The organism is Oceanobacillus luteolus (assembly GCF_023715655.1).
GTDB lineage: Bacteria > Bacillota > Bacilli > Bacillales > Amphibacillaceae > Oceanobacillus > Oceanobacillus luteolus.
Genome location: NZ_JAMBON010000032.1, coordinates 1 through 42,115, shown reverse-complemented (window position 1 = coordinate 42,115; position 42,115 = coordinate 1). Strand labels below are relative to the sequence as shown.

The following is a 42,115-nucleotide window of genomic DNA, read 5'->3' as shown; positions in this document are numbered from 1 at the left end:
AATACTAAGAATCGGGCACTACAGTCAATGGCAAGCAGCAAAGCTGTGGCTGCTCTCACACTATGGTTTCAAATAATATTACTACTGGTCGAAAATATGCTTTTACACAGAATTATGGACTTGACTTTTGCACGAGTGTTCGAGTCCTTATAAGCACTATAAAGTCCCGAATGGAAATTTTACATGATCGTTCGAGTCCTTATTACTACCATAAAGACATGAATCAGAATTTTTCTGTATCGCTCGTGCATTTACAAGCGCTAAAAGTACATGAATGGAAGAAACTCATCTCAAATCAGCCCTCACAATCTATTAAACTCTCAGAAATGCTGAAGCAATATCCCATGATTTCCACCATGAAAGCTTTTCGATAAAATGTGACATAATATGCCCAATCAAGCTTGAATAACTTGTCGTTTTTCTGTACAATCTTAGAGATATGAAAATTTGAAGGAGTGATCTACATTGAGTAAAGTATTCGTATTGGATCATCCGTTAATTCAGCATAAATTAACGCGTATTCGTGATAAAAACACTGGAACAAAAGAGTTCCGCGAGTTAGTTGATGAAGTTGCGATGCTGATGGCTTTTGAAATTACAAGAGATCTTCCTGTAACGGAAGTTGAAACGGAAACACCAGTAACAACGGCTAAAACAAAAGAACTTTCCGGTAAGAAAATTGGTCTTATTCCAATTCTTCGTGCAGGACTAGGAATGGTGGATGGAGTCCGTAAATTGATTCCTGCAGCCAAAGTCGGGCACGTTGGACTATATCGTGATCCGGAAACATTGAAACCTGTGGAATATTACATTAAGCTTCCTTCTGATATTTCTGAGCGTGAATTGATTGTCATCGACCCGATGCTTGCAACAGGAGGTTCAGCAAATGATGCAATCCATTCCCTGAAAAAGCGTGGAGCAAAACATGTGAAACTCATGTGTCTAATTGCTGCGCCAGAGGGTGTGGAAGTCATTAAAGAAGAACATCCTGATGTGGATATTTACCTCGCTGCAATCGATGAGAAGTTAGATGAGAATGGTTATATCGTTCCAGGTCTTGGTGATGCTGGAGACCGTTTATTCGGTACAAAATAATAGTGAAAATGATGGGACTTGTAATCTTTTTAAAGGATTACAAGTCTTTTTTATACATAGAATTCCTCGTTTAATCAAAACTAAGCAGAGTAAGAAAAAGAGGAGCAACGTATATGAAGCGAATCATATTTTTTCTGTTCATTTTCCTCCTGTTTTATTCCAATGTGTATGCTTCCGAACTTGAAACAGTAATCATTGAAGTAGAAGGAAATGTCGACGAGCACGAGGAGTATATTGAAAAAAATCATCCATTTGTCGAAGTTGTCGCTACCTATTCCACTCTTTTTAACGGACTGGCCATTCAAGGCAAGGCGGAACACTTGAAGCGGATGCACACGGTTGATTTTATTAAAGGGGTCCATCATGTCCAAGATTATCAAACGTTGCCTGCAGGAACTTCAGAAGAAACAAAAATCCAATCTGCTCCCATCACAAGTGATGTGACTGGTAAAAATATAAAAGTTGCGGTGATTGACACGGGAGTGGATTATAACCATCCAGATTTAAAAGAAAATTTTAAAGGCGGCCAGGATTTGGTTGATTTTGATGAGGACCCAATGGAGACACTGCCTGAAGAGGGGATGCCGACGAATCATGGAACGCATGTCGCAGGAATCATCGCTGCGAATGGTGAAATGCAAGGAATTGCACCGGATGCGTCGCTCTATGCTTATCGTGCTCTCGGACCTGGGGGATTTGGTTCGACCGTCCATGTCCTTGCAGCTCTTGAACAAGCCGTGCAGGATAAAGTGGATATTATTAATCTGTCCCTTGGTAATAGTGTGAACGGTCCTGATTACCCGACGAGTGTCGCGGTTAACAAAGCGGTTGAACTTGGTATCCCGGTTGTCATAGCCAATGGTAATAGTGGGCCAGATCCATGGACGGTCGGAAGTCCGGCAACTGCCGCGGATGCCCTGTCTGTTGGGGCGGTTCAAGCGCCTACAAGTGTGCCGTATCTTTACCATGAAGGAGAAAGGAAAGCCATCCAGATTGCAACGATGCAAGGTGCAACATCCTGGGATCTTACAAAGGATTATAAAATAGTCCAAGGTGATAAGGCCGAAGAGTTGAACGGAAAAATTGCTCTATTTCAGCGTGATGTGACGACTTTTCGTGATTACGCACTTGAAGCACAGAGAAAAGGAGCGGTTGCCGTCCTCATCTATAATAATGAACCTGGTCCGTTATACGGGGGTATCGAAAACAATGATGAAGCAATTAAGATTCCCGTTGCAGGAATTTCAGAGGAAGATGGGGAGTGGCTCCTTAACAAAAGCGAGGAATATATCGCAACGAATCATCAACAATTGGACACAACAATTGCCGACTTCAGTTCCCGCGGACCTGTCACGGTTAACTGGGAAATTAAACCGGATATCACTGCCCCTGGGACCGCAATAAAAAGTACCGTTCCTGGTGGCTATGAAAGCTTCAATGGTACGAGCATGGCAGCCCCTTATGTCACGGGTGCCATTGCGCTGCTAAAAGAAGCCTATCCAAGCTGGGATGTAGAAAAAATATATAGTGCACTTCAAACGACGGCAGAACCATTGCGTACAGAAGCTGGCGAATTTCATACTCCGTCTACCCAAGGGCACGGGCTCATCCAGCCTGAACAAGCATTAAATACTCGTACTGTCATCTATGATGGAACGTTGGAAGCTGGAAAAATTACGGAGCGGCATGAAGAAAAGCAATTTAACGTAACAATTGAAAACCTATCAGATGAAACGCAGGAGTTCACTTTCGAGTATCCAAAGCAGCAATCCGGTATTCAATGGCAGCTCCCACTATCGTTTACCGTTGAACCAAAGGAGAAACATGAGCTGAAAGTCCAGTTGAAGGTGAGCAGTTCACGGTTGCCTGATGGTGTGCATGAAGGCTTTTTGACCTTGAAGGAGAAAAAAGAAAACAAAACATATCATTTACCATACCTATTTGTTAATCAGTCAGCAGACCAACCCAAAATCGCTGGCATCGAATTTTACCTCAAACCATTCTCTGAAGACACTTATAGCTATAACCTTTATGCAACGGAAGAACTGAGATCAGTCGCGATTGATTTATACGATCCGGATATCTTGACATATCGTGGAAATTTAATTGAAATAGAAGAGCCGACAATCGGTACAAATGAAGGGGAGATCCCCCGATACAAGCTGACCCCGGGTAATTATATCGGAAGGTTGATTGTCATCAGTGCTGATGGAGAAGTGCAAATTGGTGAAATGCCGATTACGATTGAATAGTGAAGTCGGGTCAATGGATATATTTTTCTATTGGTCCCGGCTTCCAAATTTAAACCCCGAGTAAACATCCTCATTATCCCGTATCTAGCTCTATTACACTAAGTGAAACCTCTATCCATTCCCTTTTTCCTACTTTCCAAAATTGTCAAAACCCGTTCACAAAAACGTCATATTTACAACGATATATTTCCTATATAATGAGTGTTGTACGCCTTGAATTTCCCGGCATTTTTTTACCGTAAAGTAGCTAAAAAATTTTGCTCGAAAACCGTTGAATTTATCCAAGGCTTCTAATTGACAATGCATGTGCCATTAAGGTAAACTTACCTAGTGTGAGTATGGGTTTTTTCAGAAAAAATGTTAGAAATTAGTCGGAGTTTGTTAAAAACTACACATATAGGGAATAATATCCTGTTGACACTTTCTGCAGACTCACATCATACATAGTAAAAGTCGCCGATACTTGCAAGGTTCTGGCCAACTGAAGGTACATCTCTTCTATGTTAATAGGTAGAAGTACAATTCTAAGCTTGGAAATTCGTATCACCACCTTCCCGTATGTTTCACTATAGGAGCGTTCAGAAAAAATGTTTGAATTTGATAGTATGATTGTACGACAGAGGAAAGGCATGCTTACTTTGCTTGCGCTAGTCGTACTCGGAGTAGTATTTCTGCCTTATATGAGAGAGCTTAATGGACTCTTGTTAGGTGGGGTGATCAGCTTCTATAATTTGTTGGTACTTCAGCGTAAGACAAGATTGCTGGGGGATAAAGCAGCAACAAAAAGTAAATTTCGAGGAAGTTTGGGAACGGTCACAAGAATGGCGGCAGCAGTTTTAGGCGTAGCAATCGCTATGCGTTTTGAAGAATCTTTTCATGTTATTGCTGTAGTAATTGGTTTAATGCTATCCTACCTTATCATTTTTCTTGATGGAATCTATTACCTTCTCATTAGAAAAAATCAAGATAGCTAATGTACATACTTCATGCAGCTTTAATATGCAAAAGCAACTCTTGGTAGATAAGGTATCTATCTGCACCACGTAAGAAAACGTCACCAATTCTGGTGGCCATCTAAAACTATCGATGTAAAGGGGTGATAAATTTGGATCACACAGCTCCAATAGTTGAAGATGTTTTTGGGATCTCCTGGCTTGACTTCAACCTCGCCAACGTATTCATGATCGCAGTCATATCCACACTAGTATTCGTCGTCTGTGTTTGGGCAAGTCGTAATCTTCAAATGAAACCGACTGGCAAGCAGAACTTCATGGAGTGGGCCGTAGAGTTTGTAAGAGGTATTATCGGCGACACAATGGACTGGAAAACAGGAAAGGTCTTCCTTCCACTAGGAATGACACTCATCTTTTATATCCTGTTTAGTAACGTAGCAGGGCTAGTCACTGTCGTCACGATAGGTACTGACCTCTGGTGGAAATCACCGACTGCAGACGCAACGATAACACTGACCTTATCAGGTATGGTCGTGATTTTGACACACTTCTATTCCATAAAACTACGGGGAACGAAACATTATCTCAAGACATACGTGAGCCCTGTTCCGTTGATGTTACCATTTAAGATTTTGGAGGAATTCACCAACACATTGACACTCGGTCTCCGACTATTTGGTAACTTATTTGCGGGAGAAATTCTACTAGCTTTACTTATTTCACTAGCAGCATCAGGAGTTTTTGGATTCTTAGGAGCTGCATTACCAACACTGGCCTGGATGGGCTTCAAATTGTTCATCGGTGCAATTCAGGCATATGTATTCGTTATGTTAACAATGGTATACATGTCTCATAAAGTGAGTGCGGAAGACCATTAAATAAAAAAACTAAAGGGTTTAAACATAAAAGGAGGAAATTATAAATGGGAGCTTTAGCAGCAGCAATCGCAATCGGATTAGCAGCATTAGGTGCTGGTCTAGGAATCGGGATGATAGGTAGTAAGACTTTGGAAGGTATTGCAAGACAACCTGAACTGAAAGGTTCACTACAAGGTACAATGTTTATCGCTGTAGCACTAGTTGAGGCGATTCCAATCATCGCAGCAGTTATTGCGTTCATGGTTATGGGCAGCTAATAACACGTCCTTAATAAGTTGAAGATGGCGAGGATCCGGTTAATAGAATCTTCGCCATTCCTTTATGTAAGATTATGTAGGTTAATTCTGTAAGTTAAAGCAGAACTGATTAAACGCTTTTTTCAATAGACGAAATCCGTGAAAGGAGTGAAAGTAGTGCATTCATACATTGACATGTTGTCTGTAGGTGCAGCAGTAGGGGGATTACGAATTGGCGATATGATCGTTCAATTAATCTTCTTCCTCATCTTACTGGCATTACTGAGAAAATTTGCGTGGGGACCACTCATGAATATGATGGAACAGCGTGAAAACTATGTTGCAAGTGAAATCGAAGCAGCAGAGAAAAGCCGCGCTGAAGCTGAGAAGTCTGCACAAGAAGCAGCTGCACAGCTGAACAACGTAAGACAAGAAGCACAGAAAATCATTGAAGACGCTAAGACTGCCGGTATCAAACAAGAGCAAGATATCATTGCATCTGCCCGTGAGGAAGCTGAGCGCATCAAAAAGCAAGCTCAAGCAGACATCCAAAACGAGAAAGATCAAGCGATCCAAGCACTTCAAGCACAAGTTGCTTCACTTTCTGTGTTAGTTGCAAGTAAAGTGATTGAAAAAGAAATCAATGAACAAGACCAAGCAGCGTTCATTAATGACTACATTAAAGAGGTAGGAGAAGAGCGATGAGTGAAACAATCGTAGCCAAGCGTTATGCAGATGCTCTTTTTCAACTAGCTATACAAAAATCAGAACTAGACCAATATGAAGAATCTTTACGCGCCGTTCGTGAAGTCTTTAAAGATAATAAACAATTAAATTCATTCCTATTGCATCCAAGAGTGAATGGGGAACAAAAAGAAAAGCTAATTACTGAAAGCTTGAAAGGCTTACATAAAGATGTCGTCAATACGATTAAACTCCTCGTACAACGCCATCGTACAATGCTTATTCCATCCATTGTTGAAGCTTTCATTAAAAATGTGAATGATGCGAAGGGAATTGAAGTGGCAACTGTTTATTCTGTTCGTGAACTATCCGCTGAGGAAAAGCAAGGTTTAAGAGTGAATTTTGCTAAACGTATCGGAAAAAACACATTAGAATTTGAAAATGTCATCGACCCAAGTTTAATTGGCGGCATAAAAATTCGGGTGGGTAACACAATTTACGACGGTTCCATCAGTGGCAAGTTGCATCGACTTGAACAAAAAATAACAGTAGCGAACAAATGATGATAGGGGTGAAATGGTATGAGCATTAATGCCGAAGAGATTAGCAAGCTGATAAAGCAGCAAATCGAAAACTTTGAAACAGATATCGAAGTATCGGATGTTGGAACAGTTATTGAAGTAGGGGACGGAATTGCACGTGCACATGGCCTCGAAAGCGCAATGGCTGGAGAACTATTAGAATTTGAAAATGGCGTTATGGGATTAGCGCAAAACCTTGAGGAAAGTAACGTAGGTATCGTTATCCTCGGTGATTATTTAGGAATTAAAGAAGGCGATGAAGTTCGTCGTACAGGAAGAATCATGCAAGTACCAGTTGGAGAGGAATTATTAGGACGCGTAGTGAACACATTAGGTCAACCAATTGATGGACTTGGCCCAATCAACACGACAAAAACTCGTCCAATCGAAGCACAAGCTCCTGGTGTAATGGATCGTCAATCGGTTTTCGAGCCATTACAAACTGGTATTAAAGCGATCGACGCCCTCGTACCAATCGGACGTGGACAGCGTGAGTTGATCATCGGTGACCGTCAAACAGGTAAAACAACGGTAGCGATCGACACGATCATTAACCAAAAAGATCAAGATATGATTTGTATCTACGTTGCAATTGGACAAAAAGAATCTACTGTACGTTCTACAGTTGAAGTTCTACGTCGTTATGGTGCACTAGATTACACAATCGTTGTATCTGCATCTGCTTCAGACCCAGCACCTTCTCTATACCTAGCTCCATATGCTGGTGTAGCGATGGGTGAAGAATTCATGTATAACGGAAAACACGTACTTGTTGTTTATGATGACTTGTCGAAACAAGCGAACGCATACCGTGAACTTTCCCTACTATTACGTCGTCCACCAGGACGTGAAGCATTCCCAGGGGATGTTTTCTACTTGCACTCACGTCTACTTGAACGTGCAGCTAAACTTAGTGACGCAAAAGGTGGCGGTTCTCTAACGGCGCTACCATTCGTTGAAACACAAGCAGGGGACATTTCTGCTTATATCCCAACGAACGTTATCTCCATTACAGACGGACAAATTTTCTTACAGTCTGACCTATTCTTCTCCGGTGTACGTCCGGCGATCAACGCTGGTCTATCCGTATCACGTGTAGGTGGAGACGCACAAATCAAAGCGATGAAGAAAGTTGCAGGTACACTACGTCTGGACCTTGCATCCTTCCGTGAGCTAGAAGCCTTCGCTCAGTTCGGTTCTGACCTTGATGCAGCAACACAAGCAAAACTGAACCGTGGTGCACGTACAGTTGAAGTACTAAAACAAGGCTTGCATAAACCACTAGCGGTAGAAAACCAAGTAATGATCATTTATGCACTTACAAAAGGCTATCTAGATGATATTCCAGTCGAAGATATTCTTCGTTTTGAAGAAGAAATGAACATATGGTTAGCTACAAACGCAAACGAATTGCTAGAAGAAATCCGCACTACAGGCCAACTGCCTGATGCAGATAAAATGAACAAAGCAATTGAAGGATTCAAGAACACATTCTTGCCTTCAAATGCGTAAGTGACTGTTTAGGGACTAACGGACTGGAATGCGGTGCAGGAAGATAAAGGAAACACGGCGACGTAAGGAGCCGATGTTGACTTATCGACCGGAAGCGCATGAAGTTCGGACAGTCCCTGGTCACTGGAGCTAGACGTATCAAATGCGTAAGCGACCGTTTTAATATAAGAGGTCTGGCAATCACTAGCCAGCCCTCTTCACAAATCACTGCGAAAGGGTGGTGAAGAAGCTTGGCATCACTTAGAGATCTAAAAGGAAGAATAGATTCTACAAAAAAGACAAAACAAATAACAGCTGCGATGGAGCTGGTATCTGCATCTAAAATGGGTAAAGCCGAACGCGCTGCAAAAGGTTTTGTTCCTTATAGCGAAAAGATTCAAGAAGTTGTCGGTAGCATTGCGAACAGTAGCTCAGATGTTACACATCCCATGCTGACAAAACGTAAGGTCAATAAAACAGGATATCTGATCATCACTTCAGATAAAGGACTTGTTGGAGCGTACAACAGTCATATTTTAAGAGATCTTACAAAGACAATTAATGAACGCCATTCCGACCCATCGGAATACACGATCATCGTGATGGGGTCAAAAGGCTATGATTTTTGTAGAAGACTTAATTTACCAATTGCAAAAAGTATCCTTGGTGTAGCAGATCAACCTAGCTATGCTGAAATTCAGGAAATTGCTTCCGAAACTGTGCAAATGTACACAGATGGTGAAATTGATGAATTAATCATTTTCTATAACCATTATGTAAGTGCAATTTCACAAGTGGTCACTCAGAAGCAATTATTACCGATTGAAGATATCGCTGGAGTCGGAAATTCTAACAGCGAATATGAATATGAACCAAATGAGCAACAAATTTTAGACGTATTGCTTCCACAATATGCTGAAAGTCTCATCTTCGGCGCATTACTTGATGCGAAAGCAAGTGAGCACGCAGCAAGTATGACTGCCATGAAGAGTGCAACTGATAATGCATCCGAATTGATCGATGACCTTTCGCTTCAATATAACCGTGCACGTCAAGCGGCAATCACGCAAGAAATCACGGAAATTGTTGGTGGAGCATCTGCGCTTGAATAGTTGATTTGAAAAGTAAGTTAGGAGGGAAATCCATGAGTAAGGGACAAGTTACACAGGTAATGGGTCCTGTTGTCGACGTAAAATTCGAAGACGGCCAACTCCCAGAAATCTACAACGCCTTGGAAGTAGATGTCAACATTAATGGCGTTGACAGCAAGCTTTCATTAGAAGTTGCACTACACCTTGGCGATAACAGTGTCCGCACCATTGCAATGGCATCTACAGACGGTGTACAACGTGGTGCAAATGTAACAGACTTAGGCAGACCAATCTCCGTACCAGTAGGAGATGTTACTTTAGGAAGAGTATTTAACGTATTAGGTGAGAATATCGACCTTGACGAACCACTTGGAAACGACGTTCGTTTAGATCCTATCCACCGTGAAGCACCGAAATTTGAAGAACTTTCAACTGAAACTGAAATTCTTGAAACAGGAATTAAAGTTGTTGACTTACTTGCTCCATATATCAAGGGTGGTAAGATTGGATTGTTCGGTGGTGCTGGTGTAGGTAAAACGGTACTTATCCAAGAATTAATCAACAACATCGCTCAAGAGCACGGTGGTATTTCCGTATTCGCTGGTGTTGGAGAGCGTACACGTGAAGGTAATGACCTTTACTATGAGATGAAAGACTCTGGAGTTATCGCAAAAACAGCGATGGTATTCGGACAAATGAACGAGCCACCTGGAGCACGTATGCGTGTTGCATTAACAGGTCTTACAATGGCTGAATACTTCCGTGATGAACAAGGCCAAGACGTACTATTGTTCATCGACAACATTTTCCGTTTCACACAAGCAGGTTCGGAGGTTTCCGCGCTACTAGGCCGTATGCCTTCAGCGGTAGGTTACCAGCCAACACTTGCTTCAGAAATGGGTAAACTACAAGAGCGAATCACATCTACACAAAAAGGTTCTGTAACATCGATTCAAGCGATTTACGTACCTGCGGATGACTATACGGACCCGGCTCCGGCTACAACATTCGCTCACTTAGATGCAACAACCAACTTGGACCGTAAACTTTCTGAGATGGGTATCTACCCAGCGGTGGATCCTCTTGCTTCAACTTCTCGTGCACTTGACCCAGAAGTTGTTGGAGAAGAGCACTACCAAGTTGCAACTGAAGTACAACGTACACTTCAGAAATACCGTGAATTACAAGATATTATCGCAATTCTAGGTATGGATGAGTTGAGTGAAGAAGATAAATTGACGGTTGCACGTGCACGTCGTATCCAGTTCTTCTTATCTCAGAACTTCCACGTTGCTGAGCAATTTACTGGTCAAAAAGGTTCTTATGTACCAGTTCAAGAAACAGTAAGAGGCTTCAAGGAAATCCTTGAAGGTAAGCATGACGATCTTCCAGAAGATGCATTCCGTCTAGTTGGAAGCATTGAGGAAGTTGTAGAAAAAGCAAAACAAATGCAACAATAAATGATAAATGGAAGAAGGGGGAAAGTTTCATATACTTCCCGCCTTCTTACCAATATTAGGAGGGGTTTATCCTGAAAACACTAACTGTGAGTGTTGTAACTCCTAGTGGTACAGTCCTGGAAGAGGATTATGAAATGGTCGTTAGTAAAACTGAAAACGGTGAACTAGGTATTTTACCAGGTCATATTCCTTTAGTAGCCCCATTAGACATTGGTGTCACACGGTTAAAGAAAAACAATGAAACATACCAAGTGGCAGTCAGTGGAGGATTTATGGAAGTACGTCCTGATAAAGTAACTATTCTCGCGCAATCTGCCGAAAAAGCCAGCGACATTGACGTTGCCCGTGCGAAACAGGCAAAAGAGCGTGCAGAACGTCGTCTACAATCGAAACAAGACGACATCGACTTCCAGAGAGCTGAATTAGCACTCAAACGCGCAATTAACCGCTTAAGTGTAAGTGGGAAGTAAATACAAAAGCTGAAGCGACCGTTTAGGGACGGTCGAACTGGAATGCGGCGCAAGAAGATAAAGGAAACACGGTGAGGTAACGAACCGATGTTGACTTATCGACTGGAGGCGCATGAAGTTCGAACAGTCCCTGGTCGCTGAAGCTAGCCGATACGAAAAAGTACCTGCGTCTTTTCGACGTCGTAATAAAACAAAATCTCTTATGACACACTATGTTATAAGAGATTTTTTCTTTGAATGATATGTAAAAGTCCTCATCTACTGTCATTCTTTCCCGAACTCATTTCCCGGGAAATATCGACAATAATATTTCTTATGAAAGGAGCCCTCCATGATTTCGATAGGTCAGATTGCGTTAATTAGCATGATTTCGCATTTATTCTTTATTTGGCTCACATGGCGTCTCATGTTAAAGCTGAATTTCGACCCGATCATCCGCAAAGGTCACTCTACAGAAGGTCGGATTTTCCTCATGTTTTTAGCAATATTAATCGGTACTGGTGTCAGTAACTTTGTTCTCGACATTATCCGTTGGTCACAAGATTTATCATATCTATTTTAAAAAGAGCTCACATATAGAGCTCTTATTATATTAACCGATTTTCATCAATGATAAACTCCTGTTTTGGTCTCTCAATCTACTAATCTAGTGAATAAAATATATATACCTGTCCATACTGAAAATAATCAAAGGATAAGGTGGAGAGAGACATGAAAAAAACAGTAATTTTACTTTTTATCATTACTAGTATGTTTATGACAGGAGCTACCCCAAACGAACCAGTTGATCCCCTACATACACTCACCAAAATCGCAGAAGAAAATACATGGGCAATTACAAATTGGGAAGTCATGCTTAAAGAATCTATCTCCAAAACCAATTTCAACGATATTTTGAACGATGTACGAAATAGTCATTTAGTAACTAGAACCGAAGATGAAAATAGTATAAAATATATTCTGTTTGATGAAGAAAATACTACATCTATCCATGTGGATCAAACGATTATTGTGTCAAAGATAGAGCCTGAACATATTGAGCTGATAGCTGTTATGAAAGGGTCCGATTGGAACGAAGAAATTCAATCGGAATATGACCAAACAAGTGGTAAACTCAACGATTCATTCTTTCAAGATAAACCTGATGAATTCACTTGTATTGAGGTCATAGAAGATGATACAATAGAGAATAGAGCGGTTATTGACGTATTAACAGAATCGCTGCAGCTGGAGCATGTGGAAGAGCAAGATGATCCACTCGAAATGTCCAAGCATAAAAAAATAAAATACGGGTATACACCTCTATGGAACGAGAAATTTGTCATTCAGGGTATACCATATAATTTACAAATCGTCGCGACTCAAGGGGATTCAGGAAAGCTGGCATACACGATAGGCACACCTATCCTAATGAATGAATATTAATATCTAGAAAAAAGGATTTGAAGGAGATTTATAAATATGGAAAAAATCATCGTAAGAGGTGGACAGCAACTAAATGGTACTGTAAAAGTAGAAGGTGCCAAAAATGCCGTATTGCCAGTTTTGGCTGCGAGCTTAATTGCTAGTGAAGGCAAAAGCGTAATTACAGATGTACCTGTTTTAGCTGATGTTTATACAATCAACGAAGTACTAAGAAACCTTAACGCCGAGGTTACCTTTGATGCAGAACAAAATACAGTAGAAATTGATGCTTCCAGAAGATTACGTACAGAGGCTCCGTTTGAATATGTTCGGAAAATGCGCGCTTCTGTCCTCGTACTGGGACCACTGCTCGCCCGCTATGGCCATGCAAATGTTGCTATGCCAGGTGGCTGTGCAATCGGATCACGTCCAATCGACCTTCATCTAAAAGGCTTTGAAGCCATGGGAGCTGACATTCATGTCGGTAATGGTTTCGTTGAAGCGAAAGTAGATGGACGTCTTAAAGGTGCAAAAATTTATTTAGATATGCCGAGTGTTGGCGCTACGGAAAATATTATGATGGCTGCAAGCCTTGCTGATGGAGTTACAACAATTGAGAACGCAGCTAAAGAACCTGAAATTGTTGATTTAGCAAATTACTTGAATAAAATGGGTGCCGATATTGTTGGTGCTGGTACAGAAACAATCCGTATCCAAGGAGTGGAAAAGCTCCACGGTGCAACGCATACGATTATTCCTGACCGAATTGAAGCAGGTACATTCATGGTAGCTGCTGCGATTACAGGTGGTAATGTACTCGTTGAAAACGTGGAAACTGAACATTTGCGCTCTGTTATCTCTAAATTGGAAGAAGTAGGTGTAACTATTAAGGAAGAGGAAACCGGAGTTCGTGTTATTGGTCCTCAAGAACTTAAGGCTACAGATATTAAAACACTTCCTTACCCAGGCTTCCCAACTGACATGCAATCCCAAATGATGGCACTAATGCTAAAAGCAAACGGTACTAGCGTCCTCACTGAAACTGTTTTTGAAAATCGTTTCATGCATGTGGAAGAATTTAGAAGAATGAACGCAAAGATTAAAATTGAAGGCCGTAGCGTAATCATTGAGGGATTAAATGATCTCCAAGGTGCAGAAGTCGCGGCAACAGATCTTCGTGCAGCAGCTTCGCTAATCTTAGCTGGTTTAGTCGCAGAAGGACGTACTCGAGTGACTCAATTGAAACATTTGGACCGCGGTTATGTAAATATCGTTGGTAAATTGGCTGCTCTAGGTGCAGACATCGTTCGCGTGGACGAAAACGACAATGTAATCGAGCCACTTCCTGTAACAGCTGAAGAAAAAATTGCAAAGTTATCATAACAAATAATACAACATGACAACCCCTACCAGAAGAAAAATATCCGGTAGGGGTTATTTATATGGTAATTTTCTTTTTAAGTGACTGTTTTCTTTAATTTTTCATAACTTTTCAGGTCTATTTTTCCCTTTAGCGTATAAATATAATAGTAGATTGCTAAACTTAAGCTAGTGTTTATATGCAAGTCGTTGTGTATATCTGCATGTAAGCATGAACTCAACAACAAGGAGGGAATTTGTGAAAAGTACAAAGAAAAAAATCAATCTCCAGAAACACTTGAAGAAAAAACTGCAAAGTCAATCATCTTTTAGAAAAAGCACCATCACATCAGCAAAAACAAAGCTAACCCCTTCGTTTAAACCAAAAGGTTCAGTGTATTTCAGACATCATCAGTATTCATACAGGTTGCCAATCATCATTTCGATTTTATTACTTCTTACGCTTATACTCGTGGTTCCTAGTTTGATTGTGTTGCCTTTAGGTAATAAATCGGAAATAACTGAATCGGTCGAGGAAACTACATTGGAAGATGAAAACCCTGAAGCGGTTTCTGTAGCCGTCATGCGCACGAAAGCAGATGTGGTGGAGGATGTACCGCTTGAAGATTATATTGTCGGTGTTGTTGCAGCAGAAATGTCGGCAGACTTTGAATTGGAAGCTCTAAAGGCTCAAGCCCTCGCCGCCCGCACTTATACGGTGAGCCACCTCCTAGGAGGAAATAAAGAGGAAGAGTTCGATATTACAGATACCGTGCAGCATCAGGTATATAAAAACAATCAAGAATTGCAGCAACAATGGGGTAGTAATTATGAAACGAATCTAGAAAAGATTAAAGCAGCAGTAGAAGCGACAAAAGGTCAAATCATAACATATAATGAAGATCCAATCACGCCTGCCTATTTTTCAATGAGTAATGGCTTTACGGAGAACTCCGAGGATTACTGGGAAAATGAAGTGCCATACTTGCGCAGTGTGCCAAGTCCATGGGATCTCGAAAATCCAAAACTTGTAAGTCAGGAAACATTTTCCAAAGATGAATTGGAAAAACTTTTGGAAGTAGATATTCCGAATGGGAAATCCAATGATATTCTCATAGCCCGGAATGATAGTGGGCGTGTCAGTGAGTTTGTCATTGAGGGAAATACATTTACAGGTAGAGAAGTGCGTGACAAACTAGCTCTACGCTCCAGCGACTTCTCCGTCAAACAAAACAATGATCACTTCATTTTTACAACAAAAGGCTACGGGCACGGAATCGGCATGAGCCAATTCGGCGCCGACGCCATGGCGAAAGAAGGAAAGAGCTACGAAGAGATCGTTAAATACTATTACCAAGGGGTAGAAATCAGTACCTTGGATGAAGCAGCCCCAACCCTCGTCTTGAAATAGACGGGGTTTTTTGTTTACATTACTTTTCATAGAATGCTGTAGTTTTAGCTGTGGCTTTCAAGTAAAGAATTTCTTTGTCAATTACCAGAAACGTTTAATAGAGTCTCTCTCGTGTTACGAATGCTGATGGAAATTGTTTAAAATTTACAATAGAGCGTCTCTCATGTCTCGAATGTTCTTGGCAATCGTTTAAAACTTACAATAGAGCGTCTCTCATGTCACGAATGATCTTGGCAATCGTATAAAACTAACAATAGAGCGTCTCTCATGTCACGAATGATCTTGGCAACCGCTTAAAACTTACAATAGACTGTCTCTCATGTCACGAATGTTCTTGGCAATCGTATAAAACTAACAATAGAACGTCTCTCATGTCACGAATGATCTTGGCAACCGCTTAAAACTTACAATAGACTGTCTCTCATGTCACGAATGATCTTGGCAACCGCTTAAAACTTACAATAGACTGTCTCTCATGTCACGAATGATCTTGGCAATCGTTTTAAACTTACAATAGACTCCCTCTCATGTCAAAATGACTATACTATAGCAATGCACCTTGGGTAATAATAAATTTACTAGATAACACAGTAACTTATTCCCAAATGCTTAACTTCCCCTCAAAAACCAATAAAATACGCAAATCTTAAAAATTTTTCACTATCAATGTATAGATTTTCTATTTTCTGAACAGAATGGTTGTTGAGGTGATAAGAATGAATGAGGAAAACAAATTCGGTCCAAAAAAACGCTGGACACGTATTTTCCGTAAAAGATGGTTCTTCCCTAGTCTTTACTTAGTACTAGCAGCTCTATTAATCTCTGCAGTTGTCTGGTATACAAATAACGGGGACGAACAAGTAGTTGATGAGTCGCTAGAGCAAACGGATGATTACACTCCAATTCCAAGTGATGATTCTGCAGTTCCTGTAATGGATCAGCAGGAAGTAATTCAGTTACCTGTCGCAAACGCTGAAGAAGCACAAATCGTAACGAAATTTTTTGATTATAACGCAGACGAGGCAGACCAAGTAAATGCTCTAATCCATTACAACAATCGTTATTATCAAAGCACAGGTATTGACATTACATCAGCTGACGGCGAAAGCTTTGAAGTAGTCGCTGCGCTGAGCGGTACGGTAAGCGAGGTAAAAGAAGACCCGTTACTCGGGAACGTTGTTGTAATTGCACATGATAACGATGTAAAAACGTATTACGCAAGCCTTGGTGAAGTATCCGTAGAAGCGAATGATCGCGTGGAACAAGGAGATGCAATCGGAACTGCTGGGAAAAATAACTTCGGAAAAGATAATGGCAATCATGTCCATTTTGAAATCCGTAAAGCTAACGAAGCTGTTAACCCAGAAGCAGTTGTCAATCAGCCATTAGCATCCGTAGACAGTCTTGTTTCAGGCTCTGAAGAAGATGCCGAAACATCTGCTGAGGAAGATGCTGAACCAACAGCTGAAGAAGCAGATGAAGTAGATGAGTCTGCAGAAGAAGATAGTGATGAAGGCGAAGACAATGATGCTGAAGGTGAAGAAGCAGAATCTGACGAAGAAAGTTCTGACGAAGAAAATCTAGAAGAATAATTTTGGGACAAGGACATCTTGGCGTTTACGCTAAGGTGTCTTTTTTTCTATACATAAAGTTTCGCACATAAATTCCCACACCTCATGTTCTCCCAATTTACCCAACTTATCCAAAAAACTTCTCTCTACCCCTTGTCCCAGAAAAGATTTATTCATAATCAGGTGTAGCTTGTAATAAAATGTTACAAACCAAACAAAGATTTTGCGCTGAGGTGAAAGAGATTAGTGGAAACTTCCCAGAACCTGCATAACTGAAAATTACATAGTAGACTTTTATCAGTTGACTTCACAGTAATGATATACCTTGCCCCAGTTGAACAGAAAGCTAAAAAACGGCACCTCAGAACGATCAACTTAGGAGGCGAACGGTGTGCATGATTACATCAAAGAAAGAGCAATCCGTATTGGTCAGCATGTCATTGAGACAAGGATGACGGTCCGGAAAATCGCCAAGGAATTCGGAGTGTCCAAAAGTACCGTCCATAAAGATTTGACTGAACGTTTACCGGAAATTAATCCCGAGCTTGCCAACCAGGTGAAAGAAGTGCTGGAATATCATAAAGCGATCAGACACCTGCGAGGCGGTGAAGCAACGAGACAGAAATATAAAAAGCGAGAAACCATCAATAGTTCGCGAAATTGAAAACCCTTCTATAAGCTACTAGTCACTCACAAGGATTAGTAGCCCGTTTTTTTACCGCCTATTCCTTCTTCACCCTGCAATGCTACTCTTCTGTACCTCCCAGCCACTTTCGACAGAACTAGATAAATTTTTACAAATTATTTTCGAAAAAAGAAGTTTATTGTACCAAACTGTGATAAAATATGTTATTAGTAGCATTGTGTGAATTCACGTGCAAGACAGTTAAATTTTGGGAGGACCTAGATAGAATGTTTTCTAGAGATATTGGAATAGACCTTGGAACCGCCAACGTTTTGATTCATGTAAAAGGAAAAGGAATTGTATTAAACGAACCAGCCGTTGTTGCTATGGATAAAAATACGGGAAAAGTCCTCGAAGTCGGAGAAGCAGCCCGTCGTATGGTTGGTCGAACACCAGGAAACATTGAAGCAATCCGTCCATTAAAAGATGGCGTTATTGCTGATTTTGATGTTACAGAAGCGATGTTAAAACATTTTATAAATAAAATAAATGTAAAAGGCCTGTTTACGAAACCACGCATGCTTATTTGCTGTCCAACGAACATTACAAAAGTGGAGCAGAAAGCGATTAAAGAAGCAGCGGAAAAATCAGGCGGTAAAAAAGTTTACTTGGAAGAAGAGCCTAAAGTCGCTGCAATCGGCGCTGGGATGGAAATCTACCAGCCAAGCGGAAATATGGTTGTCGACATCGGTGGTGGAACAACAGATGTTGCGGTTCTATCGATGGGCGGAATTGTTACCTCTGAATCCATAAAAATGGCAGGGGATAATTTTGATGCAGAAATTCTTCAATACATTAAGAAGAAATATAAACTATTGATCGGTGAGCGGACAGCGGAAGAAATTAAAATTAGTGTCGCTACCGTGTTTACAGATGCAAGAGACGAGTCACTCGATATTCGTGGACGTGACATGGTCAGCGGGCTTCCTCGCACCATCACGGTTCATTCTAAAGAAATCGAAGAAGCGTTAAGAGAGTCCGTATCTTTGATTGTACAAGCAGCGAAGATGGTTCTTGAACAAACACCACCAGAATTATCAGCAGATATTATCGATCGTGGCGTCATCCTGACTGGAGGCGGAGCGCTTATCCATGGAATGGACCTCTTGCTTGCTGAAGAGCTGAAAGTCCCTGTATTCGTTGCAGAGGAACCAATGAGCTGTGTGGCAAAAGGTACAGGAATCATGCTGGAAAATATCGATAAAATCGAAAGAAGACAAATTGGCTAACATTTAAAGCAACACGGAAAGGCTAGAGGAGGAGTACCCATGTTACGAGGATTCTATACAGCTGCGAGTGGGATGATGGCTCAGCAGAGATACCAGGAAGCGCTGGGGAATAATATCGCGAATATGAATACACCTGGATTCAAAGCGGATCAAGCGACCATTCGATCATTTCCTGAGATGCTGATACAAGCACAAGGAAATAAACAGCTGCCGACGAAAAACAATTTTAAAGTACCATTCAACCAAACCATCGGTTCCATCAACACAGGTGTTTACGTCCAGGAATTCGTTCCGGATTTTGCTCAGGGTGATATCCGTGAAACAGGTATCGGGACGGATCTTGCACTTGTTCAAGTGAATGTGCCCGATGAAAATGGCGGATTATTTTTCCGGGTGCAAAATGAAGCCGGGGAAGAACGTTTGACGCGAAATGGGAATTTTACGATTGATGGCGATGGGTATCTCGTAACGAACCAAGGGTATTATGTGCTAAGCAGTACGGGTGAACCTATTCAACCAGGCGGCCCTCATTTTAATGTGACAGATACAGGCATTCTTCAAACGGAAACACAAACGGTCCCTCTTGGAATCGCGTATACAGCTGATGTAAACGGATTGATCAAGGAAGGCGATAACTTATATGCCGGAGAGGCTGGAGCGGTTCCAGCCGGTGTTGAATTCAACGTACGTCAAGGGTTTTTGGAAGGGTCCAATGTGGATGCCGCAAGAACAATGACAGAAATGATGAACGCCTACCGCAGCTTTGAGCTGAATCAGCGTGTGTTAAAGGCTTACGATGAAAGCTTAGGCAAAGCGGTATCGGAAATCGGCAGACTGGGCTAGAAAGGGTTTGGAGGTTGTACCATGTCAAGAATGATGATACAAGCAGCAGTCACGATGAACCAGCTGCAAAACAAATTAGATTTGATTGGACATAATATGGCGAACAGTCAAACGCCAGGATATAAAACGAGGAACTCAGAGTTTTCTTCTCTGTTGACGCAGCAAATTGATAATTTGCGGTCCCCGGCGAATGCCGAGAACCGAATGACCCCTGAGGGAGTACGCGTAGGTACAGGAGCAAAACTTGGTGCTATCGTCAATGATTTTTCTTTAGGTGCTCTACAAACGACAAGTCGGGCCCTAGACCTTGCATTACGGAATGAAAATCATTTTTTCCAAATTCAGACGGAAGACCAAGGGGTTACAACTACCCACTATACGAGGGATGGTAATTTCTTTTTAAATCCGATTAATGAACAGGAAGTTATGCTGACGAATAGCGATGGCCATCCGGTGCTTGGACAAAATGGTGCGCCAATTATCATAGCTAATGGATTCACAGGAATTGAAGTCCGTCAAAATGGGGAAATTATAGTGGAACGAGGCGACCAGCAGCAAGTGGCTGGTTCCATAGCAGTAGCAGAAATTACTCGGCCGCATTTGTTGGAAGCTGCGGGTGGCAATCTATTCAGTCTGCCTGACCTTGGGGAATTAGGGTTTACTTTTGCAGAGATTGTCCAGCCGGTTGGCGTGGTGGAAGGCCTGATAGAGAAGGGCATGTTGGAGCAATCCAATGTGGATATTGCACAGCAGATGGCTGACCTGCTTATGACGCAACGAGCTTACCAATTCAATGCGAGGACAATTTCGACGACAGATCAGATGATGGGCCTAGTGAATCAATTGAGAAGTTAAGTTAAGGGAGTACGAGAGCGATGTCTACAAATCAATCCAATCAAGCTGTCAAAGAAAAGAAAAACAATGCTGACAGTAAAACAAAGGGAAAACAAAAATATAGACGTGCCGCGAAGGATGCGAATGCAAAACTCGGTTCTTCTGAAGTTCGAGCGAAAAAAACGCGTCCTACAAAAGATGCAGCAATTCGGACTGCAGCTGCTGTCGAGGAGACGAAATCTTTCCGACGTAGAACTGTAACAGAGGATGCTTCACAGGATGAGAAGAAGGAACGCAGCAAGAAAAGGGAAAAATCTGCAAGGGTACGGGTATTCCCGATATGGCTGCGGATCATCATTGTCACTATCCTTTGCGCTTTTGCGCTTGTTACCGGATTAATGATTGGTTACGGTGTCCTTGGAGACGGAGCACCAATCGACGCTCTTAAAGTTGAAACATGGCGCCACATCATTGATATTGTAATCAAAGAATAACTGGGACAAGGGGTCAGACCCCGTGTCCCAGTTTTGATGTTAATCGAAAGATATTTTTTACGTAGCGCCGTTAACCGACTCGTCTTCCAGTAACTAAACGGAAAATCAGTACAATCAGGGCAATGACTAGTAGAAGATGGACTAGGCCGCCACCGACATCAAAAGCAAATCCAAGGATCCAAAGTACTAATAAAATACCAATTATTGTCCAAAGCATAATATAATTCCTCCTTTTTATGTCTGAAGTTCAGTTTCAAGTAAAGTAACTTGTATCTTTCTTTTACCTTTTTTTATTGGAGTCAAACATCCAAACTGATATAATCAAGGAAATGAAGGTGGAGACGCTGCAATGTCCCACTTCCATATTAATTAAAGAGAGGCGAATGAAACATGAATACAGAAGAAATTAAAGCAATCATCCCACACAGATATCCATTTTTACTAGTTGATAAAATTATTGAAATCGACGAAGCAAAACGCGCTGTCGGCATTAAGAATGTGTCAATTAATGAACCTTTCTTCCAAGGACATTTTCCTGATTACCCGGTAATGCCTGGAGTTCTTATTGTTGAGGCGATGGCTCAAGTTGGCGCAATCGCTGTTTTAAATATGGAAGAGAATAAAGGCAAGATCGGTTTCCTCGCTGGACTTGATAAATGCCGATTCAAGCGCCAGGTCAAACCAGGTGATCAATTGCGTTTGGAAGTGGAAATCACCCGTATGAAAGGGCCGATCGGTAAAGGTAAAGGACGCGCAACGGTCGATGGCGAGCTTGCTTGTGAAGCGGAAATCACTTTTGCCATCCAGTAATTATATTAATTAAAAGTATGACTTCCTATAAATTGGTTAAGCTAATTGCGAGTAACACCAAACTAAAAAAGGAGGCATACTACAATGACAAATAAATGGCTTCTCCGCGCTGGTTCTCTTATCTTCGCTTTTCCCTAGTCACTGGATGTGCAATGGGCAATGATGATAACAACAACGACCAGAACGATACTCCATTAGACCAAAACGAGGATAATGGGGACATGATGGACGGCAACAACGGTAACGGAGGCAATGGCGGAGACGGCGGTATGAATAATGGTAACGATGGCAACGGTAATGGCGATGGCAACGTTGACGACGATGGAATCATTGATGAAAACGGCCGTAATGATGATGAGGAAAACCGCTAAAAAACATAGCTCAATACGATTAGCAGAACGCAAATTCATGTCGTTCTGCTATTTTATTTTTTTAGGAGAAGTTGGATTGTGCAGTATATTTGGCATGCTCGTCGGACGTGAGAAGTTCTCGCGTCTGATTGTGCTGTGATTTTGCGTGATCATCGCATGTGAGACGTTCTCGCGTCTGATTGTGCTGTGATTTTGCGTGATCATCGCATGTGAGACGTTCTCGCGTCTGATTGTGCTGTGATTTTGCGTGATCATCGCATGTGAGACGTTCTCGCGTCTGATTGTGCAGTAATTTTGCGTGCTCATCGGACGTGAGGAGCTCTTGCGTCTGATTGTGCAGTAATTTTGCGTTTTCATCGCACGTGAGAAGTTCTCGCGTCTGATTGTGCTGTGATTTTGCGTGCTCATCGCACGTGAAAAGTTCTCACGTATGATTGAGCTAGTTATTTGGCATGCTCGTCGCACGTGAGAAGTTCTCACGTATGATTGTGCTGGTTATTTAGAATGTTCATCGTACGTAAGATCAGGCTTATTAATTCACCTAAAGAATTATCCGTTTATATATTCGCACAACTTCAATGACATTCAATTCCAAAAACAGTATAATTGGATGGGAAAATGGATTGTACATGTCCACCGCCGACTAAGTTGCAGAGGAGTATGTTGAGATGAAGCGATTCATGTTTGTACTTATGTTTTGTTTATTGGTTGTACTGGCAGCTTGTTCGAATGATGATACGACTAATGTGGAACAAGAAGAGCGAGTCGTTGCTGTCGAAACCGCTGAAGTGAAGGAAGAAGATTTCATTCTAGAGCGGGTCCTGTACGGACGGGCCATTCCGAATCAAATCACGCCTATCATTCTGCCGCTTGCTGGGGAATTAACAGAACTCGATGTCTCAAATGGTGAAACGGTTGAAGAAGGTGACCGGATTGCTGTTTTTTCCACTGCTCAAGGTAGCACTACCGTCACTGCTCCTGCAGATGGAAAAATCACAGGCCTCCAAGCTTCCGAAGGGGATATGGTATCAAATGAAGAGCCTTTTGCAACCGTCGCGGATACGGACGTAATGATCGTAGAATTTGCAGTAACGGCAGAACTCCAACAAATTCTTACAAAAGATGAAACGTATACGGTGGAGGTCGCAAATGAAGAATTCCCAGCAACCGTCACACAAATCGATTTTACTCCAGATGATTCTGGACTTTATCCTGTCCAGGCAACTGTAGAAAATGAGGAAAATATCATCTTGCCTGGTATGGTAGCTAGAATTACGATACCGGAACAAGTGATTGAAGATACACTTCTCGTACCGACACAAGCAGTCGTTCACGAAAATGATGAAGACTTTATATATGTCGTAACAAACGACAAAGCCGAAAAACGCACAATCACCGTTCTGGAAACAGGTTCGGACACTTCTGCCATTGAAGGGGAAATAGAGGCAGGCGAAGAGGTGGTCATCACCGGCCAGCTCACTTTATCCGACGGCGACCAGGTAGATGTCAAAGAGGAGGAATAAGCATGAAGCTCGTAACCACATCCGTGAAACGGCCAGTAGGAGTCGTCATGATTGTTCTCGCAATTCTTGCGCTTGGATTTGTTTCCCTCCGTAATCTTGCCGTGGACCTTTTTCCAGAAATTGAATTACCGATTGCAGTCGTAGCGACGAGCTACCAAGATGCTGCGCCTGAAGATGTTGAGAACCTGATCAGCAGGCCGATTGAAGGAGCGGTCAGCACGATAGAAGGAATCGACTCGATTCAGTCCCGCTCACAAACTGGTGCCTCTGTCGTCATCATGATGTTCAAAAATGGAACAGACCTTGACCAGGCCCTTTTAGACGTCCGGGAAAAAGTCGACCAGGTCAAAGGCTTTTTACCGAACGAAGCGGAAGAACCGAATATTCTCCGGTTCAGTCCGGATGCATTGCCGGTCATGTGGGTGAGCCTGACAGGCAGCGAACCGGAACGGCTGACAGAAATAGCTGAAAATCAAGTCGTCCCTTATTTTGAACGGCAAGAAGGAATTGCATCGGTGACGGTGGAAGGTGGCAAGGAGCGGGAGATACAGGTCATCCTGGAATCTACCGATCTGAAGCAGTATGGCATCAGTGCCAATGAAGTCGCACAAGCAATAAGTGCAACGAACAACTCCGCATCGGTAGGGACGGTGGAAAAAGGGAATCAAGACTTGCAGCTCCGAGTGATTGGAGAAATTGAGTCTATCGACGATATCAAGGAAACAATCATTCAAACGCCTGCAGGAGCGACCATTTCTGTGGAGGATGTCGCTGAAGTAGTGGATACATATAAGGAAAGTGATAGTCTCACCCTTGTCAATGGAGAGCCGTCGCTTGTTTTGTCTATCATGAAAAATACGGATGCCAATACTGTAGAAGTCGCAACGAATATCCGTGATAGTATTCCGGGGATAGAAGCAGAACTTGGGGAAAGTGTCGCGGTGGACGTCATTATCGATACGTCGGAATTTATCCAGCTATCCATCGATTCGGTGACGTCGAATATTATCATCGGTGGTTTGATTGCCATTGGGATTTTATTGCTCTTTTTGAAAAGCATCCGCGCAACAATCGTGATTGGAGTGTTGATTCCAATTGCACTCATTTCCACATTTGCACTCATGTATTTTACCGGTCAAACGCTGAATGTGCTCACTCTTGGAGGTCTCGCTCTTGGGGTCGGGATGATGGTGGACAGTTCGATTGTTATTTTGGAAAATATATATTCTTATCGGAGACGTGGAGCGAGTTTGTATGAAGCGGCGACGAAGGGAGCTTCTGAACTCACTCCTGCATTAATTGCATCGACAACAACGACAATCGTCGTATTTCTACCGATTGTGTTTGTCGAAGGGTTCGCATCAGATTTATTTACTCCACTGGCGTTGACGGTATCATTTGCGCTTGTCGCTTCACTTGTTGTGGCGATTACGCTTGTGCCGATGCTATCATCTCAGTTATTGTCTAAGGTCGTTGATAAGGACGGGAAAACATATTGGTTTGAACGATTCTTAAATTGGCTGCGGGATAAATACGCAAATGGACTCCGTCGCACCTTGAAATTCAGGAAAACAACCGTGCTCATCACATTTTTGATTTTAGGTGGCAGTTTTGCACTTATTCCAATGATTGGCGCCGAGCTCATTCCGGCTTCGGATCAAGGCCAGGCTCGAATTAGTGTAGAGACCGAATCGGGCAGTTCTCTGGAATATGTGGAAGGTATCGTCGAACAAATCAATGAAAAACTGATTGCTTATGAAGAGGATATCGAAGTGAGCTTCCTCTCTGTCGGTGGTGATGGAGTTGGTCCAGGAGGTGGATCGAGTAATAATGCCACCTACACGATTCAACTCGTTCCATTGGATGAAAGGGATATCTCGACAAATGATTTTGTGAAAAATATCGAGGAGGACCTGCGTGATATCGCGGGTGCTGAAATTACTGTTTCCATGATGGAAAGCGGCATGAATTTTGGCGACCCGATTTCGATTGAAATCAATGGGCCGGAACATGAAGTCCTTCGAGATCTAGCCGATGAGGTGGCCGAGGAAATCTCTACGGTAGATGGGGTGCTTAATCCGACATCTGGAGCGGCTCAAGGGATTCCTCAGCTCACGATCCGAATTGATGAGGGCCACGCTGCGATGTATGGACTCACGGAGCAGCAAATAACTGGGCAAATTCAGCCTCATTTCAATGGTCAGCTTGCCACAAGATACCGGGAGCGTCGCCAAGAGATCGATGTCATGCTTTACTATCCGGAAGATGAAAGAAGCACGATTCATGATTTAATGGAGCTGAATATCCAAACGCCGACCGGTGCAAGCATTCCGCTGAATGAAGTTGCTGAATTTATCGAAATCCAAGGCCCCGTTGCGCTCATGCGGCAAAATCAGCAGCCGCAAATGAATGTGACGAGCCAAATCATTGACCGGGATTTGGGAAGTATTGTAGAGGATGTAGAAGCAAGACTTGCGCAGATGAATCTGCCAGAAGGCTATAACTATACAGTCGCCGGTCAAGCAGAGGAAATGGAAGAAGCTTTTATTGATTTGGGCTTAGCTTTAATCTTTTCTATTTTCCTTGTCTATGCCGTCATGGCTATCCAGTTTGAAAGCTTTCTGTATCCGTTCATCATCATGTTTGCGATACCGACGTCAGCAATCGGTGTGTTACTCGGATTATTTGCGACCGATATTGCATTATCCGTTCCCGCGATAATCGGGATAACGATGCTTGCGGGGGTTGTGGTGAACAACTCAATCCTGCTTGTCGATTATACCAATCTGTTGAGAGAGCGGGGCATGGAGCGGATGGAGGCTATTGTGGAGGCAGGAAGGAACAGGTTAAGGCCGATTCTGATGACGACCATTACAACTGTGCTCGCGCTGATTCCGCTAAGTCTTGGAATAGGGGAAGGAGCAGAACTGCAGCAGCCGCTTGCTGTCACGGTCATCTTCGGACTCAGTACATCAAGTATTTTCACGTTGTTTTTAGTTCCTGTCATATACTTGTTGTTAGATAATCTATCCAAAAAAATTAAGGTGAAATAATTAAAGCAGGTTGCTCCTATTCATTAGAGTAACCTGCTTGCTTCATATATCAATCTTCATTAATAAACCATGACTGGCATTGCAAAGCGATTTGTATGGGAACGTCATGCATCGTTATCACTTTTGTCGGTCTCGCTCTCGTTGTAACTTTTAAGGACGCTAACCCCATTTTTCGTTGAATCATCGTTTCCGATAGCATGATCCGTTCGATTCTATCTCTCCTCATAATAAAGAGCCGAGTCGATACACCGACTTTTCTAAGCTGTAGAAACTGTCCATTGAGGGAATAGCTGCTGCATAGCCCGCTGACTATCTGAGAAGTCAGTGTGATGACAAAAGCTAATACCGCAATATACCAAAATCCTGGTATGAATAGGAAAATTCCTAGAGGCAACAAAAGCCAAATATACATCGTCCTTAACAGCTTCACCAGGATGGAGCGCTTCGGTATGTTGCTCATGCTCCCTGTAATTGCGAAAGACGGTACAACTTCCGGAACCAAGGTAAAAGCTCTTTGACGGTTGATAAAAGGAAATAAGATATTAGAGACTTTTATATCCTCGTCGTTTACATCTGTAGCACTGATCAATCTGACATTCACGATTTTTAACATCCGATGAATGAAGCCACTGTTGATGCTCAAAGCCTGGATATTGTCTTTAGGAATGGAAAAACTCGTTTTACTTCCGATTCCTTTTTCCAAATAAATACGATGTGCATCAGAGGTGACGACCAACCCACCGTACTGGATGAATGTTTTCACAAACCCGTAGATCATGGAACATAGAATCAACAAAGCAATTCCCAAGAGGAGCATTTGTATAGATGTCTGGAAATATGCGATAGCTTTATTGATATGTTCTTCAATTGGGAGAAACTGACTTAACTGCGAATAAACAGAGTATAAGACACTTAGGAAAAACAGCAACCGCAGCGAAGTGAGGGAAGCAATAAGAATTTCATTGGTTTCTATCGTATAGTGGTGGGTAAAGTTTTTATCCTTATGTCCTTCCTTCTGGTCTTTGTCGCTCGCTACAGGTTCGTTCACTTGGATATTACCATATTTCGAAAGTATTTTTTTAATTTGTTCTGCTTCTTCAATCGTAATCATTTCTAGTTTTATGGAGCTGTCTCTATCACTGGAACCCACATCAATCAATAATGACGTGAGCCCCAGCATACGATGAATCAGTAATGTGTTTTGATTGATCCCTTGTACAAGATCTAATGGAAAAAATCTTTTCATCTTAACAAATCGGCCCTTTTGGACATAAATTTCTTCCTGGTCAAAATAATAACCAAAACGATACCATTCCAATACCGATGCTCCGATTTGATAGACGATGAATATTCCAATTAAAGTTGTTCCGTACCATGAGAAAATAGAGTTGGATGACATATCCAAAACGATAAACAAAAAGACGATAAACAGAATCAAACTTCTTATTGATTTAAACAATCTAAAACCTATCCAGATAGGGTGCAGCTTCTTTAAAGAAGAAGTTTGTTCATACACGCTGTTCTTCTCCATCAGCAGCCTCCTTTGCTTTATACAAGTCCGTCAAGGAAGCAATGTAGCTACGGATTTCAGAAGCTTTTCTTTCTGGAAGGCCGGGAATCTCATGAATATACCCAACCGTTCCGATTTTAACCGTCGCCAACTTATATCTTTGTAGGATAGGACCTTGATACGTATCAACGAAATATACTTTGTTCATCGGAATGATCATATGTGTTTTTTTGAACGCTCCACCATGTTTGAGTTGTATACAATTGCCGTCAATTTCATATCTCCATGTTCTTTGCTTGTATACAGGAACGATTATTAGTTCAATGATGGCGGAAACAAAGGTGATTCCCATCAAGGAATAAATTACAATTCCTATCCAATTTGGCCACTGATAGGAATAATCGAAATAGAGAAGAAAGGATAGCAAGCCTAGAAAAATGATAGTATGAAACGCATCCGTAATTCTCCATACTTTTATTGCGTCTGGTGAGATTTTTTGCGTCGGTTCTTTTAATACATACATTTTTATACCTCCTTTTACCTCTACTGCGGAATATAATACTTCTTATGCGCTAAATTTTTCCTCTCCCAAATTCAAGAAGATTTCTTCCAAAGATGGCTCTTCTACTTCTAAACGATAGATATTAATCTGTTCACTCACTAAATAGTTGTTGATTTTAGGGATGACACTTTCATCTTCCACAAAGAGTTCCAAGTGATCCGATGCTACTTTCATATTTTTAACCAATGAAGAGAGCTCGGTTCGTAATTTGATCTGTTTACTCTCTGAAATGGAATCATGTTTAATATAAACGGAAATATTGTCCTGATATTCTCTCCTTAGTTGGTGCATGCTTCCTTTTGTCTGGATTGTCCCTTTGTTCATGATGGCAATATCATCGCATAACTTCTCCACCTCATCTAAGTTGTGGGATGTCAAAAAGACCGTCGTGCCTTGGGCTGATATATCTTTAATCAGAGTATGGATATTTAAAATGGAATTGGCATCGACACCGGATGTTGGTTCGTCTAAAAATAAGAGCTCCGGTTTATTGATGATCGCTTGCGCAAGTCCAAGTTTCTTTTTCATCCCAAATGAGTAATTTTTGGTCTTTACATTTATCGCATCTTCCAATTCAACTTGCTTTAAAATTTCTTTCAACTCATTAGTAGTTAAAGAAAGTCGCAGTATTCGACTATAATACTTCAGATGCTCCAAAGCAGTAAAATTCTCATAGAAAGTGGAATAATCCGGCAACACTCCAATTCGATGTCTTACTCTGTGTAATGAATCTCCCTGTTCTCCGAGAATCTCAAAAGAGCCAGAGGTCGGCAGCGTCAATCCTGTAATCATATTGATGAAGGTAGACTTTCCAGCTCCGTTTTTACCTAAAAAGCCAAAGATGCTACCTTTCTCTATTTCAAGATTTAAATGATTAACGACGGTCTTATTACCGTACTTTTTCGTCAAATCCTTTGTGCTAAGTGCTTTCATTACAAATCTCTCCTTTTAAAGACCATTAAGCTCAATACTAAAAAGATCAAGGTGAAAATTAACACAAAATAAGTGTAGGACGTATGGTCCTGTGTATAGTAAAAATAGGGAGTGACATAAGAGATAGACTTGATGATAAAGTTTTTCGTAAACATCCCCCAAATGCCGATAATAGGTAAAGCAATAGAAAGACTGATTCCCAAAAACATCGTTAAAGACGGATTTCTAATGATGGTAGATAGAAATAATGTCAAACCGATGAAATAAGATACATAGATGACGCTTTGAATGAACTCTGAAAAGTAAAATGCGTGTGAAAACGGAACGATCAACAATAAAGCAATCACTAGACAGAACATCCAAAATAAAAAGTTGCCTAAAAATTTACCGAGAATAATATTTTGTCTCGAGGTTTTTGTTGCTAAAAATCGAATGGTTCGGGAATCGACTTCCTTATTGACGATGCTATGGGAGATACTCGTGACAAAAAGGGGAGATGCTACAAATAGAAGTAGCATCAATCCACCGACATAAGCATTGTCTCCCAATCCCAAATCTTTAAGTTGCATTTCAAATTGACTGATAAGCTTTGCTGAACCGGTCGTCACTCCAAAAATAAAAAGGATGATAATGATCGATCGAATACTTTTAAATTGAGATGTAAATTCTCTCCACGTAATGGCAAACATAAACTTCGCTCTCCTTTCTACTACTAACCGTTATGCTGATGCCTTCAAGCTTTTATTGCGGCCGTTGGCTTTGATGCCTGCAATAAGGTAGGCACAACAAGCCAAGACGCCTACAAATAAAGTAAGGATGGTACTTAGTATAGCTGTAGAGATTAATAGTTTTCCTGCAGCACCCGGGTTATCACTTTTCTTAATCAACACAATCGAAATCACTCCGATGACTGCGCAAATGAGGGAGACGATTCCAACATATAGGAAACCATTCTCTAAAAATGTCAGGATCTGTCCGGCGGTCACTTCGGTTACATTTTCATCGCTGATGAATTGCTGTGCCAACTCTTCCGCTCCAGAACTGTTTTGAACTCCATTCGATAAAACAAGACTCCCTGCAAATAAAACACTGAACAAAACAACCCCAATTACTGAAAACAAAACTTCTCCATTGCTTTTCATTTTTTTCGCCTCCAAAAAATATTTTTAAAATTATCTTAATTGAACCTTACCATAAAGTTAAATTAAAAATCAACACTTTATTTAACTTTATTTATAATTTAATAAAATATATTTAAGTTTTTGGTGAAAAACCCTTTTATTTTATTTAAGAACGTGGTATATTAAAAACATGAGGAGGGAATGGAAATGATTTACAATGACCTACCAACTTGGATATCATCGTTGGAGAGTGAAGATGTAGAGTTTGTCAGGAAATTTGTTTTGAGCTCGGGATCGCTTAAACAAATAGCCAATGATTACGAAGTTTCCTATCCTACAGTAAGAATTCGGTTAGATCGCATCATACAAAAGATTAATTTAAATGTGGACTTGGAAAAGGAAGCCCTAGTCAATTATGTAAGACAGCTCGCGATTGAAAACCGTATCAGCTTAGAAGATGCAAAATCTATTATTAATAAATATAAAATAGAAAAGGAGAATGAAAAATGAATGAATTCACATCTATCTTATTGATTATTGCAGCGTTGGTTTTACAGTATTTTTTATCGTCTCGTAGCAATGCCTATTTAGGAGCAATCGTCCCCGTTCTTTTTGTAAGTTGGTTGACTTGGATGTTCGCTACGGACAGGATTGAAAGTACCTTAGCTTACGTATTATTCCTACTGATTGGTTTTCTGTTCTTGTCACAACAATGGTCATACGGACGGAAGTCATATCGTAAAAGAAGCCAAGATGAATTGGATAAAATGAAAAGACATGATATAAAATAAAAATATTGGTACATATTGATGCTTTCGACTCTTTATTTATGTTCTCAAGTAGGTTGTTAGAAATATATTAATAAATTCTATGTAACGAAAAAGCTGCCGACTGATAATCTCCTATAACAAAAAAGGGTCATACAGAAACATTCTGCATGACCCATTATTTATTTAGTTTCGCTTATTGTTCGGATAGATCAACTGATCCTGTATCCCAGTGGAACGCTTTACCATCCGTATCATTGTCCAATTCAAACAACAACACGCGCGCTGGAGCAGCGTCCGTACCGATGATTTTCAATGGAGCGGCTACCATAAAGTACTCACCTTGAGGTACTTCCTTCAAGCGCAAGCCCTCGATGACGATAACTTGGTTCTCAAACAATGTCCGATGTGTCGGGTGTCCAGGTTGCGCCCGTTCAATTCCCAACGCATCTACTGCAACACCTTTAATTCCAATTTCTGCAAGGTGACTTGCTGCATCTTCTGCCACAAAGACAAATTCAAAATCAAATTCATCCACGGAAGAATTTCGCGTTTTAAATAGAATGAAATCATCTTTTTCAATCGGAAGATCTTTAATGTCCTCGACCGTAATCCGGTCTTCCACGTGTGTTAAATCAAATAACTTCACTTTACCGACCAAATCTTCAATCGCGATGGATTCCATCGTGTCGCCATCATTGATCATATGCAGTGGGGAGTCGACATGAGTCCCGGTATGTAAATCCATCGAGATGCGAGTTTCGGTAACGTGAGCGTTCGTCACGGTATTAAATTCCGGTTGCTTTTCCGGCTTATTTTTATAAACTGGCATTCCTTCATAAATCGGTGCTGTTACATCATAAAATTTCTTTTTCATAACAAACTCCTCCTATTATTCCATAAGAACCGTTATACTTCCCACCAATGGAACCCATCCTGACCTAAGAGCTTGTCGGATTTTTTCGGTCCCATCGAACCAGATTCATAGTTCGGGAAGTTCGGCTGCTCATTTTGCCAAACTTGTAAAATCGGATCGATATATTTCCATGAAAGTGCGACTTCATCCCAATGGGTAAAGTTTGTCGCATCTCCTATCATGCTATCATATAAAAGCTTCTCGTAGGCTTCTGGAGTATTAATAGCCGGCATTGCACCTTGTTTATAACTCAGTTCAATCGGCTCAGCAAGTGCCTCAGCGCCAGCTTTTTTCGCGTTCAGATAAAGGGCGATCCCCTCATCAGGCTGGATATTGATGACCAACAGATTCGGATGATGTTCCCGGTCACTCTTGAAGTAGAGGTTCATCGGGATATCTTTAAATTCAATGACGATCTTCGTCCGTTTCTCCGACATCCGTTTTCCTGTCCGTATGTAAAATGGCACGCCAGCCCAGCGGTAATTATCAATTAAAATTTTCCCCGCCACAAATGTTTCTGTATTGGAAAAGACGAGATCCTCTGATTCTTTACGGTAGCCGATCACTTCTTCATCATTTACGACGCCGCTTCCGTATTGTCCACGTACAAAATGCTCATGCACATGATCCGGCTCCAGCTGTCTAAGCGCCCGCAACACTTTGATTTTTTCTGAGCGGATTTCATCTGTCGTCAGCTTAATCGGTGGTTCCATTGCAAGAAGTGCCACCATCTGAAGCATATGGTTTTGTACCATATCCCGAATAGCTCCGGAGTCATCGTAATACCGCGAGCGATCCTCCACACCAAGCGTTTCACTGGAAGTGATTTGGATATTCGAAATGAAGCGGTTATTCCATAAGTGCTCAAAAATTCCATTCGCAAAACGGATGACTTCTATGTTTTGCACCATTTGTTTTCCAAGATAATGGTCAATACGATATATTTGTTCTTCATCGAAGGCTTCACGAATTTGACTGTTCAACTCTTTAGCCGTCTTCAAATCATGCCCGAACGGCTTTTCAATGATGAGACGGGTCCAGCCTGCTGTTTCCTTCAAGCCATATTCCTTCAGGTTATTGGCGATACTGCCGAAGAACTCTGGAGCCATAGCCAAGTAAAATAGGCGGTTTCCATTCGTATCATACTCTGATTCCAGTTTCTCCACCAATTCCTTCACCTGAAGATAATTCCCCTCATCGGTCACGTCAAAGGATTGGTAGTGGAAATGGGAAGCGAAGGATTCTAATTCCTCACAGTCGCCAAAGGCCTGTTCCACCGATTCCATTACATTTTGACGATAAACGTCGTCCGACCAATTTCTCCGCGCCAAACCAACGACTGCAAAATCCTGGCTGATCGTCTCATTCCGCACGAGGCGATAAATGGAAGGATATAACTTCCGCTTTGCCAAATCCCCGGTTGCCCCGAAAATGATAATCAATACTTTAGGTTTTTCTTGTGCATTCATTCAGCTACCCCTCGCTTTGTTGGATTACACTTATTTTATAGGATAATGAAAAATTCGCAATAAAAACGAACTACAGTAAAACTTCCACTTTATTTCCGCGGTGCGAGCTTTCGTACGATTTCCCGCACCACCTCTGAAAACATCAAGCCAATTGCGATTCCGCCAGCAAGTAACGCGACCTCAGCCGACAATTCCAGCGCCGTCGTATAATCATTTTCCACAAAATGACGCATCGCATTATACGCAAGTCCCCCTGGAACGAGCGGAATGATTCCTGAAACATTAAATATGATGATTGGCACCTTGAAAGTTCTGGCGCAGATAAAACTCAGCACAGAGACAAGCATTGCCGCAAAAATTGTCGCTGGTACAGTATTCATATAGCCTGGGGTCAAATAGTAATACAGCATCCACCCCGACATTCCGACGAGACCACATTGAATAAGGGATTTTTTCGGCGCGCCAAAAAGGATTCCGAATCCACTTGATGCAATAAAACTCGTAACAAGTTGTGCAAGTATCGTCAAAAAAATCCCTCCTAGACAAATGCGAAAATGAGTGACACACCAGCGCCAATCGCAAATGCCGTCAATGTCGCTTCAATTCCCTTGGATATTCCAGATATGAGATGGCCCGCCACGAGATCCCGGATGGCGTTCGTAATATGCAATCCCGGAACGAGCGGCATCACCGCGCCAATGATCACCTTACTTAACTCCATCCCAAATCCATTGCTGACGAACAGGTACGAGCTGACACCAATGACAAATGCTGCAAAGAATTCGGCTAAGAAGCGGATTTCCAGCAACCGGTCCATATAAAACATCACCACGAATCCGAGCCCACCAGCAAGACAGGCAGGTAAAAAGTCGACCCATTCACCTTTGAACATGATGGCAAAGCAGCCACTCACAAGTGCAGCTGCGACAATTTGAACCCAAGGTGTATATCCCGGTGCCGCTAATTCTATTTCCCGGAGCAGCACATACGCTTCATCCATATCAAGTTCCCCAGCCGTCACTCTTCTGGAAATTTTATTCACTTCCGCAATTTTATTCAAATCAGTAGGCCGTTTTGAAATCCGCAAAAAACTATTCATTTCAGCCACGCCCGTCGAGAAATTTATCCCAGTCGGCGTCGCATGTACCTGGGCACTCTCCACACCAAACGCACGGGCCATCCGATGCATCGTATCTTCCACCCGATGCGTCTCCGCCCCGCTCATCAGCATGATTTTCCCAGCGATCATGCAGACCTTTTCTATGCTGGCTCGTTCTTTTGCGTTTATCACTTCATGTCACCACCTATCCTGTAAATTCACCTATTCAAATTGTACACTTTTCAGTAGTTGAAATAAAGAATGGGGGAATAGTTGGGAGGGATTTTGATAATTCGCTCGTAGCGGGGGAAAGGCGCTCATGGTCATGTAAATCCCGCTCACATCGGAGGGGAAAGCGCTCATGACTCCATGAATTCCGCTCACCCCGCACGAAAAAGCGCTCACCCCGCTAGAAGAAGCGCTCACTCCTACAGAAAAACCGCTCACCCCAACAAGGCAAGCGCCAATAAGACAGACTACAACATCACCAACCACTAAGCCTGCGTCGACATAAACAAGAACAAAAGCGCAATAAACGGTATTGCATTCGTCACTGCTACGGCAATTAGGGAAAAGGTTGTTACCCGTGGTTTACTCTCCTCGTCCGTTCCAACTGCCCGCTGCAGGAAAATAAAGAACACGGAAAATACTATAAGGAAAACAACGATGATTGCTGGGAAGTAAATCTCCTCCATTGGGACTTGCTCGAGATTGACAATGCCCATGATGACTAAAATCAATGGAATCGATTCACTGATTGCTGCGCCGATGAAGAAATTTTTATGTGCTTCTTCGGTTTTGCTAGGGTCTTCTTTAATTAGCTCGACATTTCTTTTATAAAAAATTAAAATACCAAATACTGCAATTGCTGCAGCTAATACAAAAATATAAACGCCCATATACTCAACTCCCATTTAAATTTTGCTCTCCAAAATCATTCTACCAAAGTGCAATACACCTTAACAGACCTAAAAATGTACTAATTAAATTTGCTCTACCTGCCCTTGATTAGTTATAATTTAGTCGATACATGTAACAACTATAATAACTAGGAGAATACTATGGTAAATTATGTCGACTTAGCGATGGCTTTCATGATAGCATTTATCGCAAGTTTCCTGCTCACCTATCTGGTCAAGAAATTTGCCGTGAAGATTGGAGCAGTTGACTTCCCGAATTATCGTAAAATCCATAAGGAAGTCAAACCGAGACTTGGAGGCATCGCTATATTTCTAGGTGCTTTAATTGGTGGTTTATATTTGATGCCACAACATGAGCATTTACCTGAAATCGTTCTTGGTGCACTCGTAATCATCATCACAGGTGCTCTTGATGATCGTTTCAGCATAAAACCAATTGCAAAATTAACTGGTCAGCTCGTTGCAGCTTCTTTTATCGTTTCTTCCGGCCTGATCATTGAACGGGTCACTCTGCCTTTCATCGGTACAATTGATCTTGGATTTTTTAGTGTCCTAATCACTGTACTGTGGGTAGTTGGGATAACAAACGCCATTAATTTGATAGATGGTCTAGATGGTTTGGCAACGGGAGTAACCACAATTGCTTTAATCAGCATATTTATAATGGCGCTAGCTGATGCGCAAATAATCGTTGCATATATCAGTATCGTGCTCATTGGTGCTAATATCGGGTTTCTTCCCCATAATTTTTATCCAGCAAAAATTTACATGGGAGATACCGGTTCGAACTTTCTAGGATTCATGGTGGCAGTCGTTTCCATGCTTGGATTATTTAAGAACGTAGCTTTCTTAAGTTTTGTCGTACCAATTATTGTCCTTGCTGTACCGATTTTCGATACAATTGTTGCGATTATACGCCGAGCATATAATAAGGAAAACATCATGGCAGCCGACAACAAACATATTCATTATCAACTTATTAAAGCAGGTTACAGCCACAGGAAGACGGTTCTGATCATTTATTTGTTTAGTGCAGCATTTGGTGGACTGGCAATATTATTTTCAGAAGCGAGTTTACAATTTACACTTATAATTACTGTATTTGTGTTCTTATTCCTTCACATTTTTGCTGAGTTGGCGGGAATTGTGCTGGGAGGAAAACGTCCGGTAGTAGATTTCTTGAGAAAGATATTCTGGAAAGTCAAGAATGTTAAAGAAGTGAATAAGTAAAATGACCCTACGGTAATTGTGCAGACAGGAAATGGGAACAGTAATCTAGGTCTATTGGAAGTGGAATTCGACGAAAATGGTGTCATCGTCTCCCAAGCTGGTGAACTGATTCCAGTAAGTGAGCAAGTAGAAGATCCGGTTGCGGCAGAAATGCTCAAAGAATATAAAGAACAAGTGGAAAAAGTTTCTCAGGAAGAAATTGGAGTAACGTTGGAACAAGCTCTAGAGAATCCACGTGCTGGTGATGAAGGAAATGAAACAGGTGAAAGTGTTCGTAAAAATGAAACAATCTTAGGTAATATCATTACAGACGGTATGTTACATGCAGCGAAAGAATATGATGAAAATGTAATTATGGCACTTCAAAATGGTGGCGGAATCCGTGCGCCGATTGATGCTGGTCCTGTTACAGTAGGTGAAGTCATCACAGTTCTTCCTTTCGGTAATACGCTTGCAGTTGCAGATGTAACTGGTGCGGAGTTAAAAGAAGCATTTGAAATCAGTGTTGGCAACTATCCAAGTGAAAATGGCGGATTCCTTCATGTTGCTGGTGGAAAAGTAGAATTTGATGCATCTAAAGAAGTAGGAAGCCGTGTCGTATCACTTCAATATGAAGATGAAGCAGGTAAGCTCGTTGAAGTAAAAGATGACGAGACGTACACAATCGCTACCAATGCGTTCACTGCAAAAGGTGGAGACGGTTATACAGTTTTTGAAAAAGCTTATGCTGAGGGTCGTGTGACAGACCTTGGACAATCAGACTGGGGTAACTTCCGGGATCATTTAGTACGTCTCGGCAGTGACAATATTCCAACTGAAAAAGAAGGAAGAATTGTCGAAGTTTCAGCTCAATAATGTTACACAAATAAAAAAGTGGTTTGTCGACAACTGTCGTGCAAACCACTTTTTTGTCTTTTTTTTCTATGAAGCTGTATTAGGAAGTAGTCATGAATTCATGGTATAATTTATATCTAATACAAGTAGGTGAGGATATGATATGATGCTGTTTCTGGAAAAATTTAAAAACAAATTAAAAGAGCCTGAGTTTATTACTTTTGATAATCTTTCAACTACATTTTTTGATAGTAACAACTGGTTCTATCAACCATCGCTCATCGATTTTTCCCTTGAAAATAACGCATTACAACTTAAAGCAAACACATCAAAAAATACATATGTGAATTTCTGGGAAGGTCATACAAGTTTTTCCACAATCGAAGAAAGACATAATAAAATCACCCTTCATCCGCAGAACTCCATCTTAATAGAAGGTAAAGTCACTCAAACTCTCGATTACAACATATATCTCATTGAATACGATGAAAATAACCAGCAAGCAAAAAAACATAACATCCGCTTAAATACATTGACAACCATCGTTCCTGCGCCGAACACGAAGGCGGCGCGTTTAACCATTCGTGTTGCCGGTAATGGGAAAATGGAAATCAGTAAAATCTTTACTTCGCCATTTATACCAGTTAAACGGAAAGTGAAAAGTTCAATCCGTCACTTGAATAACCTGGAAATTGCGGGGGTTCTGTCACATAGCTCGGTTATTGGCTTATCTGCAGTTACCCAGATAAATCGATTAGACACGTATGAATGGAAAAAAGTAATTGAAAAGACAATCCCTGATTTCGTCCTGCTTGAAGCGGGAGAAATTATTTCAGAGGAATGGGGGAAGTTGGAAGACCATACTTCCCCGATTGGAAGACTGTTGCTCTGGTGTGAGACGTCCAATATACCAGTGATACTTTGGCATAAACAACCATCAATAGAGGTAGAAAGATTTATAGGTTTACTTTCGCATGTAGAATTTGTTCTAACTCATGATGCGAAGCAGTATGAAATGTACAAGAGCCATGCTGACACACCGTCTGTATTTTTAATTCCGTATACAACGAGCGCACCACCCGTCAATTTCTTCAAAAAACATCCGACAGTTGTAGTTATCACTGAAAAGGCTAAAGAACATGCCAGTTCAGATCCAACGTTGCCTATAACTGTTCGGTATATCGAAGCGGCAGACAATATTGATAGCCAGGTGGAAGAGCAACTTTCCCAAGGCAATCTCGTAGTTTGCAATCAATCGTTGCTCCATACACCAGATCTAAAAGATTTCGTACAGGAGTATATTTCGGAAGCAGATTTACAAGAGCTGTTGGAAAGTCTGCAGGAACTACCTGAACAAGCTGCTGAAAAATATAGAGAGGTTACTCGCACCATCCTTTGGAAACATAATTATCGAGATTTCCTGGACTTTATCGTTAAAAAATTTAACATGGAGCATGCAACGAAGCTCCCGACTGCAACGATGATTTGTCCAATTACATCTGATGCTGAGTATCAAAACACAATTCGCACAATTGAAAAGCAGTCACTGAAAAATATCAGTTGGGTATTCTTTATCACACCTTTTCACGGTTATGAGGAAGTGATAAACCAGTATATTGACAAAGATAACTTCAAAGTCTATATCGGTAGCTATGCAATCAGCAAGTACTCCTTACAACAATTTACAAAAAGTACTTATTTCGGAATCCTCGACAGCAGTCAAGAATACGACGAATTTTTTATAGAAGATCACATTAACACGATGTACTATTACCGCCTCACTTCTCTAGTCGACCATTCGGTTAGAAATAGAAATCAGATTTTCGCGAAGTTCTTTTTAACCTCAAAATATAACCATCATCCTCTCCAGGAATTGATGGAAGAGTTTATTCCCGTAAAGGAGAAGATGAAGTGAAACAATTAAATATTCTTATCTACATCAGTGAGAGCGTGTATCAATCCAACAAGCAAGCTTTGCTTTCACTTCTGGAAATCATATCCGAGGATACAAGGATAAAAGTGAGCATCCTTACTGAAAAAAATAAAACGATTCAAGTGGATGACGTTGAGATTTTTACTATAGAGCAATTGCGGGAAGAAAAATTTGCTGTCATCAACAATGTGGAAAAAGCGATTAAATATTTAAAGGTGACTAAGAAACCTGACATCTTAATCTGGATGGGTGGCCTTGATGGCCTCGATTCCGTCACCGTATTTCCGCCATCAAGAACTATTCCTTTTATGACCAAGGATGACGCCGTTCCGTTGATAGACTATCCATTCACTTTTACGGATTCTATACAACAGCTGCAAAAATGGGGCAGGGAGGCAGGGTTTGCTGAAAAAGTAATCTATCTTCCGCTGATGAAAGTTTCCATCCAATCGGAGCATCCTACTTTCGTCAATAGACGGGGAATTGCAGAATTCATCGATGGACCTACATTGCATGCAACAAAGCTGAATGAAATTCTTCAAGAAATCAAGTTAGACCTTCCAACGTTTGATTGGAAATTTGCTGGTGGGGAATCGAAGTATTATAGTTTGGATCCACAAAAGGATATTGGGGTTATCTTATCTGAAGCGTCATTAGATGAATTTCTCCAGTATGCAAAAGAAGGAAAGCCGGTAATACTGCCTTATAGTGACATGTACAAAACATTGCTCGGTGAAAACTATCCATTGTTCATTCAAAATTTAGACGACCTTCAAGCTGTGCTTTTGCAAGTTTTAACTAATGAAGAGATTTATCGTACAGCAGCAAAACATTGTTTTGAACTAGCGAGAAAGTGTGGCCATGAAGAAAATAAACAGATCCTGATGAATTCCCTCTGGTCATTTAACGAAGCGGAACAGACGATTCTAATTGCTGGACATGATTTTAAGTTCCTTTATCCGTTTATCTTGGCTTGTGCACGAGCAGGGAAGAAAGTATTAATTGATCAGTGGCTAGGGCATAAACGGCATAATCGAAAAAAGAGCATGAAACTGTTAGCTCAAGCGGATGTCATATTTTGTGAATGGGGACTTGGAAATACGGTGTTCTACCCTAACCATGTAAAAAAAGGCCAAAAATTATTTATTCGTGTCCACCGTCAAGAACTGGAAACTAGCTACATGAAAAAACTGGACTATAACAAAGTAGCCAATGTGATTACAATCAGTCCATATATGATGGAGGAGTTTCATCACGTACTAGGTGTGCCGCGAAGGAAAATCAAAATCATTCCTAATATGCTTGATACGAAAAAATTCAATTTACCGAAGAAGGATGATGCTAACTTTAATCTCGGGATTATTGGGATTGTACCAAAGTTAAAAAGAGTCGACCGAGCAGTAGAGATTTTTGAACGTTTATGGCAGGAAGACAAACGCTATAAACTTCATATCAAAGGGAAGCTGCCACAAGACTTGCCATGGCTTAAAAATAGAAAAGAAGATATGGAATTTTTCGATCGAGTTTTTGAGAAAATTAATCAAGCAGAGTGGAAAGAGAACGTCATTTTCTCTCCGTTTGGTCCGGATATATCGGAATGGCTGACGGATATTGGCATCATTTTATCGACAAGTGATTTAGAGGCCTTCCATCTTGCGCCGATGGAAGGAATGGCAAGTGGAGCTACTCCGATTGTATTCAATTGGGATGGCGCGGATCTGATTTATCCGGAAGAGCTTATCGTAACAAGTGTGGATGAAGCGGTAGAAAAAATTAAAAAGCTTACTAGTGGAGAAATGGAAAAGAAAGATTATCGACATATCTACGAGCGATATGATGTGGAAACGATCACGAATGAACTTATGGAACTTGTATTTGAGTAGGAAAAGAATGGAGCTGTTATAGCTTCATTCTTTTTTGTGTGCGCCCGGCATGGGTGTAATCTCTAGGGTGAGAGTCCCGAGCCATGAAGGCAGAAGTAGTGGTTAGCTTAACGCAAGGGTGTCCGTGGCGACGCGGAATCTGAAGGAAGCGGGCGGCAAA

At 41.4% G+C, this 42,115-nt stretch carries 41 protein-coding genes; 30 read left to right on the top strand and 11 right to left on the bottom strand.

The genetic code is table 11. The features are described 5' to 3' along the window. The first annotated feature begins 465 nt into the window (after positions 1–465). From upp to M3210_RS20500, 21 genes are all read left to right on the top strand, one after another. Positions 466–1,095: a uracil phosphoribosyltransferase gene (gene upp, locus M3210_RS15450; RefSeq protein ID WP_251516150.1), complete on the top strand. Its 630-nt coding sequence runs from the start codon at positions 466–468 to the stop codon at positions 1,093–1,095. Positions 1,096–1,208: 113 nt separating this feature from the next. Further along, a complete protein-coding gene (locus M3210_RS15445; protein WP_285853837.1) occupies positions 1,209–3,347 on the top strand; it encodes a S8 family serine peptidase in 2,139 nt (712 codons plus the stop codon). A 587-nt stretch (positions 3,348–3,934) separates the two neighbouring features. After that, a complete protein-coding gene (locus tag M3210_RS15440) occupies positions 3,935–4,321 on the top strand; it encodes an ATP synthase subunit I (RefSeq protein ID WP_251516137.1) in 387 nt (128 codons plus the stop codon). A gap of 131 nt (positions 4,322–4,452) precedes the next feature. Continuing rightward, positions 4,453–5,178, top strand: coding sequence for a F0F1 ATP synthase subunit A (gene atpB, locus M3210_RS15435; RefSeq protein WP_251516135.1), 726 nt, complete (start codon positions 4,453–4,455; stop codon positions 5,176–5,178). Positions 5,179–5,222: 44 nt separating this feature from the next. Next, a complete protein-coding gene (gene atpE, locus M3210_RS15430; RefSeq protein WP_251516132.1) occupies positions 5,223–5,435 on the top strand; it encodes a F0F1 ATP synthase subunit C in 213 nt (70 codons plus the stop codon). A 156-nt stretch (positions 5,436–5,591) separates the two neighbouring features. Further along, positions 5,592–6,119, top strand: a complete 528-nt coding sequence (gene atpF, locus M3210_RS15425) for a F0F1 ATP synthase subunit B (RefSeq protein ID WP_251516130.1) — start codon at positions 5,592–5,594, stop codon at positions 6,117–6,119. Further along, entirely contained in the window at positions 6,116–6,661 is a 546-nt protein-coding gene (locus M3210_RS15420) for a F0F1 ATP synthase subunit delta (RefSeq protein ID WP_251516128.1), read from the top strand. Before atpF ends, M3210_RS15420 begins: the two co-directional genes overlap by 4 nt. A gap of 18 nt (positions 6,662–6,679) precedes the next feature. Further along, a complete protein-coding gene (gene atpA / locus M3210_RS15415; protein ID WP_251516126.1) occupies positions 6,680–8,191 on the top strand; it encodes a F0F1 ATP synthase subunit alpha in 1,512 nt (503 codons plus the stop codon). 230 nt (positions 8,192–8,421) lie between these two features. Continuing rightward, complete coding sequence (atpG, locus tag M3210_RS15410) at positions 8,422–9,282, top strand: ATP synthase F1 subunit gamma (protein WP_251516124.1); 861 nt, start codon at positions 8,422–8,424, stop codon at positions 9,280–9,282. A gap of 32 nt (positions 9,283–9,314) precedes the next feature. Then, entirely contained in the window at positions 9,315–10,721 is a 1,407-nt protein-coding gene (gene atpD / locus M3210_RS15405) for a F0F1 ATP synthase subunit beta (protein WP_251516122.1), read from the top strand. A gap of 71 nt (positions 10,722–10,792) precedes the next feature. Next, the gene (locus M3210_RS15400) at positions 10,793–11,191 is read left to right on the top strand and encodes a F0F1 ATP synthase subunit epsilon (protein WP_251516153.1); all 399 of its coding nucleotides are present in this window, start codon (positions 10,793–10,795) and stop codon (positions 11,189–11,191) included. 331 nt (positions 11,192–11,522) lie between these two features. Beyond that, positions 11,523–11,753 carry a DUF1146 family protein gene (locus tag M3210_RS15395; protein WP_251516120.1) on the top strand — a complete coding sequence of 77 codons (231 nt, stop codon included), beginning with the start codon at positions 11,523–11,525 and terminating at the stop codon, positions 11,751–11,753. Between the two features lie 149 nt (positions 11,754–11,902). Then, on the top strand, positions 11,903–12,616 hold the full coding sequence (locus tag M3210_RS15390) for a YwmB family TATA-box binding protein (RefSeq protein ID WP_251516118.1): 714 nt from the start codon (positions 11,903–11,905) through the stop codon (positions 12,614–12,616). 36 nt (positions 12,617–12,652) lie between these two features. After that, complete coding sequence (gene murA / locus M3210_RS15385) at positions 12,653–13,978, top strand: UDP-N-acetylglucosamine 1-carboxyvinyltransferase (RefSeq protein ID WP_251516116.1); 1,326 nt, start codon at positions 12,653–12,655, stop codon at positions 13,976–13,978. Positions 13,979–14,213: 235 nt separating this feature from the next. Further along, entirely contained in the window at positions 14,214–15,365 is a 1,152-nt protein-coding gene (gene spoIID / locus M3210_RS15380; protein WP_251516114.1) for a stage II sporulation protein D, read from the top strand. A 716-nt stretch (positions 15,366–16,081) separates the two neighbouring features. Further along, complete coding sequence (gene spoIIQ / locus M3210_RS15375; RefSeq protein ID WP_251516112.1) at positions 16,082–16,957, top strand: stage II sporulation protein SpoIIQ; 876 nt, start codon at positions 16,082–16,084, stop codon at positions 16,955–16,957. 370 nt (positions 16,958–17,327) lie between these two features. Continuing rightward, positions 17,328–17,600 (top strand): sporulation transcriptional regulator SpoIIID, encoded by a 273-nt coding sequence (gene spoIIID, locus M3210_RS15370; protein WP_251516110.1) that lies wholly within the window; start codon positions 17,328–17,330, stop codon positions 17,598–17,600. A gap of 248 nt (positions 17,601–17,848) precedes the next feature. Next, complete coding sequence (locus tag M3210_RS15365) at positions 17,849–18,850, top strand: rod shape-determining protein (protein WP_251516108.1); 1,002 nt, start codon at positions 17,849–17,851, stop codon at positions 18,848–18,850. A 39-nt stretch (positions 18,851–18,889) separates the two neighbouring features. Continuing rightward, positions 18,890–19,693, top strand: coding sequence for a flagellar hook-basal body protein (locus M3210_RS15360; protein ID WP_251516105.1), 804 nt, complete (start codon positions 18,890–18,892; stop codon positions 19,691–19,693). Positions 19,694–19,714: 21 nt separating this feature from the next. Next, complete coding sequence (locus M3210_RS15355) at positions 19,715–20,548, top strand: flagellar hook-basal body protein (RefSeq protein ID WP_251516103.1); 834 nt, start codon at positions 19,715–19,717, stop codon at positions 20,546–20,548. A gap of 20 nt (positions 20,549–20,568) precedes the next feature. After that, positions 20,569–21,021, top strand: a complete 453-nt coding sequence (locus M3210_RS20500; protein ID WP_285853835.1) for a DNA-directed RNA polymerase subunit beta — start codon at positions 20,569–20,571, stop codon at positions 21,019–21,021. A 70-nt stretch (positions 21,022–21,091) separates the two neighbouring features. On the opposite strand, the gene M3210_RS15345 is transcribed toward M3210_RS20500, so the two are convergent. Further along, the gene (locus M3210_RS15345; RefSeq protein WP_251516101.1) at positions 21,092–21,238 is read right to left on the bottom strand and encodes a lmo0937 family membrane protein; all 147 of its coding nucleotides are present in this window, start codon (positions 21,236–21,238) and stop codon (positions 21,092–21,094) included. A 173-nt stretch (positions 21,239–21,411) separates the two neighbouring features. On the opposite strand from M3210_RS15345, the gene fabZ reads away from it, so the two are divergent. The 3 genes from fabZ (at position 21,412) to M3210_RS15330 (ending at position 26,778) form a co-directional block, all read left to right on the top strand. Further along, positions 21,412–21,831 (top strand): 3-hydroxyacyl-ACP dehydratase FabZ, encoded by a 420-nt coding sequence (gene fabZ, locus M3210_RS15340; protein ID WP_251516099.1) that lies wholly within the window; start codon positions 21,412–21,414, stop codon positions 21,829–21,831. Between the two features lie 1,039 nt (positions 21,832–22,870). Next, positions 22,871–23,725 (top strand): efflux RND transporter periplasmic adaptor subunit, encoded by an 855-nt coding sequence (locus M3210_RS15335; RefSeq protein WP_251516097.1) that lies wholly within the window; start codon positions 22,871–22,873, stop codon positions 23,723–23,725. Between the two features lie 2 nt (positions 23,726–23,727). After that, positions 23,728–26,778, top strand: coding sequence for an efflux RND transporter permease subunit (locus M3210_RS15330; RefSeq protein ID WP_251516095.1), 3,051 nt, complete (start codon positions 23,728–23,730; stop codon positions 26,776–26,778). 49 nt (positions 26,779–26,827) lie between these two features. Here M3210_RS15330 and M3210_RS15325 read toward each other — a convergent pair whose 3' ends face one another. Genes M3210_RS15325 through M3210_RS15305 form a run of 5 tightly spaced genes read right to left on the bottom strand, consistent with a single transcriptional unit; the run spans position 26,828 to position 30,925 of the window. After that, positions 26,828–28,309: a PH domain-containing protein gene (locus M3210_RS15325; RefSeq protein WP_251516092.1), complete on the bottom strand. Its 1,482-nt coding sequence runs from the start codon at positions 28,307–28,309 to the stop codon at positions 26,828–26,830. Continuing rightward, complete coding sequence (locus tag M3210_RS15320) at positions 28,287–28,811, bottom strand: PH domain-containing protein (protein WP_251516089.1); 525 nt, start codon at positions 28,809–28,811, stop codon at positions 28,287–28,289. The genes M3210_RS15325 and M3210_RS15320 overlap by 23 nt, the downstream gene beginning before the upstream one ends. A gap of 42 nt (positions 28,812–28,853) precedes the next feature. After that, a complete protein-coding gene (locus M3210_RS15315) occupies positions 28,854–29,783 on the bottom strand; it encodes an ABC transporter ATP-binding protein (protein WP_251516087.1) in 930 nt (309 codons plus the stop codon). Continuing rightward, positions 29,783–30,472 (bottom strand): ABC transporter permease, encoded by a 690-nt coding sequence (locus tag M3210_RS15310; protein WP_251516085.1) that lies wholly within the window; start codon positions 30,470–30,472, stop codon positions 29,783–29,785. The genes M3210_RS15315 and M3210_RS15310 overlap by 1 nt, the downstream gene beginning before the upstream one ends. Positions 30,473–30,502: 30 nt before the next feature. After that, the gene (locus M3210_RS15305) at positions 30,503–30,925 is read right to left on the bottom strand and encodes a DUF4064 domain-containing protein (RefSeq protein ID WP_251516083.1); all 423 of its coding nucleotides are present in this window, start codon (positions 30,923–30,925) and stop codon (positions 30,503–30,505) included. Positions 30,926–31,111: 186 nt separating this feature from the next. Between M3210_RS15305 and M3210_RS15300 the strand changes: the two genes are divergently transcribed. Both M3210_RS15300 and M3210_RS15295 read left to right on the top strand, forming a co-directional pair. Beyond that, positions 31,112–31,414 carry a DUF2089 family protein gene (locus M3210_RS15300; protein ID WP_251516081.1) on the top strand — a complete coding sequence of 101 codons (303 nt, stop codon included), beginning with the start codon at positions 31,112–31,114 and terminating at the stop codon, positions 31,412–31,414. After that, entirely contained in the window at positions 31,411–31,695 is a 285-nt protein-coding gene (locus M3210_RS15295) for a hypothetical protein (RefSeq protein WP_251516079.1), read from the top strand. The genes M3210_RS15300 and M3210_RS15295 overlap by 4 nt, the downstream gene beginning before the upstream one ends. A 172-nt stretch (positions 31,696–31,867) precedes the next feature. Here the strand turns inward: M3210_RS15295 and M3210_RS15290 are convergent, their stop codons facing one another. From M3210_RS15290 to M3210_RS15270, 5 genes are all read right to left on the bottom strand, one after another. Next, positions 31,868–32,548 carry a cyclase family protein gene (locus tag M3210_RS15290; protein ID WP_251516077.1) on the bottom strand — a complete coding sequence of 227 codons (681 nt, stop codon included), beginning with the start codon at positions 32,546–32,548 and terminating at the stop codon, positions 31,868–31,870. 32 nt (positions 32,549–32,580) lie between these two features. Next, positions 32,581–34,056, bottom strand: a complete 1,476-nt coding sequence (zwf, locus tag M3210_RS15285) for a glucose-6-phosphate dehydrogenase (protein WP_251516075.1) — start codon at positions 34,054–34,056, stop codon at positions 32,581–32,583. A gap of 89 nt (positions 34,057–34,145) precedes the next feature. Continuing rightward, the gene (locus M3210_RS15280) at positions 34,146–34,583 is read right to left on the bottom strand and encodes a threonine/serine exporter family protein (protein ID WP_251516062.1); all 438 of its coding nucleotides are present in this window, start codon (positions 34,581–34,583) and stop codon (positions 34,146–34,148) included. Between the two features lie 11 nt (positions 34,584–34,594). Further along, positions 34,595–35,305, bottom strand: coding sequence for a threonine/serine exporter family protein (locus M3210_RS15275; RefSeq protein ID WP_251516151.1), 711 nt, complete (start codon positions 35,303–35,305; stop codon positions 34,595–34,597). Between the two features lie 344 nt (positions 35,306–35,649). Beyond that, positions 35,650–36,054 carry a hypothetical protein gene (locus tag M3210_RS15270; RefSeq protein ID WP_251516056.1) on the bottom strand — a complete coding sequence of 135 codons (405 nt, stop codon included), beginning with the start codon at positions 36,052–36,054 and terminating at the stop codon, positions 35,650–35,652. 162 nt (positions 36,055–36,216) lie between these two features. Here M3210_RS15270 and M3210_RS15265 point away from each other — a divergent pair, with 162 nt between their 5' ends. From M3210_RS15265 to M3210_RS20625, 4 genes are all read left to right on the top strand, one after another. Then, complete coding sequence (locus M3210_RS15265) at positions 36,217–37,305, top strand: glycosyltransferase family 4 protein (protein WP_251516053.1); 1,089 nt, start codon at positions 36,217–36,219, stop codon at positions 37,303–37,305. Between the two features lie 18 nt (positions 37,306–37,323). Continuing rightward, positions 37,324–38,160, top strand: coding sequence for a bifunctional metallophosphatase/5'-nucleotidase (locus M3210_RS15260; RefSeq protein WP_251516050.1), 837 nt, complete (start codon positions 37,324–37,326; stop codon positions 38,158–38,160). 142 nt (positions 38,161–38,302) lie between these two features. Further along, the gene (locus tag M3210_RS15255) at positions 38,303–40,054 is read left to right on the top strand and encodes a hypothetical protein (RefSeq protein ID WP_251516047.1); all 1,752 of its coding nucleotides are present in this window, start codon (positions 38,303–38,305) and stop codon (positions 40,052–40,054) included. Further along, positions 40,051–41,955, top strand: coding sequence for a glycosyltransferase family 4 protein (locus tag M3210_RS20625; protein WP_251516044.1), 1,905 nt, complete (start codon positions 40,051–40,053; stop codon positions 41,953–41,955). Before M3210_RS15255 ends, M3210_RS20625 begins: the two co-directional genes overlap by 4 nt. The last annotated feature ends 160 nt before the right edge of the window (positions 41,956–42,115 follow it).

Excerpts from the sequence above, each read along its gene's own strand:
- M3210_RS15445 (WP_285853837.1), top strand. The coding sequence starts at position 1,209 with ATGAAGCGAATCATATTTTTTCTGTTCATTTTCCTCCTGTTTTATTCC.
- M3210_RS15440 (WP_251516137.1), top strand. The coding sequence starts at position 3,935 with ATGTTTGAATTTGATAGTATGATTGTACGACAGAGGAAAGGCATGCTT.
- atpE (WP_251516132.1), top strand. The coding sequence starts at position 5,223 with ATGGGAGCTTTAGCAGCAGCAATCGCAATCGGATTAGCAGCATTAGGT.
- M3210_RS15420 (WP_251516128.1), top strand. The coding sequence starts at position 6,116 with ATGAGTGAAACAATCGTAGCCAAGCGTTATGCAGATGCTCTTTTTCAA.
- atpA (WP_251516126.1), top strand. The coding sequence starts at position 6,680 with ATGAGCATTAATGCCGAAGAGATTAGCAAGCTGATAAAGCAGCAAATC.
- atpD (WP_251516122.1), top strand. The coding sequence starts at position 9,315 with ATGAGTAAGGGACAAGTTACACAGGTAATGGGTCCTGTTGTCGACGTA.
- M3210_RS15395 (WP_251516120.1), top strand. The coding sequence starts at position 11,523 with ATGATTTCGATAGGTCAGATTGCGTTAATTAGCATGATTTCGCATTTA.
- M3210_RS15390 (WP_251516118.1), top strand. The coding sequence starts at position 11,903 with ATGAAAAAAACAGTAATTTTACTTTTTATCATTACTAGTATGTTTATG.
- murA (WP_251516116.1), top strand. The coding sequence starts at position 12,653 with ATGGAAAAAATCATCGTAAGAGGTGGACAGCAACTAAATGGTACTGTA.
- spoIIQ (WP_251516112.1), top strand. The coding sequence starts at position 16,082 with ATGAATGAGGAAAACAAATTCGGTCCAAAAAAACGCTGGACACGTATT.
- M3210_RS15365 (WP_251516108.1), top strand. The coding sequence starts at position 17,849 with ATGTTTTCTAGAGATATTGGAATAGACCTTGGAACCGCCAACGTTTTG.
- M3210_RS15360 (WP_251516105.1), top strand. The coding sequence starts at position 18,890 with ATGTTACGAGGATTCTATACAGCTGCGAGTGGGATGATGGCTCAGCAG.
- M3210_RS15355 (WP_251516103.1), top strand. The coding sequence starts at position 19,715 with ATGTCAAGAATGATGATACAAGCAGCAGTCACGATGAACCAGCTGCAA.
- M3210_RS20500 (WP_285853835.1), top strand. The coding sequence starts at position 20,569 with ATGTCTACAAATCAATCCAATCAAGCTGTCAAAGAAAAGAAAAACAAT.
- M3210_RS15345 (WP_251516101.1), bottom strand. The coding sequence starts at position 21,238 with ATGCTTTGGACAATAATTGGTATTTTATTAGTACTTTGGATCCTTGGA.
- fabZ (WP_251516099.1), top strand. The coding sequence starts at position 21,412 with ATGAATACAGAAGAAATTAAAGCAATCATCCCACACAGATATCCATTT.
- M3210_RS15335 (WP_251516097.1), top strand. The coding sequence starts at position 22,871 with ATGAAGCGATTCATGTTTGTACTTATGTTTTGTTTATTGGTTGTACTG.
- M3210_RS15330 (WP_251516095.1), top strand. The coding sequence starts at position 23,728 with ATGAAGCTCGTAACCACATCCGTGAAACGGCCAGTAGGAGTCGTCATG.
- M3210_RS15325 (WP_251516092.1), bottom strand. The coding sequence starts at position 28,309 with ATGGAGAAGAACAGCGTGTATGAACAAACTTCTTCTTTAAAGAAGCTG.
- M3210_RS15320 (WP_251516089.1), bottom strand. The coding sequence starts at position 28,811 with ATGTATGTATTAAAAGAACCGACGCAAAAAATCTCACCAGACGCAATA.
- M3210_RS15315 (WP_251516087.1), bottom strand. The coding sequence starts at position 29,783 with ATGAAAGCACTTAGCACAAAGGATTTGACGAAAAAGTACGGTAATAAG.
- M3210_RS15310 (WP_251516085.1), bottom strand. The coding sequence starts at position 30,472 with ATGTTTGCCATTACGTGGAGAGAATTTACATCTCAATTTAAAAGTATT.
- M3210_RS15305 (WP_251516083.1), bottom strand. The coding sequence starts at position 30,925 with ATGAAAAGCAATGGAGAAGTTTTGTTTTCAGTAATTGGGGTTGTTTTG.
- M3210_RS15300 (WP_251516081.1), top strand. The coding sequence starts at position 31,112 with ATGATTTACAATGACCTACCAACTTGGATATCATCGTTGGAGAGTGAA.
- M3210_RS15295 (WP_251516079.1), top strand. The coding sequence starts at position 31,411 with ATGAATGAATTCACATCTATCTTATTGATTATTGCAGCGTTGGTTTTA.
- M3210_RS15290 (WP_251516077.1), bottom strand. The coding sequence starts at position 32,548 with ATGAAAAAGAAATTTTATGATGTAACAGCACCGATTTATGAAGGAATG.
- zwf (WP_251516075.1), bottom strand. The coding sequence starts at position 34,056 with ATGAATGCACAAGAAAAACCTAAAGTATTGATTATCATTTTCGGGGCA.
- M3210_RS15275 (WP_251516151.1), bottom strand. The coding sequence starts at position 35,305 with ATGATCGCTGGGAAAATCATGCTGATGAGCGGGGCGGAGACGCATCGG.
- M3210_RS15270 (WP_251516056.1), bottom strand. The coding sequence starts at position 36,054 with ATGGGCGTTTATATTTTTGTATTAGCTGCAGCAATTGCAGTATTTGGT.
- M3210_RS15265 (WP_251516053.1), top strand. The coding sequence starts at position 36,217 with ATGGTAAATTATGTCGACTTAGCGATGGCTTTCATGATAGCATTTATC.
- M3210_RS15255 (WP_251516047.1), top strand. The coding sequence starts at position 38,303 with ATGATGCTGTTTCTGGAAAAATTTAAAAACAAATTAAAAGAGCCTGAG.